Annotated in this window: 53 protein-coding genes and 1 other RNA gene (1 of these 54 only partly in view); 27 read left to right on the top strand and 27 right to left on the bottom strand. The window is 69.8% G+C overall.

Annotation, left to right across the window (positions count from 1 at the left end; all coding sequences use genetic code 11):
• Window positions 1-2,655, bottom strand: the 5' portion of a protein-coding gene (gene secA, locus A33M_RS13385; RefSeq protein ID WP_008387937.1) for a preprotein translocase subunit SecA. Its footprint begins 144 nt before the window's first position; 2,655 of the gene's 2,799 nt are visible here — the first part of the coding sequence; the start codon lies at window positions 2,653-2,655; its stop codon lies off the left edge, out of view.
• 336 nt (window positions 2,656-2,991) lie between these two features.
• Between secA and A33M_RS13380 the strand changes: the two genes are divergently transcribed.
• Both A33M_RS13380 and argJ read left to right on the top strand, forming a co-directional pair.
• Window positions 2,992-4,020 (top strand): peptidylprolyl isomerase, encoded by a 1,029-nt coding sequence (locus A33M_RS13380; RefSeq protein ID WP_008387935.1) that lies wholly within the window; start codon window positions 2,992-2,994, stop codon window positions 4,018-4,020.
• Between the two features lie 384 nt (window positions 4,021-4,404).
• Entirely contained in the window at window positions 4,405-5,643 is a 1,239-nt protein-coding gene (gene argJ, locus A33M_RS13375; RefSeq protein WP_008387933.1) for a bifunctional glutamate N-acetyltransferase/amino-acid acetyltransferase ArgJ, read from the top strand.
• A gap of 102 nt (window positions 5,644-5,745) precedes the next feature.
• On the opposite strand, the gene A33M_RS13370 is transcribed toward argJ, so the two are convergent.
• Complete coding sequence (locus tag A33M_RS13370; RefSeq protein ID WP_008387931.1) at window positions 5,746-6,210, bottom strand: hypothetical protein; 465 nt, start codon at window positions 6,208-6,210, stop codon at window positions 5,746-5,748.
• Window positions 6,211-6,335: 125 nt separating this feature from the next.
• Window positions 6,336-7,133, bottom strand: coding sequence for a 16S rRNA (uracil(1498)-N(3))-methyltransferase (locus A33M_RS13365; protein ID WP_008387930.1), 798 nt, complete (start codon window positions 7,131-7,133; stop codon window positions 6,336-6,338).
• A 147-nt stretch (window positions 7,134-7,280) separates the two neighbouring features.
• Here A33M_RS13365 and A33M_RS23970 point away from each other — a divergent pair, with 147 nt between their 5' ends.
• Together A33M_RS23970 and ubiA are read left to right on the top strand one after the other, a co-directional pair.
• A complete protein-coding gene (locus A33M_RS23970) occupies window positions 7,281-8,171 on the top strand; it encodes a hypothetical protein (protein ID WP_157223460.1) in 891 nt (296 codons plus the stop codon).
• Window positions 8,172-8,184: 13 nt separating this feature from the next.
• On the top strand, window positions 8,185-9,108 hold the full coding sequence (ubiA, locus tag A33M_RS13355; protein ID WP_040620548.1) for a 4-hydroxybenzoate octaprenyltransferase: 924 nt from the start codon (window positions 8,185-8,187) through the stop codon (window positions 9,106-9,108).
• Between the two features lie 52 nt (window positions 9,109-9,160).
• Here ubiA and A33M_RS13350 read toward each other — a convergent pair whose 3' ends face one another.
• Both A33M_RS13350 and A33M_RS13345 read right to left on the bottom strand, forming a co-directional pair.
• A complete protein-coding gene (locus A33M_RS13350) occupies window positions 9,161-10,072 on the bottom strand; it encodes a bifunctional helix-turn-helix domain-containing protein/methylated-DNA--[protein]-cysteine S-methyltransferase (protein ID WP_008387921.1) in 912 nt (303 codons plus the stop codon).
• Window positions 10,073-10,082: 10 nt separating this feature from the next.
• The gene (locus tag A33M_RS13345) at window positions 10,083-10,730 is read right to left on the bottom strand and encodes a DUF2244 domain-containing protein (protein WP_008387919.1); all 648 of its coding nucleotides are present in this window, start codon (window positions 10,728-10,730) and stop codon (window positions 10,083-10,085) included.
• A gap of 46 nt (window positions 10,731-10,776) precedes the next feature.
• Between A33M_RS13345 and nth the strand changes: the two genes are divergently transcribed.
• Window positions 10,777-11,556 carry an endonuclease III gene (gene nth / locus A33M_RS13340; protein ID WP_008387917.1) on the top strand — a complete coding sequence of 260 codons (780 nt, stop codon included), beginning with the start codon at window positions 10,777-10,779 and terminating at the stop codon, window positions 11,554-11,556.
• A gap of 331 nt (window positions 11,557-11,887) precedes the next feature.
• Here the strand turns inward: nth and A33M_RS13335 are convergent, their stop codons facing one another.
• The gene (locus A33M_RS13335; RefSeq protein ID WP_008387914.1) at window positions 11,888-12,823 is read right to left on the bottom strand and encodes a 3-keto-5-aminohexanoate cleavage protein; all 936 of its coding nucleotides are present in this window, start codon (window positions 12,821-12,823) and stop codon (window positions 11,888-11,890) included.
• 238 nt (window positions 12,824-13,061) lie between these two features.
• Here A33M_RS13335 and A33M_RS13330 point away from each other — a divergent pair, with 238 nt between their 5' ends.
• Window positions 13,062-13,349, top strand: coding sequence for a hypothetical protein (locus A33M_RS13330; RefSeq protein WP_008387912.1), 288 nt, complete (start codon window positions 13,062-13,064; stop codon window positions 13,347-13,349).
• A gap of 228 nt (window positions 13,350-13,577) precedes the next feature.
• On the top strand, window positions 13,578-14,822 hold the full coding sequence (locus tag A33M_RS13325; RefSeq protein WP_040620547.1) for an argininosuccinate synthase: 1,245 nt from the start codon (window positions 13,578-13,580) through the stop codon (window positions 14,820-14,822).
• Between the two features lie 330 nt (window positions 14,823-15,152).
• On the opposite strand, the gene A33M_RS13320 is transcribed toward A33M_RS13325, so the two are convergent.
• On the bottom strand, window positions 15,153-15,956 hold the full coding sequence (locus tag A33M_RS13320) for an enoyl-CoA hydratase (RefSeq protein ID WP_040620545.1): 804 nt from the start codon (window positions 15,954-15,956) through the stop codon (window positions 15,153-15,155).
• Window positions 15,957-16,330: 374 nt separating this feature from the next.
• Between A33M_RS13320 and A33M_RS13315 the strand changes: the two genes are divergently transcribed.
• From A33M_RS13315 to phoB, 8 genes are all read left to right on the top strand, one after another.
• A complete protein-coding gene (locus tag A33M_RS13315; protein WP_008387904.1) occupies window positions 16,331-17,374 on the top strand; it encodes a lysylphosphatidylglycerol synthase domain-containing protein in 1,044 nt (347 codons plus the stop codon).
• Between the two features lie 129 nt (window positions 17,375-17,503).
• On the top strand, window positions 17,504-18,844 hold the full coding sequence (locus tag A33M_RS13310; RefSeq protein ID WP_008387903.1) for an ATP-binding protein: 1,341 nt from the start codon (window positions 17,504-17,506) through the stop codon (window positions 18,842-18,844).
• A 208-nt stretch (window positions 18,845-19,052) separates the two neighbouring features.
• Window positions 19,053-20,099 carry a phosphate ABC transporter substrate-binding protein PstS gene (pstS, locus tag A33M_RS13305; RefSeq protein ID WP_008387901.1) on the top strand — a complete coding sequence of 349 codons (1,047 nt, stop codon included), beginning with the start codon at window positions 19,053-19,055 and terminating at the stop codon, window positions 20,097-20,099.
• A 235-nt stretch (window positions 20,100-20,334) separates the two neighbouring features.
• Complete coding sequence (pstC, locus tag A33M_RS13300; RefSeq protein WP_202801884.1) at window positions 20,335-21,264, top strand: phosphate ABC transporter permease subunit PstC; 930 nt, start codon at window positions 20,335-20,337, stop codon at window positions 21,262-21,264.
• 5 nt (window positions 21,265-21,269) lie between these two features.
• Window positions 21,270-22,124 (top strand): phosphate ABC transporter permease PstA, encoded by an 855-nt coding sequence (gene pstA, locus A33M_RS13295; RefSeq protein ID WP_040620571.1) that lies wholly within the window; start codon window positions 21,270-21,272, stop codon window positions 22,122-22,124.
• Window positions 22,121-22,999, top strand: a complete 879-nt coding sequence (pstB, locus tag A33M_RS13290) for a phosphate ABC transporter ATP-binding protein PstB (RefSeq protein WP_008387896.1) — start codon at window positions 22,121-22,123, stop codon at window positions 22,997-22,999. Before pstA ends, pstB begins: the two co-directional genes overlap by 4 nt.
• A 70-nt stretch (window positions 23,000-23,069) precedes the next feature.
• Entirely contained in the window at window positions 23,070-23,783 is a 714-nt protein-coding gene (phoU, locus tag A33M_RS13285; RefSeq protein ID WP_008387893.1) for a phosphate signaling complex protein PhoU, read from the top strand.
• 49 nt (window positions 23,784-23,832) lie between these two features.
• Window positions 23,833-24,540 (top strand): phosphate regulon transcriptional regulator PhoB, encoded by a 708-nt coding sequence (gene phoB / locus A33M_RS13280; RefSeq protein WP_008387892.1) that lies wholly within the window; start codon window positions 23,833-23,835, stop codon window positions 24,538-24,540.
• On the opposite strand, the gene A33M_RS13275 is transcribed toward phoB, so the two are convergent.
• On the bottom strand, window positions 24,516-25,424 hold the full coding sequence (locus tag A33M_RS13275) for a C40 family peptidase (RefSeq protein ID WP_008387889.1): 909 nt from the start codon (window positions 25,422-25,424) through the stop codon (window positions 24,516-24,518). The two genes, phoB and A33M_RS13275, sit on opposite strands and share 25 nt — an antisense overlap.
• Window positions 25,421-26,800: a leucyl aminopeptidase family protein gene (locus A33M_RS13270; RefSeq protein WP_040620542.1), complete on the bottom strand. Its 1,380-nt coding sequence runs from the start codon at window positions 26,798-26,800 to the stop codon at window positions 25,421-25,423. The genes A33M_RS13275 and A33M_RS13270 overlap by 4 nt, the downstream gene beginning before the upstream one ends.
• A gap of 375 nt (window positions 26,801-27,175) precedes the next feature.
• Between A33M_RS13270 and A33M_RS13265 the strand changes: the two genes are divergently transcribed.
• Window positions 27,176-28,060, top strand: coding sequence for a tetratricopeptide repeat protein (locus tag A33M_RS13265; RefSeq protein ID WP_008387884.1), 885 nt, complete (start codon window positions 27,176-27,178; stop codon window positions 28,058-28,060).
• 72 nt (window positions 28,061-28,132) lie between these two features.
• On the opposite strand, the gene A33M_RS13260 is transcribed toward A33M_RS13265, so the two are convergent.
• From A33M_RS13260 to A33M_RS13210, 11 genes are all read right to left on the bottom strand, one after another.
• Window positions 28,133-29,104, bottom strand: a complete 972-nt coding sequence (locus A33M_RS13260; RefSeq protein WP_008387882.1) for a type II secretion system F family protein — start codon at window positions 29,102-29,104, stop codon at window positions 28,133-28,135.
• Between the two features lie 11 nt (window positions 29,105-29,115).
• Complete coding sequence (locus A33M_RS13255) at window positions 29,116-30,096, bottom strand: type II secretion system F family protein (protein WP_008387880.1); 981 nt, start codon at window positions 30,094-30,096, stop codon at window positions 29,116-29,118.
• A gap of 61 nt (window positions 30,097-30,157) precedes the next feature.
• Window positions 30,158-31,675 (bottom strand): CpaF family protein, encoded by a 1,518-nt coding sequence (locus A33M_RS13250; RefSeq protein ID WP_008387879.1) that lies wholly within the window; start codon window positions 31,673-31,675, stop codon window positions 30,158-30,160.
• 28 nt (window positions 31,676-31,703) lie between these two features.
• The gene (locus A33M_RS13245) at window positions 31,704-32,975 is read right to left on the bottom strand and encodes an AAA family ATPase (RefSeq protein ID WP_008387878.1); all 1,272 of its coding nucleotides are present in this window, start codon (window positions 32,973-32,975) and stop codon (window positions 31,704-31,706) included.
• Window positions 32,972-33,727, bottom strand: coding sequence for a CpaD family pilus assembly protein (locus tag A33M_RS13240; RefSeq protein WP_008387877.1), 756 nt, complete (start codon window positions 33,725-33,727; stop codon window positions 32,972-32,974). The genes A33M_RS13245 and A33M_RS13240 overlap by 4 nt, the downstream gene beginning before the upstream one ends.
• A gap of 22 nt (window positions 33,728-33,749) precedes the next feature.
• Complete coding sequence (locus tag A33M_RS13235) at window positions 33,750-35,252, bottom strand: type II and III secretion system protein family protein (RefSeq protein WP_008387876.1); 1,503 nt, start codon at window positions 35,250-35,252, stop codon at window positions 33,750-33,752.
• Between the two features lie 42 nt (window positions 35,253-35,294).
• A complete protein-coding gene (gene cpaB, locus A33M_RS13230; protein ID WP_040620539.1) occupies window positions 35,295-36,095 on the bottom strand; it encodes a Flp pilus assembly protein CpaB in 801 nt (266 codons plus the stop codon).
• Between the two features lie 170 nt (window positions 36,096-36,265).
• Window positions 36,266-36,763 carry an A24 family peptidase gene (locus tag A33M_RS13225; RefSeq protein ID WP_008387873.1) on the bottom strand — a complete coding sequence of 166 codons (498 nt, stop codon included), beginning with the start codon at window positions 36,761-36,763 and terminating at the stop codon, window positions 36,266-36,268.
• A 3-nt stretch (window positions 36,764-36,766) separates the two neighbouring features.
• Window positions 36,767-36,949, bottom strand: coding sequence for a Flp family type IVb pilin (locus A33M_RS13220; protein WP_008387872.1), 183 nt, complete (start codon window positions 36,947-36,949; stop codon window positions 36,767-36,769).
• 186 nt (window positions 36,950-37,135) lie between these two features.
• Entirely contained in the window at window positions 37,136-37,303 is a 168-nt protein-coding gene (locus A33M_RS13215; protein ID WP_008387871.1) for a Flp family type IVb pilin, read from the bottom strand.
• A gap of 287 nt (window positions 37,304-37,590) precedes the next feature.
• Complete coding sequence (locus A33M_RS13210; RefSeq protein ID WP_008387870.1) at window positions 37,591-37,761, bottom strand: Flp family type IVb pilin; 171 nt, start codon at window positions 37,759-37,761, stop codon at window positions 37,591-37,593.
• 331 nt (window positions 37,762-38,092) lie between these two features.
• Between A33M_RS13210 and A33M_RS13205 the strand changes: the two genes are divergently transcribed.
• The 3 genes from A33M_RS13205 (at window position 38,093) to A33M_RS13195 (ending at window position 39,947) form a co-directional block, all read left to right on the top strand.
• The gene (locus A33M_RS13205) at window positions 38,093-38,599 is read left to right on the top strand and encodes a pilus assembly protein N-terminal domain-containing protein (protein ID WP_008387869.1); all 507 of its coding nucleotides are present in this window, start codon (window positions 38,093-38,095) and stop codon (window positions 38,597-38,599) included.
• Window positions 38,600-38,745: 146 nt separating this feature from the next.
• On the top strand, window positions 38,746-39,330 hold the full coding sequence (locus tag A33M_RS13200; RefSeq protein WP_052027044.1) for a TadE family protein: 585 nt from the start codon (window positions 38,746-38,748) through the stop codon (window positions 39,328-39,330).
• 5 nt (window positions 39,331-39,335) lie between these two features.
• A complete protein-coding gene (locus tag A33M_RS13195) occupies window positions 39,336-39,947 on the top strand; it encodes a TadE/TadG family type IV pilus assembly protein (protein WP_008387867.1) in 612 nt (203 codons plus the stop codon).
• Window positions 39,948-40,017: 70 nt separating this feature from the next.
• Here the strand turns inward: A33M_RS13195 and A33M_RS13190 are convergent, their stop codons facing one another.
• Genes A33M_RS13190 through A33M_RS13180 form a run of 3 tightly spaced genes read right to left on the bottom strand, consistent with a single transcriptional unit; the run spans window position 40,018 to window position 41,921 of the window.
• The gene (locus tag A33M_RS13190; protein WP_008387866.1) at window positions 40,018-40,467 is read right to left on the bottom strand and encodes an Lrp/AsnC family transcriptional regulator; all 450 of its coding nucleotides are present in this window, start codon (window positions 40,465-40,467) and stop codon (window positions 40,018-40,020) included.
• 46 nt (window positions 40,468-40,513) lie between these two features.
• Window positions 40,514-41,467, bottom strand: a complete 954-nt coding sequence (nudC, locus tag A33M_RS13185) for an NAD(+) diphosphatase (protein WP_040620534.1) — start codon at window positions 41,465-41,467, stop codon at window positions 40,514-40,516.
• A gap of 22 nt (window positions 41,468-41,489) precedes the next feature.
• Window positions 41,490-41,921 (bottom strand): HIT family protein, encoded by a 432-nt coding sequence (locus tag A33M_RS13180; RefSeq protein WP_008387864.1) that lies wholly within the window; start codon window positions 41,919-41,921, stop codon window positions 41,490-41,492.
• Window positions 41,922-42,039: 118 nt separating this feature from the next.
• Here A33M_RS13180 and ffs point away from each other — a divergent pair.
• The 5 genes from ffs to A33M_RS13155 all read left to right on the top strand — a co-directional run bounded on the left by ffs (window position 42,040) and on the right by A33M_RS13155 (window position 47,348).
• Window positions 42,040-42,138, top strand: an RNA gene (ffs, locus tag A33M_RS22990) — signal recognition particle sRNA small type.
• A 33-nt stretch (window positions 42,139-42,171) separates the two neighbouring features.
• On the top strand, window positions 42,172-44,172 hold the full coding sequence (locus A33M_RS13170) for a DNA polymerase III subunit gamma/tau (RefSeq protein ID WP_008387863.1): 2,001 nt from the start codon (window positions 42,172-42,174) through the stop codon (window positions 44,170-44,172).
• Window positions 44,173-44,196: 24 nt separating this feature from the next.
• Complete coding sequence (locus tag A33M_RS13165; RefSeq protein ID WP_008387862.1) at window positions 44,197-44,517, top strand: YbaB/EbfC family nucleoid-associated protein; 321 nt, start codon at window positions 44,197-44,199, stop codon at window positions 44,515-44,517.
• 343 nt (window positions 44,518-44,860) lie between these two features.
• Entirely contained in the window at window positions 44,861-45,460 is a 600-nt protein-coding gene (recR, locus tag A33M_RS13160; RefSeq protein ID WP_008387861.1) for a recombination mediator RecR, read from the top strand.
• Window positions 45,461-45,638: 178 nt separating this feature from the next.
• A complete protein-coding gene (locus A33M_RS13155; RefSeq protein WP_008387860.1) occupies window positions 45,639-47,348 on the top strand; it encodes a methyl-accepting chemotaxis protein in 1,710 nt (569 codons plus the stop codon).
• A 108-nt stretch (window positions 47,349-47,456) separates the two neighbouring features.
• Here A33M_RS13155 and A33M_RS13150 read toward each other — a convergent pair whose 3' ends face one another.
• Window positions 47,457-48,623 (bottom strand): mandelate racemase/muconate lactonizing enzyme family protein, encoded by a 1,167-nt coding sequence (locus tag A33M_RS13150; protein WP_008387859.1) that lies wholly within the window; start codon window positions 48,621-48,623, stop codon window positions 47,457-47,459.
• 143 nt (window positions 48,624-48,766) lie between these two features.
• Complete coding sequence (locus A33M_RS22445; protein ID WP_008387858.1) at window positions 48,767-49,405, bottom strand: hypothetical protein; 639 nt, start codon at window positions 49,403-49,405, stop codon at window positions 48,767-48,769.
• 620 nt (window positions 49,406-50,025) lie between these two features.
• On the opposite strand from A33M_RS22445, the gene A33M_RS13140 reads away from it, so the two are divergent.
• Entirely contained in the window at window positions 50,026-52,143 is a 2,118-nt protein-coding gene (locus tag A33M_RS13140) for a methyl-accepting chemotaxis protein (RefSeq protein ID WP_008387856.1), read from the top strand.
• Between the two features lie 116 nt (window positions 52,144-52,259).
• Here the strand turns inward: A33M_RS13140 and A33M_RS22440 are convergent, their stop codons facing one another.
• The gene (locus A33M_RS22440; protein WP_052027043.1) at window positions 52,260-53,270 is read right to left on the bottom strand and encodes a DUF2865 domain-containing protein; all 1,011 of its coding nucleotides are present in this window, start codon (window positions 53,268-53,270) and stop codon (window positions 52,260-52,262) included.
• Between the two features lie 199 nt (window positions 53,271-53,469).
• Here A33M_RS22440 and miaA point away from each other — a divergent pair, with 199 nt between their 5' ends.
• Complete coding sequence (miaA, locus tag A33M_RS13130; protein WP_040620531.1) at window positions 53,470-54,387, top strand: tRNA (adenosine(37)-N6)-dimethylallyltransferase MiaA; 918 nt, start codon at window positions 53,470-53,472, stop codon at window positions 54,385-54,387.
• On the opposite strand, the gene A33M_RS13125 is transcribed toward miaA, so the two are convergent.
• Window positions 54,296-55,195 carry a sulfite oxidase heme-binding subunit YedZ gene (locus A33M_RS13125; RefSeq protein WP_040620528.1) on the bottom strand — a complete coding sequence of 300 codons (900 nt, stop codon included), beginning with the start codon at window positions 55,193-55,195 and terminating at the stop codon, window positions 54,296-54,298. The two genes, miaA and A33M_RS13125, sit on opposite strands and share 92 nt — an antisense overlap.
• A gap of 212 nt (window positions 55,196-55,407) precedes the next feature.
• Here A33M_RS13125 and A33M_RS13120 point away from each other — a divergent pair, with 212 nt between their 5' ends.
• Entirely contained in the window at window positions 55,408-55,722 is a 315-nt protein-coding gene (locus A33M_RS13120) for an Hpt domain-containing protein (protein WP_008387853.1), read from the top strand.
• The last annotated feature ends 159 nt before the right edge of the window (window positions 55,723-55,881 follow it).

The following is a 55,881-nucleotide window of genomic DNA, read 5'->3' as shown; positions in this document are numbered from 1 at the left end:
GACGTCGACATCGGCCGGGACGTACTCCTCGTCGCCCATGCCGATCGCCGCCGGATCGAGCTGCTGCGCCTCCATGAAGGGCAGCGGCGGCGGCTCCTCCGGCTGCTGGACGATCTCGACCCGCATCAGCTGCGCCGTCACCGCCTCGCGCAGCCCCTGGCTCAGCTGCTCGAACAGGGCGAACGCCTCCGCCTTGTACTCGTTGAGCGGATCGCGCTGGCCGTAGCCGCGCAGGCCGATCACGTTGCGCAGATGGTCGAGCATCACCAGGTGCTCGCGCCACAGGTGGTCGAGCGACTGCAAGAGGATCGACTTCTCGACGTAGCGCATCACGTCGGGGCCCCACTGGCCGGCCTTGGCCGCCATGTGCTCGTCGGCGTGGCGCTCGATGCGGGCGATCAGCTCCTCGTCGGCGATGCCCTCTTCCTTCGCCCAGTCGTCGACCGGCAGCTCGAGGCCGAGCACCCGGGACAGCTCCTCCTTCAGGCCGGCGGTGTCCCACTGCTCGGGATAGGCGTTCTCCGGCACGTGCTTGGAGACCAGATCGTCGATCACGCTGCGGCGCATGTCGGCGACGATCTCGGCGGTCACCTCGTCGCGCATCCAGTCGATGCGCTGCTCGAAGATGACCTTGCGCTGGTCGTTCATCACGTCGTCGTACTTGAGAAGGTTCTTGCGGATGTCGAAGTTGCGCGCCTCGACCTTCTGCTGCGCCTTCTCCAGCGCCTTGTTGATCCACGGATGGACGATCGCCTCGTTCTCCTTGAGGCCGAGCCGGCGCAGCATGCCGTCCAGCTTGTCCGACCCGAAGATGCGCATCAGGTCGTCCTCGAGGGACAGGAAGAACTTCGAATGTCCGGGGTCGCCCTGGCGGCCGGAGCGGCCGCGCAGCTGATTGTCGATGCGGCGCGACTCGTGGCGCTCGGTGCCGAGCACGTAGAGGCCGCCGGCCTTCAGCGCCTTCTCCTTCAGGCGGGCGATCTGCGCCTTGATCGACTCGATCTTCTGTTCGCGCTCGGGGCCCTCCGGCACGTCGGCGAGCTCGACCTTGATGCGCATGTCGGCATTGCCGCCGAGCTGGATGTCGGTGCCGCGGCCGGCCATGTTGGTGGCGATCGTCACCGCGCCGGGCACGCCCGCCTGCGAGACGATGTAGGCCTCCTGCTCGTGATAGCGGGCGTTGAGGATGGCGAACACCTTCGGATGGCTGCCGCCCTCGTCGCCGGAATAGAGCGCCGCGAAGGCGTGCGGGTCGGAGAAGTCGTGCGACTCCCAGCCGCGCTGTCGCAGCATGTCGGCGAGCTGCTCGGACTTCTCGATCGAGGTGGTGCCGACCAGCACCGGCTGGCCGCGCTGCTTGCAGTCCTCGATCACCTCGATGATCGCCCGGTATTTCTCGCCGGCGGTGCGATAGACCTCGTCGTCGTCGTCGATGCGGACCATCGGCAGGTTGGTCGGCACCTCGACCACCTCGAGGCCGTAGATGTCCATGAACTCGCTTTCTTCCGTCAGCGCCGTGCCGGTCATGCCGGCCAGCTTCTCGTACATGCGGAAGTAGTTCTGGAAGGTGATGCTGGCGAGCGTCTGGTTCTCCGGCTGGATCGGCTGGCGCTCTTTCGCCTCGAGCGCCTGGTGCAGCCCGTCCGAGTAGCGCCGGCCCGGCATCATGCGGCCGGTGAACTCGTCGATGATCACCACCTCGCCGTTGCGGACGATGTAGTCCTTGTCCCGCTGGAACAGCTTGTGGGCGCGCAGCGCCTGGTTGACGTGGTGGACCACCGAGACGTTCTCGACGTCGTAGAGCGAGTCGGTCTTGAGCTGGCCGGCCTCGCGCAGCATGCGCTCCATCTTCTCCATGCCGGCCTCGGTCATGGTGACGGTGCGCTGCTTCTCGTCGAGGTCGACGTCCTCCTTGTCGAGGCGGGGAATGAAGGCGTCGATGGTGTTGTAGAACTCGGAACGGTCGTCGAGCGGGCCGGAGATGATCAGCGGCGTGCGCGCCTCGTCGATCAGGATCGAGTCGACCTCGTCGACGATCGCGTACACATGGCCGCGCTGGACCATGTCCTCCACGCGGTACTTCATGTTGTCGCGCAGATAGTCGAAGCCGAGCTCGTTGTTGGTGCCGTAGGTGACGTCGCAGGCATAGGCTGCCTTGCGCTGCTCGTCGTCGAGCCCGTGCACGATCACGCCGACGGTCAGCCCGAGGAAGCGGTAGACCTGGCCCATCCACTCGGAGTCGCGAGAGGCGAGGTAGTCGTTGACGGTGACGACGTGGACGCCGCGGCCGGTCAGCGCATTGAGATAGACCGGCAGGGTCGCGACCAGCGTCTTGCCTTCGCCGGTCTTCATCTCGGAGATGCGGCCCTCGTGCTGCACCATGCCGCCGATCAGCTGGACGTCGAAGTGGCGCTGGCCGAGCGCGCGCTTGGCCGCCTCGCGGACGGTGGCGAAGGCGGGCACCAGGAGGTCGTCGAGGGTTTTCCCCTCGGCCAGCTCCTTGCGGAAGGCGTCCGTCCGGGCGCGCAGCGCCTCGTCGGAGAGGGCGGAGACCTCGGCCTCGAGAGCATTGATCTCGGCGACACGGGGGCGGTAGGCGCGAATACGACGATCGTTCGACGTTCCGAACAGCTTGCGGACGACGGCGCCCAACATGCCGGAGATCCTTACATCTGAGGCCGCGGAGGACGGCGGCCGGCCCGAGGACGCCGGCCGAGCGGCCCTCGGTCCCGCAGCGGCCGACGGAGAGCGGCGCGTGGGACGGCCGAGGTGCGACGACGAAAAACCCTTGTGGGACGCACCGGCGAGCGATCGAGAGATAGGAGGGGGTCCAGGGCTTGTCAATTGCCGCCGTGTCGACGAAACACGCCGCAATCATGCCGTCCTTTACCGATAGCAGGGCGCCGGACGCGGTCCGGCGCGCGGTGCGCGAGGGCGGCGTCGACCGTTCCGGGCATCGGGCGAGAACGCCCGCCTTTTCAAGGATATTCGATGATCACGCTTGCTTCGTCCCGTCCGGCGCGCGCGCGCGTCGGTTTCGTTGCGGCGCTTCTGGCGGCGGTGCTGGTGCCGGCGGGCGGCGTCGCGCTGGCGCAGGCTCAAAGCCCCGCCGCCCCGGCGGCGCAGGCGACGGCGCCGGCCGGCGATCCGGTGGTCGCCACCGTCGACGGCACGCCGATCCGGCAGAGCGACCTCGCCCAGGCCGAGAAGGATGTCGGCGCCGCCATCCCCGCCGGCACCGAGGAGGCCAAGCGCGACTGGCTGGTCAACTACATGACCGACATGACGCTGCTCGCCAAGCAGGCCGAGGCCGACAAGATCGCCGACGCGCCGGAGTTCAAGGCGCGCCTCGCCTATCTGCGCCAGAAGGCCCTGATGGAGGCGGTGCTCGACAAGACCGGCGCCGAGGCCACCTCCGACGAGGCGATGCGCCACGTCTATCAGGAGGCGCTCAAGCAGATGGGCGACGAGCAGGAGGTGCATGCGCGCCACATCCTGTTCCGGGTGCCCGACGCCGGAGACGCGGAGGCCGCGAAGAAGGCCGAGGAGGCCGCCAAGGCGGCGCTCGCCCGAATCAAGAAGGGCGAGGACTTCGCCAAGGTCGCCAAGGAGCTGACCGACGACCCGCCCGGCAAGCAGGACGGCGGCGACCTCGGCTGGTTCACCAAGGAGCAGATGGTGCCGCCGTTCTCGGAGGCCGCCTTCAAGCTCGAGGAAGGCCAGGTGTCGGAGCCGGTCAAGACCTCGTTCGGCTGGCACATCATCAAGGTCGAGGGCAAGCGCAAGCGCCAGCCGCCGACCTTCGAGCAGGTGAAGGAGCAGATCGAGACCTTCGTCACCCGCAAGGCGCAGATCGACCTCGTGAACAAGCTGCGCAACGACGCGAAAATCGTCCGCCTCGACAAGCCGGCCGATGCCGCCAAGCCGGACGCCGCCAAGCCGGATGCCGCGAAGTCGGACGCCGGCAAGGCGGATGCGGCGAAGCCCGATGCGGGCAAGCCCGCGCCGGAGAAGAAGTGAGGCGCATGCGCCGACGTCTTCGCCTCTCCCCGCACCGCGGGGAGAGGCCGGAGCCCGCGCCGGCCGGCGGGGCTCCCGAATTTCAGCCGTCATCGCCGGGCCGGCCGCAGGCCGAGACCCGGCGATCCATCACGCCGAACGCATAGACGTTTTCGATTTCGATGGATGCGCGGGTCGCAGCCCGCGCATGACGGACGCATGCGTTCGAGGCGATGTGTGAGTGCTCGAGCGCGATAGGGGGAGAGGGAAGCGTACGGCCGCGCGTGGGAACGGGGCAGGAACTGTGTCCCGCCGCCAAACGCTTGACCCCGCCCGCCGGCGCTCCTAATCGACCCGGCACGCAGGGCGCGGGACGACTCGCGCCGCATTTCCAGGATTTTTCCGATGGCCGCCGTCTCTCCGCTCGCGCCCGCGCGCTTTCCCGACATGCCGGCGATCGAGGGGGTGAGGGTGGCGACCGCCGCCGCCGGCATCCGCTATGCGGGGCGTACCGACGTGCTGCTGGCGCTGCTCGATCCCGCGACCACCGTCGCGGGGGTGTTCACCAAGTCCAAATGCCCGTCGGCGCCGGTCGACTGGTGCCGGGCGCGGCTGAAGGGTGGCCGGGCGCGGGCACTGGTGGTCAATTCCGGCAATGCCAACGCCTTCACCGGGCGCTCGGGGCGCGAGGCGGTGACGCTGACCGCCGACATCACCGGAAAAGCGACCGGATGCCCGTCCGGCGAGATTTTCCTCGCCTCCACCGGGGTGATCGGCGAGCCCCTGCCGGCCGAAAGATTCTCCGGGGTGATGGACGGCCTCGCGGCGGCGGTGACCGCCGGGCGGTGGGAGGAGGCGGCCCGCGCCATCATGACGACCGACACCTTTCCGAAGGGCGCGACCGCGACCGTGAACCTCGGCACCGTGCCGGTGACGATTTGTGGCATCGCCAAGGGTGCCGGCATGATCGCGCCCGACATGGCGACCATGTTGAGCTTCGTGTTCACCGATGCGCCGATCGCCGCCCCGGTGCTGCAGGCGCTGCTCGCGCACGGCGTGGAAGACACGTTCAACGCGGTGACGATCGACGGCGACACCTCGACCTCCGACACGCTGCTCGCCTTTGCGACCGGCGCCGCCGAAAAGCGCGGGGCGGCGCGGGTCACCCGGATCGGCGATCCGCGGCTCGCCGAGTTCCGCAAAGGGTTTCTGTCGGTGCTGGCGAGCCTCTCCGAGCAAGTGGCGCGCGACGGCGAAGGCGCGCGAAAGCTGGTCGAGATCGTGGTCGAGGGCGCGGCTTCCAAGAAGGCAGCGCGAAAGATCGCGATGACGATCGCCAACTCGCCGCTGGTGAAGACGGCGATCGCCGGCGAGGACGCGAACTGGGGCCGGGTGGTGATGGCGGTCGGCAAGGCCGGCGAGCGGGCCGACCGCGACAGGCTGTCGATCTGGTTCGGCGGCGTCCGCGTCGCCCACCAGGGCGAGCGCGATCCGGCCTATGACGAGGCCGAGGTGTCGGCGCTGATGAAGAAGCCGGAGATTTCGCTGAAGGTGGATCTCGGGCTCGGCAAGGGCCGCGACCGCGTGCTGACCTGCGATCTCACCAAGGAGTACATCGCCATCAATGGCGACTACCGCTCCTGATACCGACTTTTTCGCCATCGGACGCGCCGCGCACGGACAACCCCCGCGTGGCGCGCTCCGGATCGCAAGGCGCGAAGGGAGAGCGGCGAGCCGCGAGCCGCCTTACGGCTTCGCCATCCGGCAGGCGGGATTGTAGGTCCAGTTGCGGTCGAGCCCGGTCACGCACCAGTCGACCCCGGAGCTCGCGCCGGCAAAGCCGGTGTTCTCGGTGATCGAATAGTGGATCGGCCGGTAGTGCCCGTCGCTGGTCAAGACCTTTCCGGTGCAGAAGCGGCGCGGGATGGTGCCCGACGCCCACGGCATGAACGACACCTCGTGGACGCCCTGGAAGCCGACGATCGTCAGCGGCGAGTTCCAGAAGCGCGACTCCTTGGTCGCGAAGTCCTCCTGGATGGTGATCAGCGGAAAGGACTCGTCGCACAGCGGCACGACGGCGTCGTAGCGCGGCCCGGACATCCAGAAATTCAGCTCGAGCAGATTGGCGGCCCGGCTTTCGGCCGCTGCGGCGCAGGTGAGCGCGGCAGCGGCCGAGAACGCCAGACCGGTCCTGCGCAAGAGGCTGCGCATGGTCGGTCCCCCTCTTCCCCGACCCGGACGGTGCCTCGCCGGTTTCCGGGGGTCAAGGCCAGAGGCCCCGCCGGCGCGCATGTCGGCGACGAGGTGTGGCGCGGCTGCACCGGCGCGGTCGTGCGTCACCGCCAGTCCCCCAGCACGGCCTGCACCACCGCGAGCGCGGCGACGGCTGCGGTGTCGGCGCGCAAGATGCGCGGACCGAGCGCGAGGCGGATCACCCCGGGGCGGGCGATCAGCATCGCCCGCTCGTCCTCCGAAAAGCCGCCCTCCGGGCCGATCAGCACCGCGAGCGGCACGGCGAGCGGCACGCCGGCGCCCGGTCCTGCCTCGTTCCGGGCGGAATCTCGGACGGCATCCCGCACGGCGGCGAGCGCCGCCAGCGGATCGGCCACGGGAGCGTCCTCGTCGCAGAAGATCAGCCGGCGGTCGGCCTCGAGCGCGCCGACCGCGGCGGCGAGCGGCGCCGGCTCGTAGATGTCGGGCAGCGTCAGGATGCCGCACTGCTCGGCCGCCTCGATGGCGTTCGCCCGCATGCGGGCGCCGTTCACCCGCTCGGCCTGGGTGTGCCGGGTGGTCACCGGCGCGAGGCCGGAGGCGCCCATCTCGACCGCCTTCTGCACCATGTAGTCGAGCCGCGCCCGCTTGAGCGGAGCGAACAGATAGAGGAGGTCGCCCGGCGCCGGCTGCGGGCGCGTGCAAGCCTCCGCCACCAGCGCGAGCGTGCGCTTTCCGGCCTCGGCGAGCACGGTCCGCCACTCGCCGTCGCGCCCGTTGAAGGCGAGCACCCGGTCGCCCGGCTTTTGCCGGAGCACGTGCTCGAGATAATGCTGCTGGGGTGCCTCGAGCGCGACCCGCGCACCGGGGACGAGCGGCGCCTCGACGAACAGCCGGGGCTCGCGAAAGTCGTAGCGCGCCATGCGCTCCCTCCCGCCGGAGGCCCCGTGCCGACGAATCGCCGGGGCCGGCCTTGCGACGATGGGCGAAATGACGGCACTTCGCCGCCTTATCGCCGGATTCGGCGCCTCTTTTAGAGGGACGCGCGACGCGGGCACAGGGGGAACGACATGCGGATCACGCGACCGGGACGGCCGGGTCGGCGGCAATGGCGGACGATCGGGGTGCGGCCGGCGGTACGGTCGGGCGAAACGCGCGCCATCGCGGCGCTGGTGCTGGGCGCGGGGCTCGTCGCCGCCGCGCTGCCGGCGAGCGCGCAATCCCCCTGGCCGGACGCCTCGTCGAGCGCCTCCACCAGCACCGCGCCGTGGCCGAGCAGCACCCCCGCCAAACCGACCGCGAACGCCCCCTGGCCGTCGGCGGCTCCGAAGCAGGCGGCCCCGGCCGCCGCTCCCGCGTCGGCACCCGCATCGTCCGCGACGGCATCGGCCGCCCCGACCGCGCCGGCCGCGAGCGCGCCGGCGCCCTGGCCGTCCAGCCCGCCGCAGGCCGGCGTCGCGCCGTTCCCGCCCGCGGGCGCCCATCCGATGACGCCGATCCCGGGCGCCGGTGGAGGTTTCGGCGGCGGCGGCGGTGGCCCGTCCGCCGCCCAGCAGGAATGCGTGCGCAACTTCACCCGGCTGAAGGAGGAGACCGACAGCCGCGGCCGCGCTGCCAACGCCGTCCGCAGCCGCAAGGCGCCGGTGCAGGAGCAGTGCAAGGCGATCAAGGCGTTCGCCGCCTCGATCTCGAATTTCGCCAAGTACGTGAAGGCCAAGGCGTCGAGCTGCGGCTTCCCGGCGCAGCTGGTGACCCAGCTCGAGCAGGGCCGCACCCATCTCGCCAAGGTCGCCCAGCAGTGCGACGGCGCGGCCCAGATGGGCGCGGCGCCCGGCCCGCGGCGGCCGCAGACGCTGAGCGAGGTGCTCGGCACGTCGCGCTCGGCGGTCGGCTCGTCGAGCGGCGGGAATTCCGGCTACGGCACCTACAACACGCTGACGGGCAACGTTCTGGCACGGTGAACGGACGGACGGAATGAGCACATTGCAGGGGCGGGTCGCCGACTCGATCGGCAACTGGGTCGATCACGGCGCGCCCGAGTGGCTGCGGCCCTATCTGCGGCTGTCGCGGTTCGACCGCCCGATCGGCGCCTGGCTCCTGCTGATCCCGTGCTGGTGGTCGGCCGGGCTCGCCGCGGTGCATGCCGGATGGCCGCTGCCGAACGTCTGGCACCTCGTGCTGTTCTTCGTCGGCGCCTTCGTGATGCGCGGGGCCGGCTGCACCTGGAACGACATCGCCGACCACGACATCGACAAGCGGGTGGAGCGCACTCGCTCGCGGCCGATCGCGTCCGGCGCGGTGACGATGTCGCAGGCGCTCGCCTATGCGGTGCTGCAGTCGCTGATCGGCTTCCTGGTGCTGGTCCAGTTCAACGGCTTCGCCATCTGGACCGGCATCGCCTCGCTCGGCATCGTCGCCGCCTATCCCTTCATGAAGCGCTTCACCTACTGGCCGCAGAGCGTGCTCGGCCTCGCCTTCTCGTGGGGCGCGCTGATGGGCTGGGCGTGCGCGCTCGGCCGGCTCGACGTCGCGCCGGTGCTGCTCTATCTCGGCTCGATCGCCTGGGTGATCGGCTACGACACGATCTATGCCCACCAGGATCGCGCCGACGACCTTTTTGCCGGGGTGAAGTCGACCGCGCTTCTGTTCGGCGAGCGCACCAAGCCGGCGCTGATGGCGCTTTACGGAATTGCCGTGGTGCTGATCGGCCTCGCCGGGCTTTTCGCCGGCGCCGGTGTGTGGTTCGCGCTCGGGCTCGCGGCGTTCGCCGGCCATCTCGGCTGGCAGATCGCGACCGTCGACATCTCCGACAACCCGAACTGCCTGAAGCGCTTCCGCTCGAACCGCGACGCCGGCCTGCTGCTGTTCGCCGGCATCGTCCTCGACGCGCTCCTGTGACCGAGCACGTCGGTCGCCGGCCGGGGAGCCCGCGGCCGGCGATGTCGAAAAATCAGTCGCCGCGCCGGCCGGTCTCCCAGCCGAGCATCGCCCGCTTTCGCGTGAGACCCCAGTGGTAGCCGGTGAGCGAGCCGGTCTTGCCGATGACGCGATGGCACGGCACCACGAAGCACACCGGGTTCTTGCCGACCGCCGCACCGACCGCGCGCGCCGCCTTGGGGCTGCACACCGTCCCGGCGACGTCGGAATAGGTCGTCACCCGGCCGAGCGGGATCTTCAACAGCGTCTCCCACACCCGGACCTCGAAGTCCGAGCCGATCAGCACGATGCGGAGCGGCCGGTCGGGCCGCCACAGCGCGGGATCGAACACCCGGCGGGCGAGCGGCGCGGTGCCGGGCTGGTCGCGCACATAGACGGCGTTCGGCCAGCGGCCCTGCATCTCCCCGAGCACCTCGTCCTCGTGGCCGGCGTCGGCGAAGGCGAGGCCGGCGAGGCCGCGCGAGGTCGCCATGACGACCGCCATGCCGAACGGCGAGGGATGAAAGCCGTAATGCAGCACGAGGCCGGCGCCGCCCGCCTTCCATTCGCCCGGCGACATCGCCTCGTGGGTGACGAACAGGTCGTGCAGCCGGCCCGGTCCGGACAGGCCGACCTCGTAGGCGGCGTCGAGCACGCTCGCCGACTCGCGCAGGAGCTTTCGCGCATGGTCGAGGGTGAGTGCCTGCAGGAAGGCTTTTGGCGTGAGCCCGGCCCAGCGGCGGAATAGGGCCGTCAGGCCGTCGGTCGAGAGGCCGGCGGCGTTCGCCACCGCCTCGATGTCCGGCTGGGTGCGCCAGTGCTCGCCGAGAAAGGCGATCGCCCGACGGACCCGGTCGTAGTCGTCGGCTGCCCGCAGCAGCGGCGCCGAGTCGGTGCGGCGCGGCGGCAGGATTTCCACGGGATCGGTGAGGCTCATCGTGCTCATGATACCGGATCTACGGGGCGCCGGCTTCGGGATCCACCCGATTTCCGAAAGGCCCCGCCGCGCTCTCCTCCGCCGCCCTCTCGTCCGCCACTCGTCCGTCCGCCGGGCCGCTCCGGGTCGGGCCGCGCCTCGCTTCCCCGAGCGCGCCGGCCAGCGCATCGAAGAAGGTGTCCTTCTCGGCCGGCGCCAGCCAGTGCCCGACCACCAGCCTGCGCCCGTGCGACACCAGCGTCAGCCGGCGGGTGCCGAAATCCGGATCGATCTCGCGGTCCAGTCTCGCCCACACCGGGTTCAGCGTCCACTCGGCGATCGCCCCGGTCGGGCCGACCCGGCGAACCAGCAGCATCGAGGGCGTCACCACCACGTGCTCGGCGGCCCGCCCGCTGCGATAGCTCGCGCGAAACGCCCAATAGACGAGCCCGACATCGAGGCCTAGAAAGCCGGTGATCGGCCACGCCCCGGTGACCAGAAACAGCCCGCCGAGCGCCGCCCCCGCCCCGCCGAGCACCAGCATCAGCGCGGCAAAGCCCGCGCGGTCGAGCGAGCGGTGCGGCGTCACGACCGCCGAGAACAGCGTCGGCTCGGGGTCCGGCAAGCCCGGATCTGGCAAGCCGGGATGTGGCGGTCCCGGATCGGGGGGCGGATCGAAGGCGGTCATCGGCGGCTTTCGGGGGTCGATCGATGACAATACGGGAGAACGTGCTTTGATCCGCAAGCCGCGCACGACGGCGGCGACCGCCGCCTCCGCCAGTGCCGCGACACCGCCGGCGCCGAAGCGAGCCACCCGCAAGAAGGCTGCGGCGGCACCGAAGGCGGCCGCCGTGACGGCCTGGACGCCGGCCGAGATCGACGAGGCGTTTCGCCGCTTCCACGAGAAGAACCCGGAGCCGAAGGGCGAACTCGAGCACATCAATCCCTTCACGCTGCTGGTCGCGGTGGTCCTGTCGGCGCAGGCGACCGACGCCGGCGTCAACAAGGCGACCCGCGGCCTGTTCGCGGTGGCCGACACGCCGGAGAAGATGGTGGCGCTCGGCGAGCCGCGGCTGCGCGACTACATCAAGACGATCGGCCTGTTCAACACCAAGGCGAAGAACGTCATCGCGCTGTCGGAACGGCTGATCGCCGAGCACGGCGGCATCGTGCCCGCGACCCGCGAGGCGTTGGAGACGCTGCCCGGCGTCGGGCGAAAGACCGCCAATGTCGTGCTCAACATCGCCTACGGGCAGGAGACCTTCGCGGTCGACACCCACATCTTCCGGGTCTCCAACAGGACCGGGCTAGCGCCCGGCAAGACGCCGCTCGAGGTGGAGCAAAAGCTCGAGCAGGTGGTGCCGAAGGATTTTCGTCTGCACGCGCACCATTGGCTGATTCTGCACGGGCGTTATGTCTGCACGGCGCTGCGCCCACGCTGCCCGGTCTGCCCGATCGCCGATCTGTGCCGCTATCCCGACAAGACGGTGCCGTCGGCCGGGACGGCGACCTGATCACGAGGCGCCTGCCGATTCTCACCTCTCCCCGCGCGTGACGGGATGCACACATCGCCGCGAATGCATGCCTCCGTCATGCGCGGGCTCCGACCCGCGCATCCATCGAAGTCGAAAAAAACATTCTTTTGTTCGATGTGATGGATCGCCGGGTCGCGGCCTTCGACCGGCCCGGCGATGACGGCGGAGATCTTTGGCGATTTCCGCAGCACGGATCGAAACACCCGGCATTTTGCCCTTGTGTGCATCCCATAGCCCGCGGGCGGGGAGAGGGAGAGCAGGCGCCGCCGCCGCCGCGCGGTCCTCGCCGCCGCCGCCGCCGCGCATGCCCTCAGAACCCGACCTTGTCGCCGCCCTTGAGGGCGAGGATCTCGCGGGCGTCGTCTGGCGTGGCGATCTCGAGGCCCAAACCTTCGATGATCTGCCGCACCTTCGTGACCTGCTGGGCGTTGGAGGTGGCGAGCTCGCCGGGCCCGATCCACAAGGAATCCTCGAGGCCGACCCGGACATTGCCGCCCATCGCCGCCGACATCGCCGCGATCGGCATCTGCGCGCGGCCGGCGCCGAGCACCGACCACCGATAGGTGTCCGGCCCGAGCAAACGGTCGGCGGTGCGGCGCATCATCGCCACGTCCTCGGGATGGGTGCCGATGCCGCCCAAAATGCCGAACACCGACTGCACGAACAGCGGCGGCTCGACCAGCTTGCGGTCGAGGCAATGCGCCAGATTGTAGAGGTGGCCGATGTCGTAGCACTCGAACTCGAAGCGGGTGCCGTTCTCCCGGCAGGTCTTCAGGACGAACTCGATGTCCTTGAAGGTGTTGCGGAAGATCAGGTCGCGCGTGCCCTCGAGATAGGTCCGCTCCCACTCGTGCTTGAACTCCTTGAAACGGTTCAGCATCGGAAACAGGGCGAAATTGATCGAGCCCATGTTGAGGCTCGCGAGCTCCGGCTTGTGGACGGCGGCCGGGCGCACCCGCTCCTCCACCAGCATGGTCGGCGAGCCGCCGGTGGTGATGTTCACGATCGCCCCGCAGCCGGCCTTGATCTTCGGGAGAAATTTCGAAAAGGCCTCGGGGGACTGGTCGGGCCGGCCGGTCTCGGGATTGCGGGCGTGCAGATGGACGATGGCGGCGCCGGCTTGCGCCGCGCCGATCGCCGAGGCCGCGATCTCGTCCGGCGTCACCGGAAGGTGGGGCGACATCGAGGGGGTATGGATCGCCCCGGTGATCGCGCAAGTGATGATGACCTTGCTCTTGGCGGCCATGGTTCGGTGCTCCACTTCGGGATGTCTGTTTGATTGTCGGGACCGAACGGTCCCCTCCTCGGGCAGCGCGGCCTTGCGGCACGCGCATACCGGGAAGTCTGGCATCGATCCTCCCGGCTGGAAAGCACCGTGTGAGCCGCCTCACACGCGGGTTTTGGGCCGGCGAACCGGGGCGGGCAGGGCGGAAACCAACGGACAGGTGCGGACGACACCGCACGACACCGAGAGGACCACCCCCATGACCCAGTCGTTCAAGACCAAGCTCGCCGCCGTCGCGCTCGCCGCCGTCACCCTCGCGGGCGGGATCGCCGCCTCGACCGGCGAGGCCGCCGCCAAGCCGAAATTCCTCGGCCCGGCGATCGGGCTGGGCATCGCCGGCGCCGCGATTGGCATCGCCGCCGCCTCCACCTGGGGCCATCCGGCCTATGGCTACGGCTATTACGGCTATGGCGGCTGCCGCTTCGTGCCGCGCTATAATGCCTTCGGCGCCTATGTCGGCTCGGTGAAGGTGTGCCACGGCTGGTGACCTCGTCCCCGACCCACGGTCTTCATGTGCGAAAGGCCCGTCCGGTGCGCTCCGGGCGGGCCTTTCCGCATCCTGCGGCACCGCGCATGACGGGCGGCCGCGGCGGCGGCTTGCGCCGACCCCGTGTCCGCCTATAGTCCGCCGGCGATTTTCATTGGCCGAGGCGGCGCCGGAGAGAGAAAAACCCGGCGGCACGGCGACGAGGAGCGGCCGTCCGGCCGAAGACGAATGGCTAAGGGTGCGAAGGGCGACGTGAAGAAGGTGGTGCTGGCCTATTCGGGCGGGCTCGACACCTCGATCATCCTGAAGTGGCTGCAGTCGACCTATGGCTGCGAGGTGGTCACCTTCACGGCCGATCTCGGCCAGGGCGAGGAGCTGGAGCCGGCGCGCCAGAAGGCGCTGCTGCTCGGCATCAAGCCGGAGAACATCTTCGTCGAGGACCTTCGCGAAGAGTTCGTGCGCGACTACGTCTTCCCGATGTTCCGCGCCAACGCGGTCTACGAGGGCCAGTATCTGCTCGGCACCTCGATCGCCCGGCCGCTGATCGGCAAGAAGCAGATCGAGATCGCCGAAAAGGTCGGCGCCGACGCGGTGTGTCACGGTGCGACGGGCAAGGGCAACGATCAGGTCCGCTTCGAGCTCGCTTATTATGCCTTGAAGCCCGACGTGACGGTGATCGCGCCGTGGCGCGAATGGGACCTCACCTCGCGCACGAAGCTGATCGAGTTCGCCGAGAAGCACCAAATCCCGATCGCCAAGGACAAGCGCGGCGAGGCGCCGTTCTCGACCGACGCCAACCTCCTGCACACCTCCTCCGAGGGCAAGGTTCTCGAGGACCCGTCGCAGGATGTGCCGGACTATGTCTACAGCCGGACGGTGAATCCCGAGGACGCCCCCGACCAGCCGACCTACATCACGATCGACTTCGAGCGCGGCGACGCGGTGGCGATCGACGGCGAAAAGCTCTCGCCCGCGACGCTGCTGGCAAAACTCAACGATCTCGGCCGCAAGAACGGCATCGGCCGGCTCGACCTCGTCGAGAACCGCTATGTCGGCATGAAGTCGCGCGGCATGTACGAGACGCCCGGCGGCACCATTTTGCTCGCCGCTCATCGCGGCATCGAGTCGGTCACGCTCGACCGCGGGGCGATGCACCTCAAGGACGAGCTGATGCCGCGCTACGCGGAAATCCTCTACAACGGCTTCTGGTTCGCCCCCGAGCGCGAAATGCTCCAGGCGGCGATCGACAAGAGCCAGGAGTTCGTCACCGGGCGGGTGCGGGTGAAGCTCTACAAGGGCAGCGCCACCGTGGTCGGCCGCGAGAGCCCGTACTCGCTGTACGACCAGGAGCTGGTCACCTTCGAGGAGGGCGCGGTCGCCTACGACCAGCACGACGCCGAAGGCTTCATCAAGCTCAACGCGCTGCGGCTGCGCACGCTCGGCCAGCGCAACAAGCGCAAGACGGGGCGCTGATTTTTTTTCCGCTCCCGCCGCTGCCTTTCACCTCTCCCCGCGTGCGCTACAGGATGCACACATCGCCTCGGATGCATGCATCCGTCATGCGCGGGCTCGACCCGCGCATCCATCGAAATCAAAAAGCGTCTTTGTTTTCGGTTTGATGGATCGCCGGGTCGAAGCCCGGCGATGACGGCGGAGAGCTTATCGAGTCGCGCAGTTCCAACTGAAACGCTTGGCATTTTGTGTGAATCCCATAGCTCGCGCGCGGGGAGAGCGAGCCGGGCAGAGGAGGCGGCCCTCGTCCGTGGCATCTCCCGATGCCCGGCGACGCCTCGCCTTCTCGGCTCACGCTCCGCGAAACGCGGGCTTGCGCTTCTCCATGAAGGCGCGGCGGCCCTCGACGTAATCCTCGCTGACGAAGCAGGCGTGCACCATCGCCTCGCAGCGGGCGAGGTCGCGCTGCGATTCGTCCTTCACCGCCTGCAGGATCGCCACCTTGGCGGCGGCCACCGTCAGCGGCGCGTTGCCGGCGATGGTGGCGGCATAGTCGGCGACATAGGCGTCGAGCTCGGCGTCCGGCAGCACCCGGTTGACCAGCCCCATCCCGTGCGCCTCGGCGGCGGTGAACTGCCGCGCGGTGAAGAAGATCTCCTTCGCGAAGGCGGGGCCGACCAGGTCCACCACCATCTTCACGCCCTCGTAGGCGTAGCCGATGCCGAGCTTTGCCGCCGGCACCGCGAAGCGCGCCGCCTCGTTGCACAGCCGCATGTCGCAGCACACCGCGAGCCCCACCCCGCCGCCGAGGCACCAGCCGCGGATCTTTGCGATCGTCGGCTTGGGGAACTCGTGCAGCAGCGTGCTGGTGCGCTCGACCGCGGCATTGTAGCGCTCGAACGCCTCCTGGCTCGCCCGCTCGTCCTCGAACCGCGAGATGTCGGCGCCCGACACGAACGCCTTGCCGCCGGCCCCGGTCACCACCACCACCCGCACGTCGGGATCGGCGGCGAAATTTTCCAGCACGGTGCCGGCGCCCTCCCACATGTCGAGCGAGAGCGCGTTGTGCCGCTCGCGATTGTCGAAGGTCAGCGTGCCGACGCCCCCTTCCTTGGTCGCCACCACCTTGGCCGAGCCGGTCGCCACCTGCGTCATCGTTTCCCCCTTGGTCCGGCCGTTCGCCGACACATCTTACGGACACCGCACGGCTCGCGTGCGGTGCGGTAAAACCATCCCCGATGGCGCCGTGCTTGTCCATCGCGGCCGGTGGAGCCCGGCCGCCCGGCGTTTTCGCCGGGTCCGCTCCCGATCAGGCGGTGCTCGCCATCGCGCCGTCGTTCTGTTAGAGCCGGACGGCGACGGCCGGCCGCCGGTTCATCGGGGAGCCGCACGGCCGGAGCCGCTCGCCACGCGTTCCGTCCGAGCACGAGACGCCGGCGTAAACCTTCTGTTCGGGTTCGCATGGTTCGTGTGATGCGACCCGCATCGTCGGAGCTGCCGGGAGCGTCTGGACGAGAATGTATCCATCGTTGCGCGCGGCCCTGGAGGCCTTCGACCGCAAGATCGGCTGGAACCGGGTCGGCATCCTGGTGAGCCTCGCGGTCATCGTGATCGCCGCCGTGGTGCTGACCCACACGCTGCGCGGCATCGATTTCCATCAGGTTTTCGTCGCGTTGCGCGGCTACTCGCTGCACGAGGTGCTGCTCTCCTTCGCTTTCGTCGTGTTCGGCTACTTCACCTTGACGATGTACGACGTGTTCGCGCTGCACACGATCGGCCGCACCGACGTGCCGTATCACGTCGCCGCGCTCGCCGGCTTCACCAGCTACGCGGTCGGCCACAATGTCGGGGCGAGCGCCTTCACCGGCGGCGCGGTGCGCTACCGCATCTATTCGGGCTACGGCCTTTCGGCGATAGAGGTGGCGAAGCTGTGCTTCATCGCCGGCTTCACCTTCTGGCTCGGCAATGCCGCGGTGCTGGGGCTCGGCATCGCCTGGGCGCCGGAGGCGGCCTCCGCCATCAATCAGGTGCCGCCCTGGGTCAACCGGGTCTTGGCGGTGGTGATCCTCGCCGCGCTGGTGACCTATGTCGGCTGGGTGTGGCGCACCCACCGGGTGATCGGCCGGCGCAACTGGGAGGTCTCGCTGCCGAGCGGCCGGCTGACGCTGGTGCAGATTCTGATCGGCATCGTCGATCTCGGCTGCTGCGCGGCGGCGATGTACATGCTGGTGCCGGAGGAGCCCTATATCGGCTTCGTCACGGTGGCGGTGATCTTCGTCTCGGCGACGCTGCTCGGCTTCGCCAGCCACTCGCCGGGCGGGCTCGGCGTGTTCGATGCGGCGATGCTGGTCGCCCTGTGGGAGTACGACAAGGAGAAGCTGCTCGCCGGCCTCCTGCTCTTCCGGGTGCTGTATTACCTGGTGCCGTTTGCGGTCGCGCTGCTGGTGCTCGGCGGGCGCGAGTTGTGGCTGTCGTTCGGCGGCAAGGCCGCGGCGCGGACGAAGAAGGGCGCCGAACGGCCGGGGGCGGGCGCTCCGGCCGGCGCCGAGGCCGAGGACCGCGGCCTCGGCTGATCGGCCTCGGCCGATCGGTATCGCCACGATGCGCGAGCCGGTACGAAGGTTTGGCCGAACGCCTCGCCGAGAGTCATTGCGCCGCAGAAAAAGCGGTCTAAACAGGCCGACACCTCGAGGGCAGCGGACATGGTCGTCTCGTCGGACGAGCGGGCAAGGCGCGGATGGGCCGCGCGGTTCGGCGCACGGCTGCGCCGGCTGCGGCTGGTCGTGCCGGTCGCGGCCGGCGTGTTTCTGGCGATCGCCGCGAGCGGCGAGATGCGGACCGGGCCGGCGGCCGCCGGTTTTGCCCTGATCGCCGCCGCCGGCGTGATCGACCAGCGCCGTGCCGCCGCCGATCGCGCCGCGCTGCGCGCCCGCCGCGAGCGCGGCGGCGAGGCCGACGACTTCGTGATCGACGCGGTGATCGCCGGGCTGCCCGATCCGGCGGTGGCGCTGGAGCCCGGCGGGCTGGTGCGCGCCTTCAACCGGCTGGCGCTGGAGGTCGCGCCGGCGCTGGCGCCGGCCCGGCCGCTGTCGTTCGCGCTGCGCAATCCGGCGGTGCTGGAGGCTGTGCGTCGGGCGGTCGACAGTGACGGCCCGCAGCGGGCGGAGGTGTTTCAGCGGGTGCCGGCGGAGCGCTGGTGGGAGGCGACGATCGCCCCGGTGACGCTGCCGGACGGTCCCGGCCGCACCGGCGAGCGCCTTCTGCTGCTGACCTTCCACGACCTCACGCCGCTGCGTCACGTCGAGCAGATGCGGGCCGACTTCGTCGCCAATGCGAGCCACGAGCTGCGCACCCCGCTCGCCTCGCTGTCGGGCTTCATCGACACGCTGCAGGGCCCGGCCAGGGCCGACACCGCAGCGCGCGAAAAATTTCTCGGGATCATGAAGGCGCAGGCGGCGCGCATGGCCCGCCTGATCGACGACCTGCTGTCGCTGTCGCGGATCGAGCTGAAGGTGCATGTGCGGCCGGAGACGCCGGTCGATCTCGTTCTGGTGCTGCGTCAGGTGGTCGAGGGCTTGCTGCCGCTCGCGACCGAGCGCGGCGTCGCCATCCGTTTCGTGCCGCCGGAGGGCGCCGCGATCGTGCCGGGCGACCGCGACGAGCTGGTGCGCGCCTTCGAGAATCTGGTCGAGAACGCGCTCAAATACGGCGCCAGCGGCGAGCGGGTCGACATCGCGCTCGCCCGCGAGACCGGCGTGCAGGGCGAGGAGGCGGTGGTGTCGGTGCGCGACTACGGCCCCGGCATCGCGCCGGAGCATCTGCCGCGGCTGACCGAGCGGTTCTATCGCGCCGACGTCGCCGAGAGCCGCGCCCAGGGCGGCACCGGGCTCGGCCTGGCGCTCGTCAAGCACATCCTGCAGCGCCATCGCGGCCGGCTCGGCATCGACAGCGCGCTCGGCGCCGGGGCCACCTTCACGGTCCGCCTGCCGATTGTGACGGAGATTCGAGCCTCACGAGAAAGTGACGTCAAGTCAGAGGCTTGAGGTTTCATCCAACTGTCATGAAGAGTCCTTAGAAGGGGGGCCGTCGGTGCTCTGACGCCGGCGCTGCCGGCCGGTCCCCTGATCGCCCCGGGTCGGCAGTCCATCGATGGGATCCGACGGGGTCCCGGTACGATGATCAGCGACAGGTCGACCGACGCGGCAGGCCCCGCCCTCCGGAACCGGCTCGACCTCGACAGGAGAAAGCCCCGTGAAGCTTCACCACTCCCTCATCGCGGCCGGCGCGCTCGTCGCGGCGTTCGCGGCTCCCGCCTCGGCGGCCGACATCTCCGGTGCCGGCGCCACGTTCCCGTATCCGATCTATGCCAAGTGGGCGGATGCGTACAAGAACGAGACCGGCGTCGGCCTGAACTACCAGTCGATCGGCTCCGGCGGCGGGATCAAGCAGATCCTGGCGAAGACCGTCACGTTCGGTGCCACCGACGCGCCGCTCAAGGGCGAGCAGCTCGACAAGGAAGGCCTCGTCCAGTTCCCGATGGTGATGGGCGGCATCGTGCCGGTCGTCAATCTCGACGGCGTCGCCGCCGGCGACCTCGTGCTGGACGGCAAGACGCTCGCCGACATCTATCTCGGCGAAGTGAAGAAGTGGGACGACGCGGCCATCAAGAAGCTGAACCCGAACGCCAAGCTGCCGAGCACGGCGATCGCCGTCGTGCACCGCTCGGACGGCTCGGGCACCACCTTCAACTTCACCAACTACCTGAACAAGGTCAGCCCGTCCTGGAAGGACAAGGTCGGCTCGGCGACCTCGGTCGAGTGGCCGGTCGGCATCGGTGCCAAGGGCAACGAGGGCGTCGCCAACAACGTCGCCCAGACCAAGGGCTCGATCGGCTACGTCGAGTACGCCTACGCCAAGCAGAACAAGCTGACCCACACCAAGATGGTGAACGCGGCCGGCAAGACCGTCGCCCCGGAGATCGCCTCGTTCCAGGCCGCGGCCGCCAATGCCGATTGGAACTCCGCGCCCGGCTACGGCGTGATCCTGTCGAACCAGCCCGGCGCCGAGTCGTGGCCGATGACCGCCGCCACCTGGATCCTGATGTACAAGCAGCCCACCGATCCGGAGGCCTCGAAGGCCGCGCTCCAGTTCTTCGCCTGGGCCTACGGGCACGACGCGATGGCGCAGGATCTCGACTACATCCCGATGCCGAAGTCGGTCGTCGAGAGCGTCGAGAAGACCTGGAAGAGCGAGATCAAGGGCCCGGACGGCAAGGCCATCTTCGCCTCCGCGCAGTGATCGCCGGTCACCTGCTTCGGGAGAGGGCCCACGGGCCTTCTCCCTTCCCGTGTGTCGTCGTCTCGTCGTATCGTCCGGCGGCCCATCGTCCGCTCGGACGCTCGTCTCAGGGGAGTCCGCGGTGTCCGCTGCCGCGCCGCGCGCCCCGATCAACCCTCCGCGGAGATCACCCGTGGCCGACATCGCGTTGCCAGACACGCCGGCCTTGGTTCAGGAACGGCCGGACCGTACTCGAGTGCTGTCCCGGCTGCGGCTGACCAATGCCTCGTTCCGCACCCTCACTCTCGCCGCCGCCATCCTGGTGCTGGTGATCCTCGGCGGCGTGATCGTCGCGCTGATCGAGGGCTCGCTGCCGGCGCTTCGGCAGTTCGGCTTCTCCTTCGTGGTGACCGAGAGCTGGAACCCGGTCACCGAAAAGTTCGGCGCGCTCGCCCCGATCTACGGCACGCTCGTCACCTCGGCGATCGCCATGCTGATCGCGGTGCCGTTCGGCCTCCTGATCGCCGTCTTCCTCACCGAGCTGTGCCCGATGTGGCTGCGCCGCCCGGTCGGCATCGCGATCGAGCTTTTGGCCGGCATCCCGAGCATCATCTACGGCATCTGGGGGCTGTTCGTGTTCGCGCCGTTCCTGCAGCACACGCTTCAGCCGTTCCTGATCGACCTGTTCGGCCCGATCCCGGTGCTCTCCACGTTGTTCGCCGGCCCGCCCTACGGCATCGGCATCCTCACCGCCGGCCTGATCCTCGCGATCATGGTGCTGCCCTTCATCACCTCGATCTCGCGCGACGTGTTCGAGGCGGTGCCGCCGGTGCTCAAGGAGGCCGCCTACGGCCTCGGCTGCACCACCTGGGAGGTGGTGCGCCACGTGGTGATCCCGTTCGCGCGCGTCGGCGTCACCGGCGGCGTGATGCTCGGCCTCGGCCGCGCGCTCGGCGAGACCATGGCGGTGACCTTCGTGATCGGCAACGCGCACCGCATCTCCGGCTCGCTGCTCGCCCCCGGCACCACCATCTCGGCCTCGATCGCCAACGAGTTCACCGAGGCGCTCGGCGACCTCTACACCTCCTCGCTGGTCGCGCTCGGCCTCATCCTGTTCGTGATCACCTTCATCGTGCTGGCGATCGCGCGCTACATGCTGATGCGGATCGAGCGGCGGATCGGGTGACGACCATGGCGATCAAGAATCCCAACCTCTATCGCAGCCGCCGCGCGGTGAACGCCACCGTGATGGCGATGTCGGTCGGCGCCACCGTGATCGGCCTAGGCTGGCTGGTGCTGGTGCTCGGCGCCCTTCTGTGGAACGGCTTCGGCAGCCTGTCGCTGCAGGTGTTCACCGAGATGACGCCGCCGCCGGGCTCGGCCGGCGGCCTGCTCAACCCGATCGTCGGCAGCCTGATGATGTCGATCGTCGCGATCGCGGTCGGCACCCCGGTCGGCATTCTCGCCGGCACCTACATGGCGGAATACGGCCGCTACTCGTACCTCGCCAGCGTCGTGCGGTTCATCAACGACATCCTCTTGAGCGCCCCGTCGATCGTGATCGGCCTGTTCATCTACGAGGTGGTGGTCCGCCCGCTCGGCCACTTCTCGGGGCTCGCCGGCGCGCTGGCGCTCGCCGTGCTGGTGGTGCCAGTGGTGGTGCGCACCACCGAGGACATGCTGCTGACGGTGCCGAAGGAGCTGCGCGAGGCGGCCACCTCGCTCGGCATGCCGCGCTCGCACGTGATCGCCCACGTCTCCTACCGGGCGGCGCGCGCCGGCATCGTCACCGGCGTCCTGCTGGCGGTCGCCCGCATCTCCGGCGAGACCGCGCCGCTGCTGTTCACCGCGCTCAACAACCAGTTCTTCTCGACCGACATGAACGCGCCGCTGGCGAGTTTGCCGGTCGTGATCTTCCAATTCGCCATGAGCCCGTACGCCGATTGGCAGAAGCTCGCCTGGGCCGGTGCTCTGATCATCACCTTCGCGGTGCTCGCCCTGTCGATCTCGGCGCGCGCCCTCTCGGCAGCGAGGAGAGCACAATGACCTCGATGGACGTCTCGGTCGGCAACGGCGGCACCGGCGCGAACGGCAACGGAGTCCACGGGAACGGCCCCCACTCGGTGCCGACGCCGATCGCCGGCAACCGCGTGCTGGAGGGCGACCTCGACGAGAAGGTCGCGGTGCGCGGCGTCAACTTCTACTACGGGGACAACAAGGCCCTGAAGGACATCACCGTGCCGCTCTACGACCGGCGCGTGACCGCCTTCATCGGCCCGTCGGGCTGCGGCAAGTCGACGCTGCTGCGCATCCTCAATCGCATCTACGACCTCTATCCGAACCAGCGGGCCGAGGGCGAGGTGCTGCTCGACGGCGACAACATCCTGTCGCCCTCGCAGGACATCAACCTCCTGCGCGCGCGGATCGGCATGGTCTTTCAGAAGCCGACCCCGTTCCCGATGTCGATCTACGAGAACATCGCCTTCGGCATCCGCCTCTACGAGCGGCTCTCCAAGTCCGACCTCGACGGCCGGGTCGAGACGGCGCTGCGCCGCGCCGCGCTGTGGAACGAGGTGAAGGACAAGATGCACGCCAACGGCCTCAGCCTGTCGGGCGGCCAGCAGCAGCGCCTGTGCATCGCCCGCACCGTCGCGGTGCGGCCCGACGTCATCCTGCTCGACGAGCCGTGCTCGGCGCTCGACCCGATCTCCACCGCCAAGATCGAGGAGCTGATCGACGAGCTGAAGACCGAGTACACGATCGCGATCGTCACCCACAACATGCAGCAGGCCGCCCGCGTCTCCGACTTCACGGCCTTCATGTATCTCGGCGAGATGGTGGAGTTCGACACCACCAGCAAGATGTTCACGTCCCCGGTGGACAAGCGGACGCAGGACTACATCACGGGACGCTTCGGCTGACCCCCGCCCCGTCGCCGCCTCCCCGGGCGGCGGCGGGCTCGCCCCCGCGACAACCAAGAAGGTGACGTCCATGGTGGACCACACGCACAAGGCTTTCGACACCGACCTGCAGGATCTCGGCCGCATGGTGTCCGAGATGGGCGGGTTGGCCGAGCAGCAGATCTCCGACGCCATCGACGCGCTCGACCGTCGCGACACCGTGGTCGCCCAGCGGGTGATCGCCGGCGATGCCCGCATCGACGCGCTGCAGCGCGAGATCGAGGAGAAGGCGATCCTCACCATCGCCCGCCGCCAGCCGATGGCGGTCGACCTGCGCGAGGTGGTGGGTGCGTTGCGCATCTCCAACGACCTCGAGCGGATCGGCGACCTCGCCAAGAACATCTCCAAGCGGGTGGTGGTGATCGACGCCGAATTCCGCTCGCAGCGCGTCATGCGCGGGGTCGAGCACATGGCCGAGATGGTGCTGCAGCAGATCAAGACCGTGCTCGACGCCTATGCGCGGCGCGACCTGCAGAAGGCGCAGGAGGTCTGGCACGCCGACGAGGAGGTCGATTCCGTCAACAACTCGCTGTTTCGCGAGCTTCTCACCTACATGATGGAAGACCCGCGCAACATCGGCATCTGCATCCATCTCCTGTTCTGTGCCAAGAACATCGAGCGGATGGGCGACCACGCCACCAACATCGCCGAGACGGTCTATTACATGATCGAGGGCCGGCCGCTGGTGGACGAGCGGCCGAAGGGCGACACCACCTCCAGCACCGTGGTTCCGTTCGACGCATGAGCGCGCGCCCGGCGAGGGTGGCACCTCGCCGGCCTGAAGAGGACGAAGGATGGCCGCCAGGATTCTGATCGTCGAGGACGAGGAGCCGCTCACGCTCCTGCTGCGGTACAATCTCGAAGCGGAGGGCTACGCGGTCGATGCGGCCGGTCGTGGCGACGACGCCGATCTCCGCCTCAAGGAGAGCCCCCCCGATCTCGCGATCGTCGACTGGATGCTGCCGGGCTTGTCCGGCATCGAGCTGATCCGGCGGCTGCGCGCCCGCACCGAGACCGCGCAGCTTCCCGTCATCATGCTGACCGCGCGCGGAGAGGAGGGCGAGCGCGTGCGCGGGCTCGCCACCGGCGCCGACGACTACATCGTCAAGCCGTTCTCGGTGCCGGAGCTGCTCGCCCGCATCCGCGCGCTGCTCCGCCGCACCAAGCCGGAGCGGGTCGCCTCGATCCTCACCGCCGGCGACATCGAGCTCAATCGCGAGAAGAAGCGGGTCGCCCGCGCCGGCCGGGACGTGCCGCTCGGCCCGACGGAATTCCGCCTGCTCGAGTTCTTGATGGAGAACGCCGGCCGGGTGTTTTCGCGCGAGCAGCTGCTGGACCGAGTCTGGGGGCGCGACGTCTATATCGACGAGCGCACCGTCGACGTCCATGTCGGCCGGTTGCGCAAGGCGCTCAATCGCGGCCAGCGCTCCGACCCGATCCGCACCGTGCGCGGCGCGGGCTATGCGCTCAACGATCGCTACGCCGGCAGCGAGGGCGTCTGATCCGGCCGGCTGCCGGCCGCCGTCTCCGCGTTGCGGCTCGTGAGGTCGAGGCGCCGGACGGCGACGACGTCGCTGCCGAGATCGCCGATGCGGCGCACCGCCGCGGCGGTCTCCTCGATCGCCACCGCCATGTGATGCGCATTGGCGTGCACGATCGTGCGTTCGTCCCGCACGATCGCGACGTGGCCCTTCCAGAACACCAGGTCGCCGCGCACGAGCCGCGTTGGATCGAAACTCTCCACCGGCGCGCCGAGCGCCGCCTGCATGTCGCTGTCGCGCGGGCAAGCGATGCCGGCGGCGACGAGCGCCGTCTGCACGAGACCCGAGCAGTCGATGCCGAGGCTCGTCTTGCCACCCCACAGATACGGCGTGCCGACGAATTTCTCGGCGACCGCGACGAAATCCGGCTCGGTGCTCTCGACCGGGGCGAGATGTGGCGCGAACACGAACCCGCCATTGGCGAGCAGCGCAAAGCTCGCCTCGATCCGCCGCACCGTGACGGTGCAGCCGAGCGACAGCGCGGCGATCGGCGCGACCTTGATCGACGGGCCGGAGAACAGGAAGGTGCGCAGCGCCGCCACCCGGTGGGTCGGTGCCGGGCCGGGCGGGGCGAGCGCGTTGCTCGGCAGATAGCCGACATAGCCGTCGGCGAGGCTCGCCCACGACCAGCCCTCGTCGCCGTCCTCGAACACGGTGACGCGCTCGCCGAGCAACGCCTCGCTGTCGAGCGGGGCGTCCGGGGTCGGCGCGCGGCGCAGTGGCGCCTGGGCCTCGATCACCTCGCGCGCCGTGCCGTCGACGAAGCGCGCCGCCAAAACCTCGCCTTCGAGGAAGCGCGCGGCGAGATCCGGCCGCGCCGGGGTGAGCCGCGGGTCGCGCGTCATCGGTAGCGCTCGGCGAGCAGCGCGCACAGCGCGCGCGCCGCCTGGCACTCGCCGCCCTCCGGCTTTCCGGGCTTGGTCGCCGGCGTCCAGGCAAAGATGTCGAAATGCACCCAGCTCTTGGCGGCGCTCACGAAGCGTTGGAGAAACAGCGCGCAGACGATCGAGCCGGCGAATCCGCCGGTCGCGACATTGTCGATGTCGGCGACCTTCGACTCGAGCATCGCGTCGTAGGGCGCCCACAGCGGCATCCGCCACAGCGGGTCGTGCTCGGCGGCGGCATGGCGGGCGAGTGCCGCGGCGAGCGCGTCGTCGGCGGTGTAGAAGGGCGGCAGGTCCGGCCCGAGCGCGACCCGCGCCGCACCCGTCAGCGTGCCCATGTCGACCAGGAGATCGGGCACCTCCTCGTCGGCGAGCGTCAGCGCATCGGCGAGCACCAGCCGCCCCTCGGCGTCGGTGTTGCCGATCTCGACGGTGAGCCCCTTGCGCGAGCGATAGACGTCGAGCGGGCGGAAGGCGTTGCCCGATACCGCGTTCTCCACCGCCGGGATCAGCACGCGCAGCCGCACCTTCAGGCCGCGGCTCATGATCATGTGGGCGGCGGCGAGAACATTGGCGGCGCCGCCCATGTCCTTCTTCATCAGCCGCATCGCCGATTCCGGCTTGAGATCGAGCCCGCCGGTGTCGAAGCACACGCCCTTGCCGACCAGGGTCACCTTGGGCGCGTCGGCATCGCCCCAGGTGAGGTCGATCAGCCGCGGCGCGCGAGCCGAGGAGCGGCCGACCGCGTGGATCAGCGGAAAATCGTCGTTCAACAGCGCGTCGCCGACGATGCTGCGGACAGTTGCGCCGTGCTTGGCCGCGAGCGTCCGCGTCGCCTCCTCGAGCTCGAACGGCCCCATCTCGTTCGACGGCGTGTTGACGAGGTCGCGGGCGAGATACGCCGCCTCGATCACGCTGGAGAGGTCGTCGCCGGCGCCGTCCGGCGGCACCAGATGGATCTCGGTGCGGTCGTTGCCGGAGCGGTATCGGGTGAAACGATACGCTCCGAGCGCAAAGGCGAGCGCGGCGAGGCGCGGCTCGGCGAGCGGGCCCTCGAAGCGGTAGGTGCCGGCCGGCAGCAGCGCCGGCAGACGGCCGGGCAAAAAGGGGTCGCGGCCGGGCCGGTCCTGCGGGTCGACGCCGAACAGCACGCCGGCGAGCGCGCCCTCGGCCGAAGGCAGCAACGCATGGCGGCCGGGGCGCGGCTCGAAGCCAGCGGCTTCGGCGAAGGCGACCGCGGCCGGATCGAGCGTCTCGCGCAGGCCGGGCCAGCTCGCGCGGTCCACCAAATGGATCGGAACGGCCTTCGTCTCGCTCGTCGCCAACACCGGATGCATGCTCGCACGTCCTTCTTTCGAGGGCGCCGTGCTAGCACGCCAGTGGAGCGAATTCGACATTCGAGTCCTGGCCGGCCGCACGTTCGTTCTCGAATGCCGAGTTCGAAGCGCCACCGGGACGCGTGATCGCTGGTGGTTTTTCGATTCCGACAGTCGCGATCGGATTCGCGGCAACGGGACGCGAATGTCGTAATCGGACCACGAGACGCCCGACTTGAAGGCGCCGGCCGCCGTACGGCGGTCGGGCCGGGTCCCCGCCGAGTCGGTACGCGGCCAAAATTGCTTAACCGACCATTAGGGTTAACCGTCTATTGCTGGAACCCGGCAGGCGGCCGCTGGGTCGCGTGCTTCGCCTTTCGCCTGCGAGGTCTTGCCGTGACGCCGCTTTCGCACCCTGCCGTTCCGTCTCGCGAGTTCCACTGCATTCGCGCGCAGCGGGGGCGGCCGCGCGGTGCTCGCCTCCTGGTCGGTGTCGCCGCCGCCGTGCTGCTCGCCGCGACCGCGGGCGGCTGCACCACCGTCGGCCATCGCAATTCGGGCGGCGGCCTGCTGTCGAACTGGAGCGCGAGCGCGAGCTCCAGCGCGCCGCGCTCGGAGGCGGAGTGGCGGCGCGAGGCGGACATGCTCGGCCAGCGCTATCGGAACTCGCCCGACGATCGCGAGACCGCGGTCGCCTATGCCAAGGCGCTCGGCGCCACCGGCCAGCGGGCGCAGGCGGTGTCGGTGCTGGAGCAGACCTCGCTGCGCCACCCGACCGACAAGACGGTGCTCGGCGCCTATGGCCGCGCGCTCGCCGATGCCGGCCGCTACGACCAGGCGCTGTCGGTGCTCGGCCGCGCCCACACGCCGGACCGCCCCGACTGGCGGATTCTCTCGGCCCAGGGCGCCGTGCTCGACCAGCTCGGCCGCCACGAGGAGGCGCAGCGCTATTATGCGAGCGCGCTGAAGATCGTGCCCGGCGAGCCGACGGTGCTGTCCAATCTCGGCCTGTCCTACGCGCTCGCCAAGGATCTTCCGCGCGCCGAGGAGACCTTGCGGCAGGCGGTGGCGCGGCGCAGCGACGACCCGCGGGTGCGCCAGAACCTCGCACTGGTGGTCGGCCTGCGCGGAAACTTCGCCGACGCCGAGGCGATCGCCCGCGCCGACCTGCCGGCCGACGAGGCGGCGGCGAACGTCGCCTATCTGCGGGCGATGATCGCCAAGGGCGACTGGAAGGGCATGGGCCAGCCGCCGAAGATCGCCGCCCGCGGCCAGTCCTGATTCTTTTTCTCCCCGGCCTTCGTGCGTTCGGCAGAGCGACGGGCGAAGCCCGTCGCGGCCGCGAGCCCGCGATCACTGCAGCGCCATCACCTGGATGGCGGCGGGGCCGAGAATCACGATGAACAGCACCGGCAGGAAAAAGACGATCATCGGCACCGTGAGCTTGGGCGGCAGCGCGGCGGCCTTCTTCTCGGCGGCGGCCATGCGCATGTCGCGGTTCTCCTGCGCCATCACTCGTAGCGCGTTCGCCATCGGCGTGCCGTAGCGCTCCGACTGCTGGAGTGCGATGCACACCGACTTGACGCCCTCGAGCCCGGTGCGCTTGGCGAGGTTCTCGTACGCCTGCCGTCGGTCGGGCAAATAGGACAGCTCGGCGGTGGTCAGCGTCAGCTCCTCGGCGAGCGGGATCGACTGGGTGCCGACCTCCTGGCTCACCTTGCGCAGCGCCGCCTCGATCGACATGCCGGATTCGACGCAGATCAGCAGAAGGTCGAGCGCGTCGGGAAACGCCCGGCGGATCGACATCTGCCGCTTCTGGATCTGGTTCCTGATCAGGATCTGCGGAAGCTGGATGCCGAAATAGGCGGCGCCGATGCAGATGCCGAGCTTCACCGTGGTCGGGTAGGGCAGGTCGAACACCACGAACACGTAGAGCGCGGTGCCGGCGAGCAGCAGGATCGGCGCCACCAGCCGGAAGAACAGGAAGGCGACATAGGGCGCCTGGCCGCGCCAGCCGGCCTGGGTCAGGAGCTCGCGCGCCTCCTCCTTGCCGAGCCACTTGTCGAGATTGAACCGCTCGACCACCCGCTGCATGTACTGCTTCGGCGTGGAGCGCAGCCGCACCCGCTCGCCGCGCGCCAGCCGCTCGCGCTCGCGCTGGCGGATCTTTTCCCGCTCGATCGCCACCGCGTTCATCCGCTTGGAGAGCGTGTCGGCGGTCAGCAACGGCATCGCCAGCGTCAGCACCGAGGCGGCGACCGCGATGCCGGCGAGCAGCATCATCAGAAGCCTGGTGTCGTGAATGAAGCCGATCAGGACGTCCACGGCCGCGCCTTTCAGAAATCGAAGGAGATCATCTTCTTCATCACCAGCACGCCGGCGAGCATCCACACGGCGGAGCAGGCGAGAAGCACGTGGCCGAACTGGTCGGTCCACAGGAGCGAGATGTATTTCGGGCTGGTGAAATAGACGGTGAGCATGACGATCGGCGGCAGCGAGCCGATGATGCCGGCGGAGGCCTTGGCCTCCGACGACATCGCCTTGATCTTCTCCTTCATCTTCTTGCGGTCGCGCAGCACCCGAGACAGGTTGCCGAGCGCCTCCGCGAGATTGCCGCCCGACTGCTGCTGGATGGCGATGACGATGCCGAAGAAGTTCGCCTCGGGCAGCGGGATGCGCTCGTAGAGCCGGCCGCACGCCTCGCCGAGCGGCATGCCGATCGTCTGGGTCTCGACGATCGCGCGGAACTCGCTCTTGATCGGCTCCTCGGCGTCGGCGACGATCACCTTCATCGAGTCGAACAGCGGCAGGCCGGCCTTGATGCCGCGCACGATCACGTCGACCGCATCCGGCAGATGCTCGAGGAACCGCGCCTCGCGCCGCTTGCGCAGATAGTTCAGCGTCCAGCGCGGCAGGCCGGTGCCGGCGGCGAAGCCGAGCGCGGCGGCGGGCAGGAGACCGGCACCGGCGACCAGCGCCAGTGCGAAGCCGAGCAGCCCGAGCATGCCGCTGACGACGAAGAACTTGCGCTTCGACCAGTCGAGCCCGGCCCGGGCGATGCGCAGCGCCAGCGTCGGCTTGTTGAGCGCCCGGCCGCGCGCCTCGATCTCCTTCAGCGTCTGCTCGATCTGCTCGCGGCGCGAGTGCACCGCGGCGCGGCCGCCGGTCGCGCGGCGCACCGGCTCGGGTCGCGCGATGCCGCCGATGCGCTCCTCCGCCCGGTCGTCCGCCAGCAGCGGATAGAGCAGCACCCAGGCGATGCCGCCGACCGAGACGGTGACCAGAAACACCAGCGCGATCGTCTGAAGGTCCATCATACGCAACACTCCCGCCGAAGCCCGGCCGCGCGGGAGAGTGCGCGCCGGCCCGGCCCGATCGTCAGACCTCGTCGCCCGCGTTGGCGGCGTCGAGCGCAGTGGCGAGCCGCTGCTCCTCGCCGAAATAGCGGGCGCGCTCCCAGAATTTCGGACGGCCGATGCCGGTCGAGCGGTGCCGCCCGAGCAGGCGGCCGTTGGCGTCCTCGCCGAGCAGATCGTAGACGAACAGATCTTGGGTGATGATCACGTCGCCTTCCAGGCCCAGCACCTCGGTGATGTGGGTGATCTTGCGCGAGCCGTCGCGCAGGCGCGCCGACTGGATCACCACGTCGACCGAGGCGCACACCATCTCGCGGATGGTGCGCGACGGCAGCGAGAATCCGCCCATGGTGATCATCGATTCGAGACGCGACAGCGCCTCGCGCGGATTGTTGGCGTGCAGCGTGCCCATCGAGCCGTCGTGGCCGGTGTTCATCGCCTGCAGGAGGTCGAACGCCTCCGGTCCGCGCACCTCGCCGACGATGATCCGTTCGGGGCGCATGCGCAGGCAGTTGCGCACGAGGTCGCGCATCGTCACCTGGCCTTCGCCCTCGAGGTTCGGCGGGCGGGTCTCCAGCCGGACGACGTGCGGCTGCTGGAGCTGCAGCTCGGCGGCGTCCTCGCAGGTGATGACGCGCTCCTCCTCGTCGATGTAGCGGGTCAGGCAGTTGAGCAGCGTCGTCTTGCCCGAGCCGGTGCCGCCCGACACGATGGTGTTGACGCGGCAGCGGCCGATGATCTTCAGAATCTCGGCGCCTTCGGCCGTGATGGTGCCGAAGCGGACCAGCTGCTCGAGCGTCAGCTTGTCCTTCTTGAATTTTCGGATGGTGAGTGCCGGTCCGTCGATCGCCAAGGGCGGCACGATCACGTTGACGCGCGAGCCGTCCGGCAGGCGCGCGTCGCAGATCGGCGAGGCCTCGTCGACCCGGCGGCCGACCTGGCTGACGATCCGCTGGCAGATGTTGAGGAGCTGCTGATTGTCGCGGAAGCGGATGCCGGTCTTCTGGATCTTGCCGGCGACCTCGATATAGACGGTGCCGGAGCCGTTCACCATCACGTCGGCGATGTCGTCGCGGGCGAGCAGGGGCTCCAGCGGGCCGTAGCCGAGCACATCGTTGCAGATGTCGTCGAGCAGCTCCTCCTGCTCGGCGATCGACATCACGATGTTCTTGATCGCGATGATCTCGTTGACGATGTCGCGGATCTCCTCGCGCGCCGACTCGGCGTCGAGGCGGGCGAGCTGGGCGAGGTCGATCGCCTCGATCAGCGCGCCGAAGATGGTGCTCTTGGTCTCGTAATAGGAGTCGGAGCGGCGCGAGTCGACCGCGGTCGGGATGCGCGGCGGCGCCGGCTCGTCGTCGAGCGTCGGCACCCGTCCGCCGACCGTGCGCGGCGGCGGCACCATCGGCGCGGCGAGGCCGTGCGAGGGAAACGGCGCCTGTCCGGCGCCGGGCTCGGGCGGCGGCGGCGCGACCGGCGCGGGCGTGAGCCGCGGCGGCTCGCGCGCTTCCAGGGGCGGACCGGACCGTCTTCCGAACACCGTCACTCTCCCACCAACGCGGCCGGCCTCACCGGCGCAACAGCTTCCCGATCAGCGGCGGCAGCCGGCCGGCGCGCACCTTCTTCGATTCGGCGCGGCCGGTGAGCAGCTGGGCGAGGTGGCGGAAGGTCTCCGACACCTTGTGGCCGGCCGCCACCTCGGCGATCATCTGCCCGTTGTTGGCCGCGGTGCCGAACAGCTGCGGCTCGAACGGGATGACGGCGACCGGCTCGTCCTCCAGCGCGCGGGCGAAGTCCGGCGGCTTGATCTCCGGCCGCTTCGGCACGCCGACCTGGTTGAGGCAGTAGAGCGGGCGGCGGTCGTTCGGCCGGGCGCTCTTGAGCATGTCGACGATGTTCTTGGCGTTGCGCAGGCTGGCGAGGTCGGGCGTCGCGACGATCAGGATCTCGTCGGCGCCGATCAGCACGCGCTTGGTCCAGGACGACCACAGATGCGGCACGTCGAGCACCACGCAGGGCACGCTCGCGCGCAGCGAGTCGATCACCGGGTCGAAGCTCTCGGCGCCGAAGTCGTACACCCGGTCGATCGTGGCGGGGGCGGCGAGCAGGCTCAGATGGTCGGTGCACTTCGACAGCAGGCGGTCGATATAGGCGGTGTCGACCCGCTCGGGCGAGAACACCGCGTCGGCGATGCCCTGCGGCGGATCCTGATTGTAGTCGAGGCTCGCGGTGCCGAAGGCGAGGTCGAGATCGGTGATCACCGAATCGAGCGAGAGGTCGCGCGCGACCGACCAGGCGACGTTGTGGGCGACCGTGGAGGCGCCGACGCCGCCCTTGGCGCCGACCACCGCGAGGATGCGGCCGACCGGCTTGGCGCTCGGCGCGTGAAACAGCGTGCTGATCGCCCGCACCACGTCGAGCGGGCGCACCGGGGCGATCAGATAGTCGCTGATGCCGCGCCGCACCACCTCGCGATAGAGGCCGATGTCGTTGTGGTGGCCGATCACGATCACCCGGGTGGCGGCGTCGCACACCTCGGCGAGCTCGTCGAGCCGGGCGAGCAGGTCGTCGCCGCGCGACTCGCTCTCCAGCATCATCACGTTGGGGGTGGGCGAGTTGCGATAGGCCTCCACCGCCGCCGGCATGCCGCCCATCTGCACCCGCACGTGCGCCTTGATCATGCGGCGGTCGGAGGCGGCGGCCTGAACGGCGGCGGCGGTCTCGGCGGTCTCGCAGAACGCCTGCACCGACACCCGCGGGGCGGGGGCGATGTAGACGTCCTCCTCGCCGAGCTCGGCGGGCTGTTCGGGCGGGGTGTCGTGCTGAGGGTACGTGATCATTGTCCGACGTCGCTGAGGCGACCCTTGTCGTCGCTGTCGTACTTGCCGTTCGGGGAGGTGCCGGCGCGATACTTGTCGATCACCGTGGCGCGACGCATCGCGTCCGGCGGCGTCTCGCCGCGCGGCTGCACGAGGTCGGCGGGGTTCTCGACCATGGCGGCGAGGTTGCGCTGGCTGGCGCAACCGAAATTCCAGTAGGGTTGGTTGCGGATCCAGCCGCGGTTGGCGATGTTGGGGCCGAGGTCGTCCGGCCAGGTGCCGCACGGGCCGGCCTCGGCGACCATTTTCGGGTAGCGGATGCGGATGGTCGCCAGCATGTCCGGGCTCGGCGGCCGATAGGGCTGCACCACCATCGCGCGGCGCGGCAGGCCGACCGCGGCGAAGGTCGACTGGATCTCGGGCAGGGTGTCGGCGGCGGCGCGCTCGTTGGGCGTGCCGGCCGGGATCTCGATCACCACGCCGCCGGTCGCCTCGTGCCGCCAGCTCTGGGCGAACGAGAGCACTTCCGCGCGCTGCGACGGCGTCAGGCCGCCGCGCTTGGCGCCGACGAACACCTCCATCTGCTTGTCGCCTTCGCGGATCGCGATCGGGTGGCGCAGCCGGTGGTCGTTCGGGATGCTGGCGGTGACGTCGGCCTCGCGGCGCCAGGTCTCGCAGCCGGCGAGCGAGAGCGCGACCAGCGCGACCGCGCCGGCCCGCACGGCGAGGCGGCTGCGGTGGCTGCCGGGACGTGTCCGGTCCCTTCGGGTCATGTCATGCTCTCCTGCGGCCCGGTCAATCGAGGATAAAGCCGTACTGGCCGAAATAGGCGCGCTGCGGCTCGGCGACACCGGGCGTCCCGTAGATGCGGTTGAGGCGGCCGAGCAGGATCGCCGACGGATCGGAGATGTCGGCAAAGCCGTCGTCCGGCCGCGACAGCTCCTTCGGCGAGGTCGGCCGCACGATGTAGGGCGTCACCAGGATCATCAGCTCGGTCTGGTTGCTCACGTAGTCGCGGCTGCGGAACAGCGTGCCGAGCACCGGAACCTGGAGGAGGCCGGGCAGGCCGTTGATCGCCTGCTTGGTCTGGTCCTGGATCATGCCGGCCATCGCCAGCGCGCCGCCGGAGGGAATTTCCACCGTGCTGTCGACGCGGCGGACCTTGAGCGCCGGCACCGTCACGCCGTCGGTGGTGATGGCGCCGTCCTGGGTCAGCTCGGACACCTCGGTCTGCACCCGCAGGCTGATGCGTCCGGCCGACAGCACGACCGGCGTGAAGTTGAGGCTGACGCCGAACTTCTTGAAGGTGATGGTGGGCGTGCAGACGGTGCCGTTGCAGGAGTTGCCGGAGAAGATCGGAAACTCGCCGCCGACCAAAAAATTCGCGCCTTCGCCCGAGACCGCCGACAGGTTCGGCTCGGCGAGCGTGCGGATCACGCCGGCACGCTCCATCGCCCTGAGCGTCGCGGTGACCTTGCCGCCGAAGGTGCCGGCGATCGCGGTGTCGGTCAGGGTCTCGCCATAGGCCGAGAACGGGTTGTTGGTGTTGAAGTTCAGCACCGCGTTGCCGCTGCCGACCGTGCCCGACAGGTCGATGCCGAGCTGCTTGACGATGTTCCGCTGCACCTCGGCGACGGTGACCTTGAGCAGCACCTGGTCGCGCTCGCCGATGGTCAGGGCGTTGACGACGTTGGAGTTGCCGTTCGACCCGGCGGCGGCGGCGGCGTCGCTGCCGCCGGCGGATGCCACGGCCGCGGCCGCGCCGACGGCGGCCGGCGTGCTGAGATAGCGCACCGCGATGTCGTAAGCGCGCTGCGACTCGGCGGTGTTCGCCACCGTTCCCGACAGGATCACGCTGGTCTGGCCCAATCCTTCGACGTGAATGTCGCGCTGCGGCAGGATGCGCTTGAGCGCCAGCCGCAGTCCGGTGAGATCGCGGGTGACGGCGATGTCGTAGCCGGCGAGCTGGCGGCCCTCGGCGTCGAAGAAGCGGATGTTGGTCTGGCCGATCTTGGCGCCGATCAGATAGGCGCGGTGGGCCGAGCGGATCACCGCATTGGCGATCGACGGATCGGCCACCAGCACGTCCTTCACCGCGTCCGGCAGGTCGACCACGATCGACTTTCCGACCCCGAGCTGCACGGGGCGCAGCATCCCTTCGGAGGAGAGCGCATCGAGCGCGGTCGCCGGCGGCACGCCGAAGCGGTCGGCGGCGGCGCTGCGATCGGCCGAGGCGATCGCCGCTCCGGCGAGCAGCAGGCCCAGCGCGGCGGCGCGGATCAGCGTTTCGATGGACATGTCCGCTTCCTTCCAGCCTTCCTCGTGTCGCGGTCCGTCCGCTCACTTCGCCATGGTGGTGCTCGTCACGCCGAAGCGGACCATGTTCAGCCGGCTCGAGGTGCGATCTTCGGGGGTGGTCTCGGCGCCGCGGCGGGTCGGGTCGGAATCGGCGAGGCTGCGCAGCGCCAGCGACAGCGAGCCGAGCTGCTTCGACATCGCCAGCGTCTCCGCCTGGCGCGGCGTCAGCTCGAGCGTCGCGGTGCGGCCGACCACCACCTTCTGGCCGTTCTTCTCCTCGACCGTCTGGTCGATCGCCAAAACCCGAACGTCCGGCAGCACCGTCTCGCTGACGATCGATTCGACGCCGGTGGCGCGCTCGGACTCGCGGTCGCGGCGGGTGAGGATCACGTCGACCCGGTCGTTCGGCAGGATGAAGCCGCCGGCGCCGGTCTCGGGCGAAATCTCGGTCGACACCGCGCGCATGCCGGCCGGCAGGATCGCCGCCATGTAGCCCGAGCCCTTGACGCGGATCAGCTTGCTCTCGCGCAGCGGCTCGCCGCTGGCGATCGGCGTGCGGGCGATCGCGCCGGCGAACTCGGCGGTCGCCTCCGGCCGCTCGCTCTTGCGCACGAAAGCCGGGCTCATCGCGCTCGCCGGCCAGGGCTGCCAGCGGATGTCCTGATCGGTCAGCGTCTGGCCGATGCCGATGTCCTTCTTGGCCACCAGCACGTCGACGGTTTCCGGCTTGATGACGATCGGCTTCGGCGGAGGAGCCTGGCGGCTCAGGCCGCCGGCCAGCACCGCGGCCAGGCCGCCCGCCACGACGGCCACTCCGAGGACGATCAGACGCGCTGCTTTCATACTCGTCACCTGCTGGCGCGACGGCGAGGCTGCCGCTCGGAGGTGATTTCAGCAGCCAAACGTCAATTCATGGTTAATGAGGCGTATCGGGCCCGCGTCCGGCGGGTCGTTCGGGCGAGACGTCGCGGGCGAGACCTGGCGGGCTTTTCCCACGGGTGCGGCCGAAAACGTCAGCTCGCCATCCAGGCGGTCGACGGATAGATCATCAGCGCCGAGGCGGCGAGCGCGATGCCGTAGGGAATGCCGCCGTTGCGCTGGTGCAGCCTTGCGATCCAGGCGGTGCAGGCGAGCCGGCCGGGCAGCGCGTAGGTGCGGAAGTGGAGGAGCAGCAGCGTCAGCGCGCCGCCGAGCACCGAGGCGAACAGGAGATAGTCGAGCAGATGCGCCCAGCCGAACCACAGCGCGGTCGCCGCCGCGAGCTTGGCGTCGCCACCGCCGATCCAGCCGCGCGCGAAGAAGACGAAGGCGAACGCCAGCACCACCGACGCCGCGAACAGATGCTGCAGCGCCTCCTCCATCGACATGCCGGTCGCCACCGCCAGCGCGCCGAAGCCGAGCACCAGCAGGATCGACACCCGGTTGGAGATCGTCATGGTGAACAGATCGCTCGAGGCGGCGAACGCCATCAGCGCGGGGAAGACGAGAAGGCGAGCCGCGTCCAGCAGCATGCGTCAGTTCCCGTGATAGGCGGCGTCGAGCGCGTTCGAGACCTCTTCGTAGCGTCCGAGCACGCTGGTCCCCAGCGCGTTCACCGCGACGAGGATGGTGATCGACACGCCGGCCGCGATGATCGCGTACTCGATCGAGGTCGCCGCGTGCTCGCTCGCGAGGAAGCGGTGAAGAATGGCGCGCATGCTCGCTCCGGCCTGGGTCCGCGGACGTCACGACACTACGCACGAAGTCTTAAGCCCGGGTAACCCCGAACGGATCCGGCGCGGCGCGAGAGTCCGGTGGCCGGGATCGTGCGGGCGGGCTCGTCATGCGCGCGCGGCCCCGGACCGGGTCCGGGGCCGCGTGCGGCGCCGAGGCGCGAAGGGCGATCAGCTGCCGTTCATCTGCGACGAGATGTTCGAGAACACGTTGGTCAGCTTGGTGCCGAGGGCGTTCACCACCGAGAGGATGGCGATCGAGATGCCGGCGGCGATCAGGCCGTACTCGATCGCGGTCGCGCCGGACTCGTTGCTGATGAAGCGCTTGATGAGAGCCATGTTCGTCTCCTGTTTCCGAGACCCGAAGTCTTGGGCCGTTGCTCTTGCTTTGGGCCGTTGTCGTGTGTTGCGTTGCGGCGACGGCGGTGAAGATGCCACCAAACTTCAAGCAAACAGCCCACGCCGCATCTCGGAATTCGCCCCGCGGAATCGTTGAAAACGTGAGGATCGCGTTCGGATTTCGGTAACCATCGCGGGGGCGCCGCAGGGGGCTTCCGGACACGCGAAGGGCCCCGGACCGTGGTCCGAGGCCCTGCGAACGGGACGCCGCGAAGGCTCGACGGTGATCAGCCGCCGTTCATCTGCGACGAGATGTTCGAGAACACGTTGGTCAGCTTGGTGCCGAGCGCGTTCACGACCGAAAGGATGGCGACCGAGATGCCGGCGGCGATCAGGCCGTACTCGATGGCGGTCGCGCCGGATTCGTCAGCGGCGAAACGCTTCACAAGGGTTTTCATGTCCTGCTCCTGAGTCCACGCAAACTACTGTCTGAGCTCGGTCTCGTTCGCCGTTGTTTCCCGGCTCTCGAGACCATGGATGCAGCATAACCCCCGGCTGTTTCTCGCCGGTTAATCCATTCGTCGAAACCCCGTCGCCGCGCGCTCTTCGTGGTCGTAGTTAACGAGCGGTTTCGCGACTCTCGGGAATGTGCGGTATCGCGTCGAAAGCCGCTGGAAAAGCAGGCGCGGCGGTTTTCTCATTGGTGGTTCGTTCACCACTGCGAAGGCATGTTGTCGTCTCGTCCCGGCCGTTCACGGTGGCCGCATCGGCAAGTGTTGGAGAGTTCCGATGACCTTCTCGTCATGGCGGCAGCCGGTCCGGCGTGTCGCCGGCCTCGCGCTCTGCCTCGCCGCGCTCGGCGCGGTCGGCCCGCTGGCGGCCGCTCCGGCGGCGGCCGATCCGCTGGTGGTGGTGCTCGATCAGGCCCGTCTCCTCCGCCTGCCGGAGAACGTCGCGACCATCGTGGTCGGCAACCCGCTGATCGCCGACGTGTCGGTGCAGACCGGCGGCATGATGGTGATCACGGGCAAGGGCTACGGCCTCACCAATCTCGTCGCGCTCGATCGCGCCGGCAAGGTTCTGATGGACGAGGCGGTGCAGGTGGAGGGGCCGCCCGACGCGGTGGTGGTCTATCGCGGCGTCAATCGCGAGTCCTACAGCTGCACGCCGTTCTGCGAGCGCCGCATCACGCTCGGCGACACGCCGGACTTCTTCCAGTCGACGCTGGCCCAGACCGGCAGCCGCAGCCAGCAGGCGGTGCAGGGGGGCGCCGCGGCGGCCGGCACGTCGCGCTGATCGGTGGCCGCACGTCGCCGCACGCTGCACGCCGGGTGGCGGAATGGTTGATCGACGGTGAATCGGCCGGCCGCGGCGACGATGGTATCTGCAAGCATTTCACAACGGCCTTTTGCCTAAACTGGATCGATCGCGTGAGGTGCGACATGCTGCGGAGATGCGGGGTCTCGATCGGTTCCGGATCGGCGGGCGTAGCCCGGCGGATCGGCCGGGCGTGGCCGCCTCGTCTGCTGCGCCGGTTCGTCCGGCGGCGCGACGGTGCGACCGCGGTCGAGTTCGCAATGGTGCTGTTTCCGTTCGTCATGATCCTGTTCATGACGATGGAGACGGCGATGGTGTTCTTCGCCCAGCAGATGCTGGAGACCGGCGTCGCCGATGCCGCGCGGCTGGTGCAGACCGGGCAGACGAAGAGCATCGACGAGTCGGCCTTCCGGACCCGCGCCTGCAGCAATCTCCTGCGCATCGTGTTCTCGTGCGACAAGCTCTATGTCGACGTGCAGAACTACGGCAGCTCGTTCAGCGGCATCGACACCAGCGTCAAGGTCGACGCCGAGGGCAAGCCCGAGACGCAGTATCAGACCAGCAAGGAGAACGAGGTGGTGGTGGTCCGGCTGATGTATCAGTGGCCGATCGTCACCGCGCTGGTGCAGCCCTATCTCGCCAACCCGAACTCGACCTCGCGGCTTCTGGTCGCGACCGCCGCGTTCCGCAACGAGCCGTTCGGGAACTGATCGTGATGTTGTCCGGTGTCGCCATGATCCGTCGGTGGTGTGAAGGAGAGTGTCTCGGGCTCGCGCGCTTCGCCGGCAACGAGAGCGGCGTTTCGGCGGTCGAGTTCGCGCTGATCCTGCCGATCATGATCACGCTCTATCTCGGCAGCGTCGAGGTCACCGAGGCGGTGTCGATCGACCGCAAGGTGACGCTGATCGCCCACACCGTCGCCGACCTCACCGCGCGCGAGAACAAGATGAGCAAGGTCACCGACACGCCGTCCGACAGCGACCTCCTGACGGTGCTCGACGCCTCGACCGCGGTGGTGTCGCCGTTCAAGGTGTCGCCGCTCAAGGTGACGCTGACGCTGGTGCAGATCGACCGGTCGGGCCGGGCGACGGTCGCCTGGAGCAAGAGCCTGAGCGGCGGCAGCAGCCTCGGCGCGGGCGATCGCTCCGGCACCGTGACGAGCTCGATCCCGACGGCGATCATCGGCACCTGCACGAGCGACACGGCGCCGTCGCCCTGCACGGTGGTGTGGGGCGAGGCGAGCTACACCTACACGCCGGCGATCGGCTACGTGATCACCGGACCGATGACGCTGAAGGATTCCCAGTTCCTGAAGCCGCGCGGGTGATTTTTTCCCCGCCCGGCGCACGGCGTGATCACGACGATCGGTCGGAACCATGCCGCCGGCCGTACGGGCCTCACACCGGCAGCGCGGTGGTCGACTTCACCCGTTCCATCGCGAAGCGCGAGGTGACGTTCTTCAGCGGCACGGCGGCGATCAGCGCCTTGTAGAAGCGGTCGTAGGCCGCCATGTCGGCGACCACGACCCGCAGCATGTAATCGACGTCGCCGGCCATCCGGTAGAATTCCATCACCTGCGGCATCGCCTCGACGGTGCGGGCGAAGCGGTCGAGCCACTCCTGCGAATGGTCGTCGGTCTCCACCGACACGAACACCGTGACGCCGAGCCCGACCTTGTCGGGATCGACCAGCGCCACCCGCCGCACGATGATGCCGGTCGCCTCGAGCTTCTGGATCCGCTTCCAGCACGGCGTCGACGACAGCCCCACCCGGTTGCCGATCTCGGCGACCGAGAGCGAGGCGTCCTCCTGCAGGAGCGCGAGGATCTTGCGGTCGATGGCGTCCATGCCGGCTCGTGGCGGTGGGGTCGGGGATCGGGGCGGGCGGTCCGGCTCAGTCGCCGAGCGTCCCGTCCACCCAGCGGCGGATGATGTAGTGGGCGATGGCGATCGGCGGCGGCGCGAACAGCCCGTCCGGGTGGCGCCGCTCCAGCATCGCCAACACCTCGTCGCGGGAGAACCAGCGGCCGTCCTCGAGCTCGCTGCGGTCGATCGTGAGGTCGGTCGTCAGCGCCTCGGCGACACAGCCGATCATCAGCGACATCGGAAACGGCCAGGGCTGCGACCCGACATACTGCACCGCGCCGCAGCGCACCGCCGTCTCCTCGAAGGTCTCGCGGCGCACCGCCTCCTCGATGTTCTCGCCGGGCTCGACGAAGCCGGCGAGGCACGACCACATGCCCGGCGTGAAGCGGCTCTGGCGGGCGAGCAGGCAGCGGTCGCCGTCGACCGCCAGCATGATGACCACCGGGTCGGTGCGCGGGAAATGCTGGGCGCCGCAGGCCGCGCAGTCGCGCCGCCAGCCGGCGTCGGCGACCGTCGTCGGCTGCCCGCAGGCCGGGCAGAAGCGGTGCCGCGCGTGCCACAGGAGAAGCGCCTTCGCCTCGGCGAGCAGCGGCAGGTGGTCGGCCGGAACCAGCCCCTCGACCGCGATGCGGCGCAGGTCGGTCACCAGAAGGTCGGGGCGGGTGCTCGGCGCCTCCATCGCCGCCGGATCGAGCCCGACGGCGAAGCGGCCGGTGCCCTCGACGACGCCGAGGCAGGCGGTCTCGCGCACCGGGCCGAGCGCTTCCGCCTCGGCGCGGGTGAACAAGGGGTCGGCCGGGGCGCCGGCGCCGCCGGTCCGCAGGGCCACCAGGTCGCCGCCCACCACGTAGAAGCGAGAGGCGGGGTGGCTCGCCAGGGCGGCGCACTGCTGCGGATCGTGTCGGACGGCGGGAGCCCGGTCGATGCCGTTGCCGGTGTATCCGAGATGGGGCCGGAGAGCGGAATCGGAGCGTTCGAGCATGGCCGGCACTAAAAACGGCGCCCTAGTCGGACGCAAGCCAAATTCTGCGGCGCAAGGCCTTGATGAAGGCGTCGACCTCGGTCGGGTCGTGGTCGAGCGGGGGCACGTGGCCCCACACCGGCCGCGGCCAGGCGGCGTCGGTCTTGCGGCGGGCGATCACGTGCACGTGCAGCTGCGGCACCACGTTACCGAGTGCGGCGACATTGAGCTTGTCGCACCGGGTGACCTCCTTCAGCGCCCGGCCGACCCGCGCGATCTCGGTCGTCAGCTGGGCGAGCGCGACCTCGTCGAGGTCGATGATGTCGGCCACCTCCGGCCGGCGCGGCACCAGCAGGAGCCAGGGGTAGTTGGCGTCCTTGATCACCAGCACGCGCGACAGCGGCAGGTCGCCGATATCGATGGTGTCCTTGGCGAGCTGCGGGTGGAGCGACCAGGCGGGCGAGAGAATCGACATGTCGGAATGGCCGGTGGCGAGGGGCCCGATTCGGGTGCGGCACCCTATCACGGCGGCCGCCGCCGCGCCGCCGTTCGAGGCGCTTGCATTCCCTCGCGGCTCCGTCGATATAGAGGGCGGGAGGTTGGCGGTGGACGAGCCACTCGCCAACCGGGTCAGGTCCGGAAGGAAGCAGCCCTAACGAGCCCCGGTTCGGGTCGCTTGTCAGCCTCCCACTTCCGTTCTGCTGCTGCGAGGCCCGGCCGAAGCGATGGATGACACGCGCGCGGACGCCGCGCTGCCGGGCTCGCCCGACGTGCCGGCGGCGTCCTCCCCCGCCTCCACCCGGAACGCGGCCGCGCCGGCCGGCGCCTACCGGGTGCTGGCGCGCAAATACCGTCCGCAAACCTTCGAGGACTTGATCGGCCAGGACGCGATGGTGAGGACCATCACCAACGCGTTCGCGACCGGCCGGATTCCGCAAGCCTGGATCCTCACCGGCGTGCGCGGGGTGGGCAAGACCACCACCGCGCGCATCCTTGCCCGTGCCCTCAATTACGAGTTGCCGGACGGCTCGGTCACCGGGCCGACCGTCGCGATGCCGACGCTCGGGCTCCACTGCGAAGCGATCATGGAGAGCCGCCATTTCGACGTGATCGAGATGGACGCGGCCTCCCACAACGGCGTCGACGACATCCGCCAGATCAACGACGCGATCCGCTACGCGCCGGTCTCGGCCCGCTACAAGGTGTACATCCTCGACGAGGTGCACATGCTCTCCACGGCGGCCTTCAACGCCGTGCTGAAGACCCTCGAGGAGCCGCCGCCGCACGCGAAATTCGTGTTCGCGACCACCGAGATCCGAAAAGTTCCGATCACCGTGCTGTCGCGCTGCCAGCGTTTCGACCTGCGCCGGCTCGATGCCGACCTCTTGGTGAGCCACTTGGCCGGGATCGCCGCGAAAGAGAGTGTGCCGGCCGAGACCGAGGCGCTGGCGCTGATCGCGCGGGCGGCGGAAGGCTCGGTGCGCGACGCGCTGTCGCTGCTGGATCAGGCGATCGCCCATGCGGGCTCCCATGGCGCCGGGACCGGGGGCGGCACGGTCGACGCCGCGGGCGTGCGCGAAATGCTCGGGCTCGCCGATCGCGCGCGGGTGATCGACCTGTTCGAGGCGCTTTTGCGCGGCGACATCGCGGCGGCGCTCACCGAGCTGCGCGACCAGTACGACAGCGGTGCCGATCCGCTCACGGTGCTGGAGGACCTCGCCGAGCTCACCCATTTCGTCACCCGGGTGAAGGCGGTGCCCTCGGTCGCCGAGGACAAGGCCTTGTCGGAGGCCGAGCGTACGCGAGGCCGGGCGCTCGCCACCACGCTGTCGATGCGGGTGCTGTCGCGCACCTGGCAGATGCTGCTCAAGGGCCTCTCCGAGGTCGAGACCGCGGCAAAGCCGATCGCCGCCGCCGAGATGGTGTTGGTGCGGATCGCCTATGCGGCCGACCTGCCGGGGCCGGACGAGGTGATCCGGGCGCTCGGGCAGGGGCAGTCGCTCTCGTTCGCCGGAGCAGGGGCACCCGCCGGTGGGTCCGGCGCTTCGCAAACGTCCGGGTCGTCGCGTCCGGCGCTGCGGGCGTTCGACCGCCCGGCCGGCCATGCCGGCGATCGGCCGATGGCGCGGGCGACCTCGAACGGCGCGCCCGCCGGCACGCTGCGGCCGTTGCCCGCGTCGACGCCCGAGCCCGCCGCGATCCAAACGCTCGCCCGCTTCGAGGACCTCGTCGCGCTCGCCGGCGAAAAACGTGATCTCCAGACGCGGACCTTGCTGGAGCGGGACGTGCGGCTGGTGCGTTTCGAGGACGGCAAGCTCGAGATCGCGCTGGAGCCGACCGCCTCCAAGGCGATGATCGGCGATCTCGGCAAAAAGCTCGCCACCTTGACCGGGCGGCGCTGGATGGTCGTCGTCTCGACCGAGGACGGTCAGCCGACGCTGCGCTCGCAGCGCGAGGCGCACGAGGCCGAGGTCGAGCGCGGCGTGCGGGCCGATCCGCTGGTGCAGCGGGTCCTCGAGCGCTTTCCCGGCGCCGAGATCGTCTCGGTGAAGCCGCGCGCCGCCGACACCGTGGCGGAGGAGGCGGCCGCCGCGCTGCCGCCGGCGCCGGAGGCCGACGACGACGGCGATCCGCCCGACATGCCGCCTTATGGCGACGACGGGCTCGACGATCTCTCCTCGTTCGGCGCCCATCGCCGCGACGACGACCTCGACGACGATTTTTGACCACCGTTCCTTCTGGAGACCACCATGGCGAATTTTCTGGGTTTGATGAAGCAGGCCGCCGAATTGAAGGGCAAGATGGAGACCCTGCAGGCCGAGCTCGAGCAGGTCGAGGTCGAGGGGTCGGCCGCCGGCGGCCTCGTCACCGTGGTGGTGACGCCCAAGGGCGAGCTGCGCAAGATCAAGATCGACCCCTCGCTCATGAAGCCGGAGGAGGTGGAGGTCTTGGAGGACCTGATCGTCACCGCCCACGGCGACGCCAAGCGCAAGGGCGACGCCATGCTCGCCGAGAAGATGCAGGGCCTGACCGGCGGCCTGCCGCTGCCGCCCGGCATGAAGCTGTTCTGAGATTTTTCGGGATGCCGCTGCACTGTTCCGCCCGTCGCATCGTGTCGGCCGCCGTCGTTCGGCACGTGCCGGTGTCCGGATGGTTCGGGGGCCGGGCGGCCCCCCTCCCTGGCCCTCCCCCGCGAGGGGGGAGGGAGCAGGCTGCGGCCTGGCGCAAAGGCATCGAGACAGAGCCCCCGACCGGCGCGAGCGGGCTCGGGTCGATCGTCGCAGCATCCCGGTTCTTTCGTCCCCTCCCCCCTCGTGGGGGATGGACGGGGAGGGGGGGGATGCCCTCCGCAGCCCTCGCGTTTCGTGTGGGTGCGCGTTCCCCCGGGGTCGCTTCGAAGAAGCGACATGCGCGATGAGTGCCGGCCCGGAGATCGAGCGGCTGATTCAGCTCCTGGCAAAGCTGCCGGGGCTCGGGCCGCGCTCGGCGCGGCGCGCGGCGCTGCATCTCGTGAAGAAGCGCGACCTCCTGATGGCGCCGCTCACCGCGGCGTTGCAGACCGCGATGGACACCGTGACGGTGTGCGAGGTGTGCGGCAATCTCGACAGCCGCAACCCGTGCACCGTGTGCGCCGATCCGCGGCGTGACCCGTCGATCATCGTCGTGGTGTCGGACGTCGCCGACATCTGGGCGCTCGAGCGGGCGAACGCGGTCAATTCCCGCTATCACGTGCTCGGCGGCACGCTGTCGCCGCTCGACGGTGTCGGCCCCGACGACCTCACGATCGACGCCCTGGTCGGCCGCGCCCATGCGCCGGAGGTGACGGAGGTGATCCTCGCGCTCGACGCCACCGTCGACGGCCAGACCACCGCCCACTACATCACCGACCGCCTGTCGGACGCAAAAGTCCGTGTCACCGGGCTCGCGCACGGCGTGCCGGTCGGCGGCGAGCTCGACTATCTCGACGAGGGCACGCTCACCACCGCGATCCGCTCGCGCACCACGATGGGTTGAGCGGCGCGCAGGTCTGCTCCGAAAGCGGAGCGGTGGTGCCGATTGCGCATGGCTCGACTCCGGTCGTGCATGGCTCCGACATCCCTTCTTAAGGAATTAGGCCGTAAGTCCTATCCGGTATCGCAATGCCGGGTTCTCGCCCAGGGTGGGCGGCACGTCCGGCTCGGAAAGGCCGGACATGGGAACGTTGCTGACCGCGGTCGCCCGCCGATCGATCTCCGCCAAGCTCGCCGTCGTGGTAGCGGCCGGCGTGGTGTTCATGATGCTGGTCGCCGTCACGGTGCTGATGATCGCCCGCGACGCGCTGATCGCCGAGCGCACCGAGAAGGCGCACGCGACCGTCGACGCCGTGTGGAGCATGGCGGCCTATTTCCACCAGCAGGCCCAGAGCGGCGCGATGACCACCGCCGAGGCGCAGAAGCGATTGTTCGACGCGGCGCGCGACATCCGCTGGGAGGACGGCACCAACTACGTCTTCATCTACGACTACCAGTCGGGGCTTTGCGTGATGAACGGCGGCAACCCGCCGCTGGTCGGCAAGGACGTGCACCGGCTGAAGGACTCGCACGGCATGCCGTTCGCCACCATGCTGCTCGACATCGCCAAGACCAAGGGCGAGGGCACGCTGCGCTACTGGTTCCCGAAAGGCACCGACAAGACGCCGCTCGAGAAGGTCGCCTATGTGCGCGGTTTTGCGCCCTGGACGCTGATGATCTCGGCGGCCGAGTACATGAACGACATCGACGCCACCTTCTGGCGGATGACCAAGACCGCCGGCGCGGTGATTTTGGTGCTGATGCTGATCTCGATCGCGATCGCCTGGGTCGCCGCGCACAGCATCGTCAAGCCGCTGTCGCGGCTGCGCGCCCGCATGGCGGCGCTCTCCGAGGGCGCGCTCGACGCGCCGGTCGCCGACACCTCGCGGCGCGACGAGATCGGCGAGATGGCCCGCACCGTGCAGGTGTTCAAGGACAACGCGCTGGCGATGCAGCGCCTGCAGAGCGAGAAGGAGGGCCTCGAACGCGAGAGCGAGGCCGAGCGCAAGCGGGCGCTCGGCGCGGTGGCAGCGAGCTTCGAGGAGAAGGTGAAGGGCATCGTCGAGACGGTGAACGAGGCCGCGATCGCCATGCAGCGCACCGCCCGCGAGCTCGCGACCTCCGCCGAATCGACCCGCGATCAGGCCCGCACCGTGGCGAACGGCGCCACCCAGGCGACCGCCAATGTCGAGATGGTGGCCTCCGCCGCCGAGGAGCTGGCCGCCTCGATCGGCGAGATCGGCCAGCAGGTCGCCAAGTCGGCGGCGACCGCCAAGCAGGCGGCCGACGAGAGCGAGAAGACCAATGCGAGCGTCGCCGGGCTCGCCGACGCCGCGCAGAAGATCGGCGAGGTGGTCGCGCTGATCAACGAGATCGCCAGCCAGACGAATCTGCTCGCGCTCAACGCGACGATCGAGGCGGCGCGCGCCGGCGAGGCCGGCAAGGGGTTCGCGGTCGTCGCCAGCGAGGTCAAGACGCTGGCCACCCAGACCGCCAAGGCGACCGACGACATCCGTGCGCAGATCGCCGCAATCCAGGGCGAGACCCAGACCGCGGTGGAGGCGATCCGGCGGGTCGGCGGCACCATCCTCGCGGTCAACGACATCTCCTCGTCGATCGCCGCGGCGGTCGACCAGCAGAACGCCGCGACCCAGGAGATCACGCGCAACGTCCAGCAGGCGGCGACCGGCACCCGCGACGTCTCGGAGAACATTACCACCGTCAGCGGGGCGGTGGAGCAGGCCGGCTCGGCGGCCGCCGAGGTCACCCGCGCCGCCGACGGCCTGGTCGGGCAGGCCGAGGATTTGCGCCAGGAGATCGACACCTTTCTCCGCACGCTCCGCGCCGCGTGAGCGGACCGGCGTTCCGTCGGGGCGCTCCAGGAAAGAAAAGCGAAGGGGTCGGCATCGCTGCCGGCCCCTTTCTCGTCGCCCCGTCGTGTCGTGCCGACCGGCCCTCGATCACTCCGCCAGCGCGCGCATGACCTGATAAACGTCGGCCTTCGCCTCGAAGCCGATGCCGGGGGTGTCGGGCAGCCGCACCCGCGAGTCCTCCACCGCAAAGCCGTCGGCAAAGCCGCCGAACGGCTTGAACAGGTCGGGGTAGGACTCGTTGCCGCCGAGCCCGAGCCCGGCCGCGATGTTCAACGACAATTGATGCCCGCCGTGCGGGATGCAGCGCCGCCACGACCAGCCGTGGTCGTCTAGCATCGCCAGCGTGCGGAGATACTCGACCAGCCCGTAGCTCAGCGCGCAGTCGAACTGCAGAAAATCGCGGTCCGGCCGCAGGCCGCCGAACCGGATCAGGTTGCGGGCGTCCTGCATCGAGAAGAGGTTTTCACCCGTCGCCATCGGCGGGCGGTAGACCTGCGCCATCGCCGCCTGCAGGCCGTAGTCGAGCGGGTCGCCGATCTCCTCGTACCAGAAGAGATCGTAGGGCTCGAGCGCCCTGGCGTACTGCACCGCCGTCTCGAGGTCGAACCGGCCATTGACGTCGACCGCGAGGTTTTTTCCCTCGCCCACCACCGACAGCACCGCCTCGATGCGGCGCAAATCCTCGGCGAGCGGGGCGCCGCCGATCTTCATCTTCACGACCCGGTAGCCGCGGTCGCGATAGCTCTTCATCTCGTCCTCGAGCTTCTCGTCGTCCTTGCCCGGATAGTAGTAGCCGCCCGCGGCATAGACGAAGACGTCGGGGTCGGCCTCGCCGCCGCGATAGCGGTCGGCCAGCAGGCGCCACAGCGGCACGCCCTCGATTTTCGCCACCGCATCCCACACCGCCATGTCGACCACGCCGACCGCGACCGAGCGCTCGCCGTGCCCGCCCGGCTTCTCGTTGGTCATCAGCGTGCGCCAGATTTTTTCGGGATCGAGGTTTTTTCCGTCGTCGGTGACGAGCTGCTCCGGCTTCGCCTCCTGCAGCCGCGGCAGGAAGCGGTCGCGCAACAGCGCGCCGGGGCTGTAGCGACCGTTCGAGTTGAAGCCGTAACCGACCACCCGGCGGCCGTCGCGCACCACGTCGGTGACGACCGCGACCAAGCTGCACGTCATGGTCGAGAAGTCGATATAGGCGTTGCGGATGGCGGAGGCGATCGGAAACGTCTTTTCGCGGATGTCGACGATGCGCACGGGACGAAAACCTCGGTGGCCGGTTTTTCTCGCGGTCCGGCAGGGGGGTGGAAGGCTTTCTCTAGGCGCGGCGTTTTTGGCCGGCAAGCGGCGTGCCCGCCGGGTCCGAAAGGGTGGTAACGAGGTGAACGATGCCGGGGCCGTCAAAGGTCGGAGGCGAGCTTGCCGAGCCCCATCACATGGGCGATCGCCCGGATCTCGCGCTTCTGGTCGGGCCGCAGGGCGTCGACGAACGGCTTTGCGGCGGCCTCGAGCGCGGCGAGGCCTGCCGGCTCGATCGTGCTGCGCTGGCGCAGCCGGTGGCCGATCCGCCCCCAGGCGAGGCGCTTCAAGGCGTCCTCGACCGGCTGCCACAAGGGCTCCTGCTCGGCGGTCAGTGTCAGCCGTGCCTTCAGGGCGGCGATCTGGCCGTCGCTCAAGACCGGGTCGGCGGGCCGCGTCTCCGGCGGCGGCTCGGGGTCCGGCCATTCGGGCGCCGGCGTCGGTCCGGTCGTCTCGGAGGTCTCGAAGCCGTGCCGCTCGGGCGTCGGGATCGCCGCGAGCGTTTCCGGCGCGTCGGGCGTGCCGAGCCAGGCCGGCAGGCCGAGCTCGTCGGCGGCGGGAAAGCGGGCGGACACCGTGTCGGCGGCGGCGACGTCGGTGGGGGTGAGCGGATCGGGCATCGCGATCGGCGGCGGCGTCTCGAGCGGCGGCGGGTTTCCGCGCGGGCCGACCACCCAGGCGGCGACCACGACCGCCCCGACGACGATGCCGAGAACGCCCGCCACGCCGACCAGCGCCACCGGCCAGCGCCGCTCGTTTCGCCGCTGCTGGCCCGCACGGCGCGCCGGTGCCGGCCGCGCCGGACCCGGCGGTGCGGGCGGGAGCCACGGCGACGCCTCGGCCGGCCGGGGGGCCGGCGAGGGGGCCGGCCGGGTGGGCGGTGGGGTGGCCGGTCTCGGGGCCGGCGCGGCGGGGCGTGGATCGGCGACCATGGCTCCGGCAGGTGTTCCTTAACCGTTCGGCTCTATCGTCGATCGATCCCCCGAAGGACCGGCGACCCCCCTCTCGCGGCGCCGGCCGGGTGCGCCGGCCCGCGAGGGCAAGGTTCACAGACATTTAGCAAACGGAGACGTGTCGCGCGACGGGGGTGCAGTGTTCTGCGTGATTTGTCATAATGTGACAGAATTAAGAATTCCGTAAGGATTTCGGGTGAGGGTGGTAATAACCATTTGGTTCTAGCAGCCTCATTCGATTGTTGGGGTGGAGCCGCCTTTTCGGGCCCCACCTCGTTTCGTGGTCACGGACTTCGAGACGACCTTTGTCCGGGCACCCCCGACCCGGAGCCACCGGCCCGTTCGCGCGCGAGCCGCGGCACGTCCGTGCATCGCTCGATTTCATACGCGCCGCACCGTCGAGAAAGATGATCGGGATTTCTCGCCACATCGGCACCAAGCTCGCGCTCTCCGCCGCCGTCGGGGTGCTGTTCGTCGCCGGCATGGTGGTGAACATGAGCCTCAACGGCAGCACCACGTTGCGCCTCACCGGCGCTGCCAACGACCGCGAGAAGGCCGCGCAGGACGCGGTCCTGACCGACCTGCACTTCCAGCGCATGCAGACGGTGACGCGCGACGTGCGCCTCGCGCGGAGCGAGCCGGAGGTCGACGCCGCGCTGCAGGACCTCGAGAAGAGCTCGGGCGACGGCTTCGTGCTGCTCGACTCGCTGCTCGAGCGCGCCACCGAGAAGGCCGACGCCACCCGGCTGGAAAAGACCAAGGAGCTCTACGCCGACTACCTCACCGGCGCCGCCGAGCTGGTGGAGAACCAGCGGGCGCTGCTCGGCCTGCGCGCCGAGCGCACCCGGCTGGTCGACGCCTGGGACCACGGCGTCGCGGCGCTCGGTGAAACGCTCGCCTCGCGCGGGTTCCAGACGGAGGCGAGCGCGACGAAGCTGCGCGAGGCGGCCGCCGCGATCGCGCGGATGCGGCTCGCCGCGCTGCGCCACGACGGCAGCCACGCCGCCGCCTCCGGCGCTGCGGTCGGCCGAGCGGCCGGCGACGCGACCGCCGCGCTCCAGGCGATCGAGGCCGAAGGCGGCGACGCCGGCATCACCGCGGCGATAGAGCCGGTCGCAAAAACGCTCGCCGCGCTCGGCGAGACCAGTGCCAATGCGGTGAAGGTGGTCGAGGAGCAGGACACCCTGTTGACCGACCGGCTGAAGCCGCTGGTCGCGAAGATCGACGATCTCCTGACCGACATCACGCGGGACGCCAATACCCAGGCCGGCAGCGCGATGGCCGCCACCGAGCAGCGCATCGCCGAGGCCAACATGATCAACATGGTGGCGGGCGCCCTGGTGGTGCTGGTGCTGATCGGCTCGGCGCTGTTCGGCGCGCTGTCGATCGGTCGGCCGATCCGCCGGGTCGGCGAGGTCCTGCTCGCGCTCGCCGGCGGCGATCACCGGGTCGACATCCCCTATCTCGGGCGCCGCGACGAGGTGGGCGACAACGCCCGCGCCGCGCAAACCTTCAAGGACAACCTCACCCGGCTCGCCGAGATGGAGGCCGCGCAGCGCGCCGCCGAGGAGAGGGTCGCCGCCGAGCGGCAGGCCGCGGTGCATCGCATCGCGGATGCGTTCGAGGCGACCGTCGGCGAGATCATCGACACGGTGTCCTCCGCCGCCACCGAGCTCGAGGCCGCCGCCGGCACCCTGACGGCGACCGCGGAGAGCACGCAGAAGCTCTCCACTACGGTCGCGACCGCCTCCGAGGAGGCCTCGGCGAACGTCCAGAGCGTCGCCTCCGCGACCACCGAGATGACCTCGTCGGTCGACGAGATCGCCCGCCAGGTGACCGAGTCGACCCGCATCGCCGCCGAGGCGGTGAAGCAGGCCGAGCGGACCGACGGGCGCATCGTCGAGCTGTCGCAGGCGGCCGCGCGGATCGGCGACGTCGTCAAGCTGATCACCGCGATCGCCGAGCAGACCAACTTGTTGGCCCTCAACGCGACCATCGAGGCCGCCCGGGCCGGGGAAGCCGGAAAAGGGTTCGCCGTGGTGGCGCAGGAGGTGAAGGCGCTGGCCGGCCAGACCGCCAAGGCGACCGGCGAGATCGCCAGCCAGATCTCCGGCATGCAGGCCGCGACCGGCGAGTCGGTCACGGCGATCAAGGAGATCGGCGGCACCATCGGCCACATCGCCGAGATCGCCTCGGCGATCGCCGCGGCGGTGGAGCAGCAGGGGGCGGCGACCGCCGAGGTCGCGCGCAACATCCAGCAGGCCTCGCACGGCACCGCCGAGGTCGCCCACACGATCGGCGAGGTCAGCCGCGGCGCCAATGCGACCGAGATCGCCTCCGAGCAGGTGCGCTCCTCGGCGGCGATGCTCGCCCGCGAGGGCAGCAAGCTGCGCGACGAGGTGCAGCGCTTCCTCGCCGACGTGCGCGCCGGCACCGACGGGCAGCCGGGCGGGCAGGAAGCGGGCGATCGGGAGCAGGCCGATCAGGAGCCGCCGGCGTCGCGGCCGGTCGCCCGCGCCGCCTGACGACGGCTCTCGGCCCGTCTCGACGAAAAGAGAAAAGCCGCCGCGCCGAACGAGCGCGGCGGCTTTTTTTGTTTGGGTGCACGAGAAAGGGTCGGCCGCCGGGCGGTCGGCAGCGATCAGCGGCCGCTGCCGGCGCCCGATCCGGTCGTTTCGGCCGCGCCGGTCTTCACCGTGCCGGTGGTCTCGGCCCGGCTCGTCTTCGCCTCGGTCTCCGTCGTCTCGATCTCTTGCGCCATGATCCGCGGCTTGCCTCGCTCCGCGCGCGCCCGCAGCCGCTCGATCGACACGATCCTCTCCGGCGGGTCGGTGTAGGGCCGGTCGATCTCGGCGAGATACGCCTTGGTTTTACGCGACAGCCCGCGCGCCTTGCGATAGGGCGTGAAGTCGGCCGCCTTCCACGGCGCCTTGCCGCGCCCGGTAAAGACCTGGACGCCCGTCTCCGTCACCACGATGTCGCCGCGCTGGAGCGTGTCGTCGAACTGCAGTGCCGCGAGGCCGCGCAGCGGCGGCCGCTTGCAGCCGCACGACGCCACCCGCTTCGTGCGATAGAGAAAGGCGTTGGCGAGCGACGAATAGGTCTTGCCGGCCAGGCTGGTGGCCTCGCCGATGTCGTCGCCGCTGGCGCGGAACAGCGCGGTCTCGGCGCCCGGGCACAGCGCGTTGCAGGCGCGCTCGCCGTCCTTGCCGTCGACCGTCGCCGGAAGCGGGAAGTAGTAGCCGTCGCAGGTGCGCACGCACAACGATCGCTCGCCCGAGCCGGCGCTCTTCGTCTCCTCCGTGTCGCGCGTGTCGCGCCGCGGCGTCACGGTGATCCGCGAGCCCGGCCGGCTGTCCGGCGGCGGGCTGCCCCAGCCCCCACCCGGCGTGCCGCCCCAGCTGCCGCCCTGGAACGGATTGCCCCACCCGCCGCCGTTCCATCCTCCGCCGTTCCAGCCGCTGCCGTTCGTGCTGCCGCCGTTCCAGGTTCGGCCGGTCCAGGACGAGCGCGCCGGCGGCTGCGGCGCCGCCTGCTGGCGCTGCCATTCCTGCCGCCAGAAATCGAGCGCGTCGTTGGCGTGGAGTTGCGATACGCCGAGCACGCAGACGGAGAAGGCGCACAGGGCGACGATCGGGCGAACGACGGGCACGGAGAACCTCGCTGCGGGAGACGGGCCGGAGGGGAGGCCCTGCACTGCGCAAACTCGCCTTCGGCCTTCGCGTTCCCGCGCCTGCGTTCGTTCCCTGCAACGCGACGGGAGTAGCGCCGGTGCTCGCGCCCTTGCGAGGCGTGCTAGTGTTCGGTGCCGCCGGCCGGCGGCCGTGAAAAAATCCCTGCCACGAGGTTTCATGAAACCCGACGCCATCCTGATCGCCGGGCCGACGGCGAGCGGAAAGTCCGCGCTCGCGCTGGCGCTCGCCGAGCGGCTGGACGGCACGGTGATCAACGCCGATTCGATGCAGGTCTATCGCGACCTTCACGTGATCACGGCACGGCCGACGGCGGACGAGACGGCGCGGGCGCCGCACCTCCTGTATGGCCATGTCGATGCGGCGGAGAATTTCTCGGTCGGCCGCTACGTCGCCGATGCGCGTGCCGCGATCGAGACCGTGCGGGCGGCCGGCCGCCTGCCGATCTTTTGCGGCGGCACCGGGCTCTATTTCAAGGCGCTGACGAAGGGGCTTTCCGCCGTCCCGCCGGTGCCCGAGGCGGTGCGCGAGACGGTGCGGGCGATGCTGGACGCGCGCGGCCCCGAGGGCTTGCACGCGGTGCTGGCCGAGAAGAGCCCGGAGGAGGCGGCGCGCCTCGCGCCGCGCGACCGGCTGCGGGTCGCCCGCGCGCTCGAGGTCTTGCTCGCGACCGGCCGGCCGCTCGCCGCCTGGCACGCCGCGGCCGAGCCGCCGGTGCTGAACCCCGACGCCTGCCTCTCGCTCTTCCTCGCGCCCGACCGCGAAAAACTCTATGCCCGCATCGATGCGCGCTTCGCCGCGATGATGGAGGCCGGCGCGCTCGCCGAGGTCGCGGAATTGCGGGCGAGAAAGCTCGATCCGCTGTTGCCGGCGATGCGGGCGCACGGCGTGCCGGGGCTGATCGCCTACCTGAACGGCGAAAGCTCGATCGAGGCGGCGATCGCGAAAGGCCGGCAGGACACCCGGCATTACGCCAAACGGCAGTTCACCTGGTTCCGCCACCAGTTGCCGGACTGGCCGTGGGTCGCCCCCGAAGCGGCGCGCGACGACGTTCTCGTCCGCCTCGGCGCGATTTGATCATGCTCCAGATCCCGGCGGCGAGCGCGACGCCGAGGCCGGTGATCAGCACGCGGGCGGCCGGGCGCAAGGCGAGCGCGGGATCGAGATTGGCGGCGAGCACGAGCGACGCCGGCACGCCGGTGGTGAGTCCGTACCACGCCGCCTCGCCGGCGGCGGTGGCGCATGCCGCGACCACGCCGAGCGCCGCCAGCCGTCCCGCGCCGAGATCGCCGAGAAAACGGTGCGCCAGCCGGTAGAGCAGCAGCCAGGCGAGAAAGCCCGCCATGGTCATCGATTCCGTGACGTCGAGCTTCGTCTGCATGAGAAAATGCAGGATCGCCAGCATCGCGATCGGATAGGCGAGCCGGTGCAGCATCTGCCAGCGCCGCTGGCCGAGCTTTCGCACCATCGCGTCGGTCGAGGTGACGGCGAGCGCCAAAAGCCCGAGCAGCGCGACGAAGCCGATCGTCAGATAAATCCGCAGTGCGATCTCGCTCGCGACCTTCACGACGTCGAGTTTTTGATCGCCGACATAGAGCGCGAGATGAAGCGCCGCGTAGCAGAACACCGCGACCCCGACGATGCGGCGGGTCAGGATCAGCTTCGGCGCCGAGAACACCTGCCGCGCCGGCGTCACCGCGAGCGACAGGAGCAGGAACCGCACCGCCCACGAGCCGGTCGCGTGGATCGCCTCCTCCCACGGCCGCGGGCCGAGGTCGCCCGCCGCCGCCCGCACGGCGAGCCACAGCGCCGGCAGTAGGACGAGCCCGAAGGCGACGATCTTCGGCATCGACCAGCGTCCGTTGCGCTCGCGCAGAAAGGGCATGCGTCACCTCGCCTGTGGTTCCCCGGTCTCCGGGGCGGGTTTGCCGGCGGGCCGGCGGGGCCGCCCCCAAGGGGGCATGCAAAAACGCCACATCCGGGCATTTCCACTCACGATTGATTCATGTTCGCGGTTTTATCCTGATTGTTACGATCGGCCCGTGGCCGCATCGACGTCGCTGGCGCTCGCAACTCCGTGCCCGAGGTGATTTCGCCGTGCTCGACGCCTCGAACCCCGCCTTCCGTCCGGTGCTCGATCGCTTCCATGTCCGGATGCGCGAGAACAGAACGCGCCTCGACGACCTGCGCGCGTCGATCTCCGCCGGCGACGAGCAGGCTTTTGCCGAAATCCGGCTGATCGCCCACCGGCTCGCCGGCGCGGCCGGCACGTTCGGCTATGCCGCGCTCGGCGGCGCCGCGCGCGAGCTCGACGTGGTGCTGAGCGAGGGTTGCCGCAATGCCGGCCTGGTCGACGACCGCCTGCTCGCGCTGATCGCGGCGATCGACGCCAGCGGCTCGGCCGCCGCCTGACCGAGACGGCCGTCTCCCTTTCGCTCTCTCCGGATCGGCCTCAGAGCCCGTTTGGGAACTCCGACGGGGCCGGCACGTGACGTTCGCAAGTCGGGCAAGCCCGACTTGCGCGGGTTGCGGGGCGAACGCCGGCCGCGGCGTCGAAAAGCTCACCGATAT

This window comes from Rhodovulum sp. PH10 (assembly GCF_000293785.1).
Taxonomy (GTDB): Bacteria; Pseudomonadota; Alphaproteobacteria; order Rhizobiales; family Xanthobacteraceae; genus Rhodoplanes.
Note: the sequence above shows the minus strand (reverse complement) of the source record. Positions and strands in the feature narration are given on the sequence as shown.

Bases quoted from the DNA above. Each gene is read 5' to 3' on its own strand.
- A33M_RS13205 (WP_008387869.1), top strand. From the start codon at position 38,093: ATGACCTTCTCGTCATGGCGGCAGCCGGTCCGGCGTGTCGCCGGCCTC.
- A33M_RS13370 (WP_008387931.1), bottom strand. From the start codon at position 6,210: ATGCGCAGCCTCTTGCGCAGGACCGGTCTGGCGTTCTCGGCCGCTGCC.
- A33M_RS13140 (WP_008387856.1), top strand. From the start codon at position 50,026: ATGATCGGGATTTCTCGCCACATCGGCACCAAGCTCGCGCTCTCCGCC.
- A33M_RS13215 (WP_008387871.1), bottom strand. From the start codon at position 37,303: ATGGCTCTCATCAAGCGCTTCATCAGCAACGAGTCCGGCGCGACCGCG.
- A33M_RS13380 (WP_008387935.1), top strand. From the start codon at position 2,992: ATGATCACGCTTGCTTCGTCCCGTCCGGCGCGCGCGCGCGTCGGTTTC.
- A33M_RS13365 (WP_008387930.1), bottom strand. From the start codon at position 7,133: ATGGCGCGCTACGACTTTCGCGAGCCCCGGCTGTTCGTCGAGGCGCCG.
- A33M_RS13310 (WP_008387903.1), top strand. From the start codon at position 17,504: ATGGTCGTCTCGTCGGACGAGCGGGCAAGGCGCGGATGGGCCGCGCGG.
- A33M_RS13190 (WP_008387866.1), bottom strand. From the start codon at position 40,467: ATGGACGCCATCGACCGCAAGATCCTCGCGCTCCTGCAGGAGGACGCC.
- A33M_RS13320 (WP_040620545.1), bottom strand. From the start codon at position 15,956: ATGACGCAGGTGGCGACCGGCTCGGCCAAGGTGGTGGCGACCAAGGAA.
- A33M_RS13335 (WP_008387914.1), bottom strand. From the start codon at position 12,823: ATGGCCGCCAAGAGCAAGGTCATCATCACTTGCGCGATCACCGGGGCG.
- A33M_RS13235 (WP_008387876.1), bottom strand. From the start codon at position 35,252: ATGTCCATCGAAACGCTGATCCGCGCCGCCGCGCTGGGCCTGCTGCTC.
- argJ (WP_008387933.1), top strand. From the start codon at position 4,405: ATGGCCGCCGTCTCTCCGCTCGCGCCCGCGCGCTTTCCCGACATGCCG.
- A33M_RS23970 (WP_157223460.1), top strand. From the start codon at position 7,281: ATGCGGATCACGCGACCGGGACGGCCGGGTCGGCGGCAATGGCGGACG.
- A33M_RS13210 (WP_008387870.1), bottom strand. From the start codon at position 37,761: ATGAAAACCCTTGTGAAGCGTTTCGCCGCTGACGAATCCGGCGCGACC.
- pstB (WP_008387896.1), top strand. From the start codon at position 22,121: ATGACCTCGATGGACGTCTCGGTCGGCAACGGCGGCACCGGCGCGAAC.
- cpaB (WP_040620539.1), bottom strand. From the start codon at position 36,095: ATGAAAGCAGCGCGTCTGATCGTCCTCGGAGTGGCCGTCGTGGCGGGC.
- A33M_RS13345 (WP_008387919.1), bottom strand. From the start codon at position 10,730: ATGACCGCCTTCGATCCGCCCCCCGATCCGGGACCGCCACATCCCGGC.
- A33M_RS13165 (WP_008387862.1), top strand. From the start codon at position 44,197: ATGGCGAATTTTCTGGGTTTGATGAAGCAGGCCGCCGAATTGAAGGGC.
- A33M_RS13170 (WP_008387863.1), top strand. From the start codon at position 42,172: ATGGATGACACGCGCGCGGACGCCGCGCTGCCGGGCTCGCCCGACGTG.
- ubiA (WP_040620548.1), top strand. From the start codon at position 8,185: ATGAGCACATTGCAGGGGCGGGTCGCCGACTCGATCGGCAACTGGGTC.
- A33M_RS13200 (WP_052027044.1), top strand. From the start codon at position 38,746: ATGCTGCGGAGATGCGGGGTCTCGATCGGTTCCGGATCGGCGGGCGTA.
- nudC (WP_040620534.1), bottom strand. From the start codon at position 41,467: ATGCTCGAACGCTCCGATTCCGCTCTCCGGCCCCATCTCGGATACACC.
- A33M_RS13180 (WP_008387864.1), bottom strand. From the start codon at position 41,921: ATGTCGATTCTCTCGCCCGCCTGGTCGCTCCACCCGCAGCTCGCCAAG.
- A33M_RS13350 (WP_008387921.1), bottom strand. From the start codon at position 10,072: ATGAGCACGATGAGCCTCACCGATCCCGTGGAAATCCTGCCGCCGCGC.
- A33M_RS13255 (WP_008387880.1), bottom strand. From the start codon at position 30,096: ATGATGGACCTTCAGACGATCGCGCTGGTGTTTCTGGTCACCGTCTCG.
- A33M_RS13325 (WP_040620547.1), top strand. From the start codon at position 13,578: ATGGCTAAGGGTGCGAAGGGCGACGTGAAGAAGGTGGTGCTGGCCTAT.
- phoB (WP_008387892.1), top strand. From the start codon at position 23,833: ATGGCCGCCAGGATTCTGATCGTCGAGGACGAGGAGCCGCTCACGCTC.
- A33M_RS13155 (WP_008387860.1), top strand. From the start codon at position 45,639: ATGGGAACGTTGCTGACCGCGGTCGCCCGCCGATCGATCTCCGCCAAG.
- A33M_RS13245 (WP_008387878.1), bottom strand. From the start codon at position 32,975: ATGATCACGTACCCTCAGCACGACACCCCGCCCGAACAGCCCGCCGAG.
- A33M_RS13220 (WP_008387872.1), bottom strand. From the start codon at position 36,949: ATGCGCGCCATTCTTCACCGCTTCCTCGCGAGCGAGCACGCGGCGACC.
- pstA (WP_040620571.1), top strand. From the start codon at position 21,270: ATGGCGATCAAGAATCCCAACCTCTATCGCAGCCGCCGCGCGGTGAAC.
- A33M_RS13270 (WP_040620542.1), bottom strand. From the start codon at position 26,800: ATGCATCCGGTGTTGGCGACGAGCGAGACGAAGGCCGTTCCGATCCAT.
- A33M_RS13330 (WP_008387912.1), top strand. From the start codon at position 13,062: ATGACCCAGTCGTTCAAGACCAAGCTCGCCGCCGTCGCGCTCGCCGCC.
- A33M_RS13225 (WP_008387873.1), bottom strand. From the start codon at position 36,763: ATGCTGCTGGACGCGGCTCGCCTTCTCGTCTTCCCCGCGCTGATGGCG.
- recR (WP_008387861.1), top strand. From the start codon at position 44,861: ATGAGTGCCGGCCCGGAGATCGAGCGGCTGATTCAGCTCCTGGCAAAG.
- A33M_RS13240 (WP_008387877.1), bottom strand. From the start codon at position 33,727: ATGACCCGAAGGGACCGGACACGTCCCGGCAGCCACCGCAGCCGCCTC.
- A33M_RS13275 (WP_008387889.1), bottom strand. From the start codon at position 25,424: ATGACGCGCGACCCGCGGCTCACCCCGGCGCGGCCGGATCTCGCCGCG.
- miaA (WP_040620531.1), top strand. From the start codon at position 53,470: ATGAAACCCGACGCCATCCTGATCGCCGGGCCGACGGCGAGCGGAAAG.
- A33M_RS13195 (WP_008387867.1), top strand. From the start codon at position 39,336: ATGTTGTCCGGTGTCGCCATGATCCGTCGGTGGTGTGAAGGAGAGTGT.
- A33M_RS13125 (WP_040620528.1), bottom strand. From the start codon at position 55,195: ATGCCCTTTCTGCGCGAGCGCAACGGACGCTGGTCGATGCCGAAGATC.
- phoU (WP_008387893.1), top strand. From the start codon at position 23,070: ATGGTGGACCACACGCACAAGGCTTTCGACACCGACCTGCAGGATCTC.